Source organism: Nocardia acididurans (assembly GCF_016741815.1).
Classification (GTDB): Bacteria; Actinomycetota; Actinomycetes; order Mycobacteriales; family Mycobacteriaceae; genus Nocardia; species Nocardia acididurans.
Window position 1 is genome coordinate 1 of sequence record NZ_JAERRJ010000015.1, and the last position, 57,250, is coordinate 57,250.

The 57,250-nt window shown below is 67.0% G+C and carries 55 protein-coding genes and 1 pseudogene; 37 read left to right on the forward strand and 19 right to left on the reverse strand.

Annotated features, from left to right (window positions below):
* From JK358_RS32815 to JK358_RS32900, 18 genes and pseudogenes are all read left to right on the forward strand, one after another.
* Positions 1–355, forward strand: a pseudogene (locus JK358_RS32815) (cytochrome ubiquinol oxidase subunit I); the annotation flags it as partial.
* A gap of 149 nt (positions 356–504) precedes the next feature.
* A complete protein-coding gene (locus JK358_RS32820; RefSeq protein WP_201955083.1) occupies positions 505–894 on the forward strand; it encodes a hypothetical protein in 390 nt (129 codons plus the stop codon).
* Complete coding sequence (locus JK358_RS32825; protein WP_201955084.1) at positions 887–1,504, forward strand: hypothetical protein; 618 nt, start codon at positions 887–889, stop codon at positions 1,502–1,504. The genes JK358_RS32820 and JK358_RS32825 overlap by 8 nt, the downstream gene beginning before the upstream one ends.
* On the forward strand, positions 1,505–6,832 hold the full coding sequence (locus tag JK358_RS32830) for a putative T7SS-secreted protein (RefSeq protein ID WP_201955085.1): 5,328 nt from the start codon (positions 1,505–1,507) through the stop codon (positions 6,830–6,832).
* A gap of 46 nt (positions 6,833–6,878) precedes the next feature.
* Positions 6,879–7,277 (forward strand): DUF7919 family protein, encoded by a 399-nt coding sequence (locus JK358_RS32835; protein ID WP_201955090.1) that lies wholly within the window; start codon positions 6,879–6,881, stop codon positions 7,275–7,277.
* A gap of 189 nt (positions 7,278–7,466) precedes the next feature.
* A complete protein-coding gene (gene serB / locus JK358_RS32840; RefSeq protein WP_201955092.1) occupies positions 7,467–8,693 on the forward strand; it encodes a phosphoserine phosphatase SerB in 1,227 nt (408 codons plus the stop codon).
* Between the two features lie 36 nt (positions 8,694–8,729).
* Positions 8,730–9,467, forward strand: coding sequence for an SDR family NAD(P)-dependent oxidoreductase (locus JK358_RS32845; protein ID WP_201955094.1), 738 nt, complete (start codon positions 8,730–8,732; stop codon positions 9,465–9,467).
* Between the two features lie 66 nt (positions 9,468–9,533).
* A complete protein-coding gene (locus tag JK358_RS40510; protein ID WP_201955102.1) occupies positions 9,534–10,010 on the forward strand; it encodes a protease inhibitor I42 family protein in 477 nt (158 codons plus the stop codon).
* Positions 10,011–10,071: 61 nt separating this feature from the next.
* Positions 10,072–10,827 carry a peptidyl-tRNA hydrolase gene (locus JK358_RS32855; RefSeq protein WP_307817850.1) on the forward strand — a complete coding sequence of 252 codons (756 nt, stop codon included), beginning with the start codon at positions 10,072–10,074 and terminating at the stop codon, positions 10,825–10,827.
* A 425-nt stretch (positions 10,828–11,252) separates the two neighbouring features.
* Entirely contained in the window at positions 11,253–12,086 is an 834-nt protein-coding gene (locus JK358_RS32860; protein ID WP_201955104.1) for an ABC transporter ATP-binding protein, read from the forward strand.
* Between the two features lie 269 nt (positions 12,087–12,355).
* Positions 12,356–12,745, forward strand: a complete 390-nt coding sequence (locus tag JK358_RS32865) for a MoaF-related domain-containing protein (protein WP_201955115.1) — start codon at positions 12,356–12,358, stop codon at positions 12,743–12,745.
* Between the two features lie 113 nt (positions 12,746–12,858).
* A complete protein-coding gene (locus tag JK358_RS32870) occupies positions 12,859–13,419 on the forward strand; it encodes a hypothetical protein (protein ID WP_201955118.1) in 561 nt (186 codons plus the stop codon).
* A gap of 48 nt (positions 13,420–13,467) precedes the next feature.
* Positions 13,468–14,307 carry an NUDIX hydrolase gene (locus JK358_RS32875; RefSeq protein WP_201955120.1) on the forward strand — a complete coding sequence of 280 codons (840 nt, stop codon included), beginning with the start codon at positions 13,468–13,470 and terminating at the stop codon, positions 14,305–14,307.
* A gap of 154 nt (positions 14,308–14,461) precedes the next feature.
* Positions 14,462–15,223: an enoyl-CoA hydratase-related protein gene (locus JK358_RS32880; RefSeq protein ID WP_201955128.1), complete on the forward strand. Its 762-nt coding sequence runs from the start codon at positions 14,462–14,464 to the stop codon at positions 15,221–15,223.
* A gap of 47 nt (positions 15,224–15,270) precedes the next feature.
* Positions 15,271–16,248 (forward strand): class I SAM-dependent methyltransferase, encoded by a 978-nt coding sequence (locus JK358_RS32885; protein WP_201955130.1) that lies wholly within the window; start codon positions 15,271–15,273, stop codon positions 16,246–16,248.
* A gap of 3 nt (positions 16,249–16,251) precedes the next feature.
* A complete protein-coding gene (locus tag JK358_RS32890; protein WP_201955139.1) occupies positions 16,252–17,436 on the forward strand; it encodes a class I SAM-dependent methyltransferase in 1,185 nt (394 codons plus the stop codon).
* Positions 17,437–17,503: 67 nt separating this feature from the next.
* A complete protein-coding gene (locus JK358_RS32895; protein WP_201955141.1) occupies positions 17,504–18,058 on the forward strand; it encodes a TetR/AcrR family transcriptional regulator in 555 nt (184 codons plus the stop codon).
* 71 nt (positions 18,059–18,129) lie between these two features.
* Positions 18,130–19,131 (forward strand): SDR family oxidoreductase, encoded by a 1,002-nt coding sequence (locus JK358_RS32900; RefSeq protein WP_201955150.1) that lies wholly within the window; start codon positions 18,130–18,132, stop codon positions 19,129–19,131.
* 30 nt (positions 19,132–19,161) lie between these two features.
* Here the strand turns inward: JK358_RS32900 and JK358_RS32905 are convergent, their stop codons facing one another.
* Entirely contained in the window at positions 19,162–19,713 is a 552-nt protein-coding gene (locus tag JK358_RS32905; RefSeq protein WP_201955159.1) for an RBBP9/YdeN family alpha/beta hydrolase, read from the reverse strand.
* A gap of 65 nt (positions 19,714–19,778) precedes the next feature.
* On the opposite strand from JK358_RS32905, the gene JK358_RS32910 reads away from it, so the two are divergent.
* Complete coding sequence (locus tag JK358_RS32910) at positions 19,779–20,369, forward strand: TetR/AcrR family transcriptional regulator (protein WP_201955161.1); 591 nt, start codon at positions 19,779–19,781, stop codon at positions 20,367–20,369.
* Between the two features lie 34 nt (positions 20,370–20,403).
* On the opposite strand, the gene JK358_RS32915 is transcribed toward JK358_RS32910, so the two are convergent.
* From JK358_RS32915 to JK358_RS32925, 3 genes are all read right to left on the reverse strand, one after another.
* Positions 20,404–20,937, reverse strand: coding sequence for a hypothetical protein (locus tag JK358_RS32915; RefSeq protein ID WP_201955163.1), 534 nt, complete (start codon positions 20,935–20,937; stop codon positions 20,404–20,406).
* Between the two features lie 78 nt (positions 20,938–21,015).
* Positions 21,016–21,486, reverse strand: coding sequence for a MarR family winged helix-turn-helix transcriptional regulator (locus tag JK358_RS32920; protein WP_307817851.1), 471 nt, complete (start codon positions 21,484–21,486; stop codon positions 21,016–21,018).
* Between the two features lie 114 nt (positions 21,487–21,600).
* A complete protein-coding gene (locus JK358_RS32925) occupies positions 21,601–22,602 on the reverse strand; it encodes an SMP-30/gluconolactonase/LRE family protein (RefSeq protein WP_307817852.1) in 1,002 nt (333 codons plus the stop codon).
* A gap of 118 nt (positions 22,603–22,720) precedes the next feature.
* Here JK358_RS32925 and JK358_RS32930 point away from each other — a divergent pair, with 118 nt between their 5' ends.
* Positions 22,721–23,164 carry a MarR family winged helix-turn-helix transcriptional regulator gene (locus JK358_RS32930; RefSeq protein ID WP_232852329.1) on the forward strand — a complete coding sequence of 148 codons (444 nt, stop codon included), beginning with the start codon at positions 22,721–22,723 and terminating at the stop codon, positions 23,162–23,164.
* Here the strand turns inward: JK358_RS32930 and JK358_RS32935 are convergent, their stop codons facing one another.
* Positions 23,165–24,559 (reverse strand): outer membrane protein assembly factor BamB family protein, encoded by a 1,395-nt coding sequence (locus tag JK358_RS32935; protein WP_307817853.1) that lies wholly within the window; start codon positions 24,557–24,559, stop codon positions 23,165–23,167.
* A 141-nt stretch (positions 24,560–24,700) separates the two neighbouring features.
* Between JK358_RS32935 and JK358_RS32940 the strand changes: the two genes are divergently transcribed.
* The 4 genes from JK358_RS32940 (at position 24,701) to JK358_RS32955 (ending at position 30,125) form a co-directional block, all read left to right on the forward strand.
* Positions 24,701–25,447 (forward strand): acyltransferase, encoded by a 747-nt coding sequence (locus tag JK358_RS32940; protein WP_201955167.1) that lies wholly within the window; start codon positions 24,701–24,703, stop codon positions 25,445–25,447.
* A gap of 53 nt (positions 25,448–25,500) precedes the next feature.
* Complete coding sequence (locus tag JK358_RS32945) at positions 25,501–26,766, forward strand: vWA domain-containing protein (protein WP_201955169.1); 1,266 nt, start codon at positions 25,501–25,503, stop codon at positions 26,764–26,766.
* A gap of 28 nt (positions 26,767–26,794) precedes the next feature.
* Positions 26,795–27,340, forward strand: coding sequence for a DUF1697 domain-containing protein (locus JK358_RS32950; RefSeq protein ID WP_201955170.1), 546 nt, complete (start codon positions 26,795–26,797; stop codon positions 27,338–27,340).
* Between the two features lie 151 nt (positions 27,341–27,491).
* Positions 27,492–30,125, forward strand: coding sequence for a hypothetical protein (locus JK358_RS32955; RefSeq protein ID WP_201955179.1), 2,634 nt, complete (start codon positions 27,492–27,494; stop codon positions 30,123–30,125).
* Between the two features lie 74 nt (positions 30,126–30,199).
* On the opposite strand, the gene JK358_RS32960 is transcribed toward JK358_RS32955, so the two are convergent.
* From JK358_RS32960 to JK358_RS32975, 4 genes are all read right to left on the reverse strand, one after another.
* Complete coding sequence (locus JK358_RS32960) at positions 30,200–31,438, reverse strand: serine hydrolase domain-containing protein (protein ID WP_201955181.1); 1,239 nt, start codon at positions 31,436–31,438, stop codon at positions 30,200–30,202.
* A gap of 66 nt (positions 31,439–31,504) precedes the next feature.
* Positions 31,505–32,767 (reverse strand): glycosyltransferase family 4 protein, encoded by a 1,263-nt coding sequence (locus JK358_RS32965; RefSeq protein ID WP_201955183.1) that lies wholly within the window; start codon positions 32,765–32,767, stop codon positions 31,505–31,507.
* On the reverse strand, positions 32,764–34,299 hold the full coding sequence (locus tag JK358_RS32970) for a 1,4-alpha-glucan branching protein domain-containing protein (RefSeq protein WP_201955524.1): 1,536 nt from the start codon (positions 34,297–34,299) through the stop codon (positions 32,764–32,766). The genes JK358_RS32965 and JK358_RS32970 overlap by 4 nt, the downstream gene beginning before the upstream one ends.
* Before the next feature lie 20 nt (positions 34,300–34,319).
* On the reverse strand, positions 34,320–35,102 hold the full coding sequence (locus JK358_RS32975; RefSeq protein ID WP_201955185.1) for a class I SAM-dependent methyltransferase: 783 nt from the start codon (positions 35,100–35,102) through the stop codon (positions 34,320–34,322).
* A 191-nt stretch (positions 35,103–35,293) separates the two neighbouring features.
* Here JK358_RS32975 and JK358_RS32980 point away from each other — a divergent pair, with 191 nt between their 5' ends.
* The 3 genes from JK358_RS32980 (at position 35,294) to JK358_RS32990 (ending at position 37,547) form a co-directional block, all read left to right on the forward strand.
* Positions 35,294–36,079 (forward strand): electron transfer flavoprotein subunit beta/FixA family protein, encoded by a 786-nt coding sequence (locus tag JK358_RS32980; RefSeq protein WP_201955187.1) that lies wholly within the window; start codon positions 35,294–35,296, stop codon positions 36,077–36,079.
* A gap of 39 nt (positions 36,080–36,118) precedes the next feature.
* Positions 36,119–37,078: an electron transfer flavoprotein subunit alpha/FixB family protein gene (locus JK358_RS32985; RefSeq protein ID WP_201955189.1), complete on the forward strand. Its 960-nt coding sequence runs from the start codon at positions 36,119–36,121 to the stop codon at positions 37,076–37,078.
* 145 nt (positions 37,079–37,223) lie between these two features.
* The gene (locus JK358_RS32990; protein WP_232852330.1) at positions 37,224–37,547 is read left to right on the forward strand and encodes a hypothetical protein; all 324 of its coding nucleotides are present in this window, start codon (positions 37,224–37,226) and stop codon (positions 37,545–37,547) included.
* 89 nt (positions 37,548–37,636) lie between these two features.
* Here JK358_RS32990 and JK358_RS32995 read toward each other — a convergent pair whose 3' ends face one another.
* The 4 genes from JK358_RS32995 to JK358_RS33010 all read right to left on the reverse strand — a co-directional run bounded on the left by JK358_RS32995 (position 37,637) and on the right by JK358_RS33010 (position 40,029).
* Positions 37,637–37,807 (reverse strand): hypothetical protein, encoded by a 171-nt coding sequence (locus JK358_RS32995; protein WP_201955191.1) that lies wholly within the window; start codon positions 37,805–37,807, stop codon positions 37,637–37,639.
* A 93-nt stretch (positions 37,808–37,900) separates the two neighbouring features.
* Positions 37,901–38,101, reverse strand: coding sequence for a DUF397 domain-containing protein (locus JK358_RS33000; protein ID WP_201955193.1), 201 nt, complete (start codon positions 38,099–38,101; stop codon positions 37,901–37,903).
* A complete protein-coding gene (locus JK358_RS33005) occupies positions 38,098–39,000 on the reverse strand; it encodes a helix-turn-helix domain-containing protein (protein ID WP_201955195.1) in 903 nt (300 codons plus the stop codon). Before JK358_RS33005 ends, JK358_RS33000 begins: the two co-directional genes overlap by 4 nt.
* A gap of 657 nt (positions 39,001–39,657) precedes the next feature.
* A complete protein-coding gene (locus JK358_RS33010) occupies positions 39,658–40,029 on the reverse strand; it encodes a MerR family transcriptional regulator (RefSeq protein WP_201955197.1) in 372 nt (123 codons plus the stop codon).
* 145 nt (positions 40,030–40,174) lie between these two features.
* Between JK358_RS33010 and JK358_RS33015 the strand changes: the two genes are divergently transcribed.
* The 3 genes from JK358_RS33015 to JK358_RS33020 all read left to right on the forward strand — a co-directional run bounded on the left by JK358_RS33015 (position 40,175) and on the right by JK358_RS33020 (position 41,237).
* Positions 40,175–40,597 (forward strand): Hsp20/alpha crystallin family protein, encoded by a 423-nt coding sequence (locus JK358_RS33015; protein ID WP_201955207.1) that lies wholly within the window; start codon positions 40,175–40,177, stop codon positions 40,595–40,597.
* A 300-nt stretch (positions 40,598–40,897) separates the two neighbouring features.
* Complete coding sequence (locus JK358_RS40190; protein WP_269811959.1) at positions 40,898–41,029, forward strand: hypothetical protein; 132 nt, start codon at positions 40,898–40,900, stop codon at positions 41,027–41,029.
* Positions 41,004–41,237: a hypothetical protein gene (locus tag JK358_RS33020; protein WP_201955210.1), complete on the forward strand. Its 234-nt coding sequence runs from the start codon at positions 41,004–41,006 to the stop codon at positions 41,235–41,237. The genes JK358_RS40190 and JK358_RS33020 overlap by 26 nt, the downstream gene beginning before the upstream one ends.
* Before the next feature lie 6 nt (positions 41,238–41,243).
* Here the strand turns inward: JK358_RS33020 and JK358_RS33025 are convergent, their stop codons facing one another.
* Positions 41,244–43,181: a M13 family metallopeptidase gene (locus JK358_RS33025; protein ID WP_307817854.1), complete on the reverse strand. Its 1,938-nt coding sequence runs from the start codon at positions 43,179–43,181 to the stop codon at positions 41,244–41,246.
* A gap of 296 nt (positions 43,182–43,477) precedes the next feature.
* Here JK358_RS33025 and JK358_RS40800 point away from each other — a divergent pair, with 296 nt between their 5' ends.
* The 4 genes from JK358_RS40800 (at position 43,478) to JK358_RS33040 (ending at position 47,259) form a co-directional block, all read left to right on the forward strand.
* Positions 43,478–43,627, forward strand: a complete 150-nt coding sequence (locus tag JK358_RS40800) for a VapC50 family PIN domain-containing toxin (protein WP_504739728.1) — start codon at positions 43,478–43,480, stop codon at positions 43,625–43,627.
* 42 nt (positions 43,628–43,669) lie between these two features.
* Positions 43,670–44,137, forward strand: a complete 468-nt coding sequence (locus tag JK358_RS33030; RefSeq protein WP_201955214.1) for a hypothetical protein — start codon at positions 43,670–43,672, stop codon at positions 44,135–44,137.
* A gap of 676 nt (positions 44,138–44,813) precedes the next feature.
* Positions 44,814–45,806, forward strand: a complete 993-nt coding sequence (locus tag JK358_RS33035) for a hypothetical protein (RefSeq protein WP_201955216.1) — start codon at positions 44,814–44,816, stop codon at positions 45,804–45,806.
* Entirely contained in the window at positions 45,799–47,259 is a 1,461-nt protein-coding gene (locus JK358_RS33040) for a hypothetical protein (protein WP_201955217.1), read from the forward strand. Before JK358_RS33035 ends, JK358_RS33040 begins: the two co-directional genes overlap by 8 nt.
* A gap of 47 nt (positions 47,260–47,306) precedes the next feature.
* Here JK358_RS33040 and JK358_RS33045 read toward each other — a convergent pair whose 3' ends face one another.
* Positions 47,307–47,774 (reverse strand): hypothetical protein, encoded by a 468-nt coding sequence (locus JK358_RS33045; protein ID WP_201955219.1) that lies wholly within the window; start codon positions 47,772–47,774, stop codon positions 47,307–47,309.
* Between the two features lie 118 nt (positions 47,775–47,892).
* On the opposite strand from JK358_RS33045, the gene JK358_RS33050 reads away from it, so the two are divergent.
* On the forward strand, positions 47,893–48,099 hold the full coding sequence (locus JK358_RS33050; RefSeq protein ID WP_201955221.1) for a hypothetical protein: 207 nt from the start codon (positions 47,893–47,895) through the stop codon (positions 48,097–48,099).
* A 429-nt stretch (positions 48,100–48,528) separates the two neighbouring features.
* On the opposite strand, the gene JK358_RS33055 is transcribed toward JK358_RS33050, so the two are convergent.
* From JK358_RS33055 to JK358_RS33065, 3 genes are all read right to left on the reverse strand, one after another.
* Positions 48,529–48,915 (reverse strand): VOC family protein, encoded by a 387-nt coding sequence (locus tag JK358_RS33055; RefSeq protein WP_201955223.1) that lies wholly within the window; start codon positions 48,913–48,915, stop codon positions 48,529–48,531.
* Positions 48,912–49,199 (reverse strand): ArsR/SmtB family transcription factor, encoded by a 288-nt coding sequence (locus JK358_RS33060; RefSeq protein ID WP_201955225.1) that lies wholly within the window; start codon positions 49,197–49,199, stop codon positions 48,912–48,914. The genes JK358_RS33055 and JK358_RS33060 overlap by 4 nt, the downstream gene beginning before the upstream one ends.
* Before the next feature lie 71 nt (positions 49,200–49,270).
* A complete protein-coding gene (locus JK358_RS33065) occupies positions 49,271–49,543 on the reverse strand; it encodes a hypothetical protein (RefSeq protein WP_201955226.1) in 273 nt (90 codons plus the stop codon).
* A 227-nt stretch (positions 49,544–49,770) separates the two neighbouring features.
* Here JK358_RS33065 and JK358_RS33070 point away from each other — a divergent pair, with 227 nt between their 5' ends.
* Positions 49,771–55,260, forward strand: a complete 5,490-nt coding sequence (locus tag JK358_RS33070; protein ID WP_201955235.1) for an ATP-binding protein — start codon at positions 49,771–49,773, stop codon at positions 55,258–55,260.
* Positions 55,261–55,318: 58 nt separating this feature from the next.
* On the opposite strand, the gene JK358_RS33075 is transcribed toward JK358_RS33070, so the two are convergent.
* Entirely contained in the window at positions 55,319–56,527 is a 1,209-nt protein-coding gene (locus JK358_RS33075) for a cation:proton antiporter domain-containing protein (RefSeq protein ID WP_201955245.1), read from the reverse strand.
* Positions 56,528–56,768: 241 nt separating this feature from the next.
* Here JK358_RS33075 and JK358_RS33080 point away from each other — a divergent pair, with 241 nt between their 5' ends.
* On the forward strand, positions 56,769–57,239 hold the full coding sequence (locus tag JK358_RS33080) for a hypothetical protein (protein WP_201955247.1): 471 nt from the start codon (positions 56,769–56,771) through the stop codon (positions 57,237–57,239).
* The last annotated feature ends 11 nt before the right edge of the window (positions 57,240–57,250 follow it).

Sequence of the window (57,250 nt, forward strand, 5' to 3'; positions counted from 1 at the left end):
TTACGCCGACTACCTGCCCTCGGATGGGTTCACCAACCTGAACACCATTTCGACCATCGGTGCCTTCATCCTGGGCTCGTCGATGCTTCCGTTCATCTGGAACGTCTTCAAGTCCTACCGGTACGGCGAGGTCGTGACGGTGGATGACCCGTGGGGCTACGGCAACTCGCTGGAGTGGGCGACCTCCTGCCCGCCGCCGCGGCACAACTTCTACGAGCTGCCGCGTATCCGCTCCGAGCGTCCCGCGTTCGAGCTGCACTACCCGCACATGGTCGAGCGCATGCGCGCCGAGGCCCATGTGGGCTGGGGCACCAAGTCCCACAAGGTGACCGAGCTGGAGAAGTCCTCCCACTAGGTCTTCGATGTTCATGACAACGGCACCCGTCCTGCTCAGGACGGGTGCCGTTGTCGTTGTGCGCGAGGCTGCGGCCTGCGTCGATGCCGATCTTGTATTGCGATAGGCTGCGGCTTTGCGGAAGGTTGTCTGATGAGGGGGTGGGCTTCATGACCGGGGACGGGTTGGCCGAATTGCGGTCCGAGATCGCGGCGTTCTACGCCGGATTCGGGCAGCCGCAGGTGTTGCGGGCGGCCTTCGAGGGGGCGTCGCTGTATGTACCGGTGACCGACGACGATCGGGTGTGTACGTCGCGGGTCGGGGGAGTGGATTGGATCTGCGCGTTCACCTCGGTGGAGGAATACGCGCGGTACATGGTGGCGCGCGGGGTCTCGGCGTCGGAGACGTACCGGTATCACACGCTGCTCGGTGCGCGGTTGAGCGAATGGGCGCAGGCGCGGTTGGAACCGACCGGTGTGTCCGTCGATTGTGTGGGAGCCGCGCCCATGGCCTTCCCGCCCTCGCTACCCGAATCGGCCGAAGGGGCGGTCCATGGCTGATCAGCTGAATGTCGATCCGGCGGTGCTGGATCAGGCCGCCAAGGGCATCACCTCGATCATCAACCAGCTCTCCGACATCGGCGTCAAGGAAACCGGCGCGATGGGCCGCGGCTTCGCCATGCTGTCGCTGTCCCCGATGGAAGCCGGAAAGGCCTCCGTGCAGGCAGGTTTCGAAACCTTCTGCGAACGCTGGTCCTGGGGCGTGCGCGCCCTCGTGCAGGCCGCCAACAACATGGCCCAATCGGTGGGCCTCTCGGCAGGCCGCTACCAGATGATGGACGACCAGTTCTCCAACATGTTCAAGCAGATGTACACCCACCTCGCGGGCAACCCGCACCTGTCCACCGAGGAGATCAACGCCCGCGGCTGGGGCGACACCCTCGCCGACAACAGCTTCAACCACATCCGCAACGCCGACTACTCCACCGAATCCTTCGACACCATGCTGGCCAAGATGCAAACCAACGGCCAGGTCATCGACGCCGTAGGCGGCCAGGCGCTGAACAACGTCTTCAGCACCTACAACCCGAACGCAGGCTGGAACACCGGCGCCGCCCAACAGGCCGCCGAAATCATGAGCGCCGCCGAGAACGGCAAGGGGGGCAAGTAGGTGGGCATCGGCGACTGGCTCAGCGACAAGGCGAACGCCGCCGGCGAATGGCTCGAGGACACCGCCGAATCGGTCACCGCCAAAATCGGCGAAACCGCCGACAGCGGCCTGGACGGCCTCTCCAGTCTCGCTCGCAGGATCGGCGCCGACGGCGTAGCCGAGGCACTCGACGACTTCGGCGACGAAATAGCCTCCATCACCGGCGGCGAAGTCCAAGAACGCGACCTGGGCGAAACCAAGGACCCCAAAGAACTCATCCGCGGCGAGCCCTCGGCCATCCACGACGTAGCAGGCAAACTCAAAAACCTCGCCACCTCCATCGAATCAACAGGCACGGCGCTGCGCACCATCAACGTCGCCGACTGGACAGGCGAAGCCGCCACCGCCTTCCACACCGAATTCGAGAAACAACCCCAACTCTGGTTCACCGCCGCAGACGCCATGACCAACTGCGCCGCCACATTGGACGGCTGGTGGTACTGGGTAGTGGTCGCCGCCCAGGCGAAAGCCCAGAACGCCATCGACAAATGGGAAGAAGCCGAACGCGCCGAAGCGGCCTACAACGCCCTCTCCGACGACGCGAAAAAGACCGCCACCCGCACCGACGGCACCCTGCGCGACGAGGCCCGCACCATCCTCAACGACGCCCGCTCCCAACGCGATTCAGCCGCCGCAGGCGTAGTAGCCGCCATCCAGGGCTACACCGAATCCGCCCCCACCGAACCCCCCTTCACCTCCCGCTGGTCCGACAACTTCACCGACCTCGCAGGCATAGCCGACCACGCCCAACTCAGCTTCATCTCCGGCCTCACCACCAGCCTCACCGGCATAGTCCAATTCGTCCGCGCGGTAAACCCGACGGACACCTACAACATGACCCACCCCGCCGAATACCTCACCAACATGTCGAACCTCGGCACCGGCCTGGTGGTAGCGGCAGCGGACCCCGGCGCAATGGTCAACGGCTTCCTCTCCGGAGCCCGGAAAAACCCCTTCGAATTCGCGGGCGCACTGACCGGCGACGCCCTTCTCACCGTGGCTACCGGCGGCGCGGGAGGCGCAGCCAAGGTGACAGTCCAAACTGTGGACAAGGTTACCGACGCGGTGAAAACCACCGAACGTATCGCTGACGCGGTGGATAACGTTCCCGTCAGTCCCGCGGGCAAGGGGCTTCCACATGGAGAAGGTCCTGCGACTACCACCGGACCTTCGACAGCAGACAACCTCGTTCAGAACCCCGTCGCACACCCGGAGTCCCCCAACGTCTCCTCTGCTGCAGAGACGCACACCAGTAGCGCGGATAACTCAGGAGCTCAGCCTCCGGAGTCCGGCAAACCTGTCGCCGACAATCCTGCTCCCGCGCAACCGGATTCACCATCGAACGCCGCGAGTTCGGATCAGCCTGGTACACAACCGAATCCAGCAGCAGACGCGCCTGCGAATGGTTCACCTGCGGCATACGGCGAATCGACCGATGGCCGCCCCGGCCCCGATGTCCACGACCCAGGCACTGGACGGCCGAACGCCAACGCTGGGGACGATGTGTCCGCCGGAGGCGGCGATCCGGATGCCATTCGCCCGACCAGTAACGACGGGGCCGGTCAGCCCGTACACGATGGCGGACAGCAGCCTGGCCCAGGCCGTCAGGAGTTGGCGGACGCGGATAACGGTCTGGCAAACGACGGGGCCACGAGTCCTGATTCCAACCGCACCCCGCACGAGGTCACCGAATCTCCCGACCCGGTCGACATTGCTACCGGTGAGTTCCTGCTGCCACAAACTGACGTGGACCTGCCGGGCGTGCTGGCGTTGGTGCTGAAGCGCCGCCACCGATCCAACTATCGTTTCGGTCGATGGTTCGGGCCTTCCTGGTCGGCCACGCTCGATATGCGAGTGGTCGTCGAAGAGGAGAGCGTGACCCTGGTCGGCGAGGACGGGGTCGTACTGGTCTACCCGCATGCCGAGGTCGGAGTGGCAGTTCCCCCGGTCACCGGCGGGCAGCGATGGACTATGACACGTACCGACGTGGGCGGCTATCGCGTTTCAGATCCAGATCATGAGCTGACATGGCATTTCGCGCCTGAACCGGATCTCGGAGGACTGGACGCCCGACTCGGCAACTTTGCGATTTCCGCGATCACCGACCGCCATCACAATCGAGTCCGATTCCAATTCGACGAAGACGGCGCACCTGTCTCGGTGACCCACTCCGGCGGCTACCGCGTGGAGGTTTCGACATCGGGCGGCCGAGTCGTCGGCTTGGCCGTTGTCGACACCAGCCAGAACTCCGGGGCAACCCGGATCCTGGTACGGGAGTTCGCCTATCGCGTCGGCAACCTGGCAGCGGTCACCAATGCGGTCGGAGCCACCACTCACTACACCTACGATGACCATGCCCGGATGCTGTCGTGGACTGACTCCAATGGCACCACCATGGTCAACACCTACGACGATGCCGGTCGAGTGGTTCGCCAGCGCGGCACCGGCGGCATCCTCGACACCGATTTCAACTATGTGACCTTCCCTGACGGCACCGGCACCCTGACGACCCTGACCGATTCCCTCGGCGGGACCACGACACATGGTTTCGACCATGATCTGCGATTGCGTGACCGGGTTGATCCCCTCGGTGGTAGGACCCATCTCGACTACAACGTCGATCGGAAGCCGCTCAGCGTTGTCGCGCCGGATGGTGCGGTCACCCGGTACCTGTACACGGGTGACGGGGATATCGCACAGATCACCCGACCCGACGGCGCGACCATCGATGTGGAGTACGACTCGCGGCGTAGGCCGTTGGCGGTCACTGATGTAGACGGTTCGATAAGGCGGCAGGACTGGGATGCCAATGGCAACCTCGTTGCGGCCATCGATTCCGATGGCGTACGAACCGAATACGGCTATCACGCGAGTGGTGCGACCGCGACTGTGCTCGCGCCCACCGGAGCTCGAACTGTCATAGAGGTCGACGCCGCTGGTCTGCCGGTCGCTGTCACCGATTCCTACGGTGCGGTCACTCGAATCGAACGCGATTGCTTCGGCCGCCCGGTTCGGGTTGTAGACGCGCTGGAGGAGGTCACCCGGTACAGCTGGGCCGCAAGCGGAAAACTACTGCGGCGCACCGACCCTGACGGTTTCGCCGAGTCGTGGAGCTGGGACGGCGAAGGAAACCTGCTGGTTCATACCGACCGTGCAGGCGGAACAACGCGGTTCACCTACGGCCCTTTCGATCTTCTCGAATCCCGTGTAGATCCGGACGGATCCGCTACACGCTACGCCTGGGACACCGATCGCAGGCTCACTGAGGTGACCAACCCACTCGGGCAGATATGGAAATACGAGTACGACGCCGCAGGACGACTCGTCGCCGAGACCGACTACTCCGGAGCACGCGCCGTTTTCACCCACGACCGGGCCGGGCGCGTCACCTCGATCACCTCGGCCGGGGGCATCCGTCGCAGGCACACGCGCGATCTCCTCGGACGCGTCACTGAAGTCGCTGCGGATACCGGCGAATGGCTACGCTACCGGCACGACATCCGGGGGCGGGTACTGAGCGCCGTGTCCGGCTCCGGCGACGACGCCACGCACACGCTCGAATTCGCTTACGCGCCAAACGGTCAGCTTCTCTCACAGCAACTCGACAGCCAGCCCGCGCTACGACACGAGTACGACGAGTACGGTCGCCGCATACGTCGAACGCTTCCAAGCGGAGCGGTTACGACCTGGGAGTGGAACGACACCAACCGGGTTATCGGAATGGTGGCCGACGACCACCGCTTCGATTTCCGCTATGACAGGAAAGGGCGGCAGACCGGCTGGCGACTCGACGAGATCGTCCTCAGCCGAACACTTTCCGCGCTCGGTCGTCTCACAGGGCAGAACGTTACGGGCTTTCCGGCTACATCGCTCGCTCTCGAGCCCGAACTCCCGGACCGACCTGGTCCGCACACGATCCGGCAGGACGACTACGTCTATCGCCCCGATGGTTACCTCACCGGACATACTCTTTTGCGGGCTCACGACCCGCAGGAGCATCGGCAATTCACGATCGACACGCTTGGTCGCGTTGCGACGATTTCTCGAAACGGAACTCTGACCGAGTCGTACAGATACGACGCTCTCAGTAACGTCACCGAAGCGCGCCCGGAAGCATCCGGCGACGGTTCCCGTGAGTATCAAGGCAACCTCCTCGTCCGAAGAGGCCGTACGTCATATCGCTACGACGCGGACGGTCGCCTGACTCAGAAAGTTACGAAACGGCTATCGCGCAAGCCGGAGGTCTGGCAGTACCACTACAACGCGTTCAATCAACTGACGGCAGTACGGACCCCGGATGGCCAGTCCTGGCGCTACACCTACGACGCACTCGGGCGACGCGTCGCCAAACATCTGCTCGAAGCGGATGGTCAGATCTCTGACCGAGTGGATTACACCTGGGACGGAGTGCATCTCGCTGAAGAAACCCATGGCGGAACCAGGACTCGATGGCACAACGAACCGGGGACCCATACACCCCTGGCTCAGACCACTGACCAGTCCGCCATAGATCGAGAGTTCTTCGCGATCGTCACCGACCTCATCGGATCACCGGTCGAACTGGTCGATCCTGTGAACGCGGTTTCCGTAGGAACGGCGAGCACCGATCTCTGGGGGCGAACGTCGTGGGCGGGAACCGCAAGTACGCCGCTGCGCTTTCCCGGTCAGATCGAGGACCCCGAAACGGGCCTCCACTACAACCAGTACCGCTACTACGACCCGGAAACTGGACGCTACAACAGTTCCGATCCGCTAGGTCTCGAGGCGAGCGGCAATCCGTTCGGCTATGTCACCAACCCGCTTGTCTGGTCTGATCCTCTCGGTCTTTGTCCAGCCGACACGACACGTGGTGCACCCAAATTCGTCGTTGACTCCAGTGGCGAAGCGGTCATACGTGATCCTGGTCGTCCGGATGGAGATCTCGTGTTCAGCGGTCACGGGACGATCGGCCACGGCGACTTGGCAGAGGTCACCGTACCTCCTGGTACCAGCGTCAATATGTACAGCCCGCATTCTGACACAATCAGCGATGCACTCGGAAACAGAATTGAGACTGATAACCCCAAACCGGTAGCTACATTCAATCCGGGCGATAAGATCCCAGATTACTATCTGCTGCCGCCCACTGCCCCGATGACTCCATTGAACATCATGGGTAGTCCAGTGACGGTAACGGGGCCGACTCGTTTGTCTGAGCTACTTCGAAGCAATATGGGTTCAACTCATTGGGCTGCCTGCAGAGAGGTTGTCTCACCGGCCGATATGGCACTGATACTTTCGCTCTTCTAGAATCGGTCAGACTCCGCAACATCAGAGATTCGGGTAGGAAGAAGGAATGACTTACTTCGCTGATCTTTCTCCGTATGTATACCTGTCCGACACCGTGGCACCCGGCGAGAAGGTCCTCAACGTTGGGTGGCTCGAAAATGGCCAGCCATTTGATACCGGGACAACCTCGACTGGGTTTGTGGAAAAATTGGGTGAGCTATGCCGTACGAATCCGGTGGCGCGCACTCGCGGGGTGCATGCCTGTGATTTGTGCGCAGAGGATGAGAAGCAGTATCCGGTAACACCGCTGATCGACGGAGTGCCAGTGCCGTTGGGTGGTGCAGAAGTCCGGGTTCCGGCTATCAGCGGGGAGATCTTGGCGGCTCCGGACTTGGTTTATCACTACGTGGTGAAACACGGCTATCTGCCGCCGACGCCTTTTATCGAGGCCGTTCTTGCATGTTGATTCGATCTCCATTGCCAGTCGGTGCTCACATGCCAGAGTTCGTGTGTGCGGAGATCGGGTGTGAGGTTGGGGGGCGTGATGAGGGCCACGGGGTGGTGGGTGGCGGGGGCAGGGTGGGGGAGACCTGACAGAATGGGCGGCGGTCCCGGGTGCCGGGCGGGGATGAAGTCTTGAGAATGGAGTTGTCGATTGAGCACGTCTGAGACGACGGTTCTGGTTACTGTGACCGGGCCTGATAAGCCGGGCGTGACTTCGGTGCTTCTTGCTGCCCTGTCGAACAACGGGGTGAGCTTGCTGGATGTGGAGCAGGTGGTCATTCGGGGGCGGCTGACGCTGGGGGTGCTGGTGTCTTGTCCCAGTGATCCGGAGGAGCTGCAGGATCAGCTCGAGGACGCTATGGCGACTGTGGGCATGGATGTCGATGTGGAGATCGGGGCGAACAGCGTTACGGGGGCGAAGCTGTCGACCCATGCTGTTGTGGTGTTGGGGAGTCCGGTTACGGCTCGGGCGTTCAGTGCTATCTCGCGGAAGTTGGCTGAGCAGGGGGTCAATATCGACTCCATTCGGGGGATCGCGGACTATCCGGTGACCGGGCTCGAGTTGATGGTGACCGTGCCGTCGAATGAGTCGATCGCTGAGACTCGGTTGCGGACGGGGCTGGCCGAGGTTGCCGTCAAGGAGAGTGTGGATGTTGCCGTTGAGCGGGCGGGGCTGGCTCGGCGGTCGAAGCGGCTGATTGTGTTCGATGTGGACTCGACCCTCATTCAGGGGGAGGTCATCGAGATGCTGGCTGCGCATGCGGGTGTTGAGGAAGAAGTGCGGCAGGTTACCGAGGCCGCCATGCGGGGGGAGATGGATTTCGCGGAGTCGCTGCGGCAGCGCGTCGCTACGCTCGCGGGGTTGGATGCGTCCGTCATCGATGAGGTTGCCGATCAGATCGAGTTGACTCCGGGGGCGCGGACCACGATTCGGACGCTGCGCAGGCTCGGGTTCCGGTGCGGGGTTGTGTCGGGTGGGTTCCGGCAGGTGATCGAGCCGCTGGCGCATGAGCTGGAGTTGGATTTTGTGCAGGCCAATACGCTCGAGGTGATCGATGGGAAGCTGACCGGCAAGGTGGTTGGCGAGATTGTCGATCGGGCGGCGAAAGCTGTTGCGCTGCGGCGGTTTGCGGCGGAGACCGGGGTGGCCATGGAGCAGACGGTGGCCGTGGGTGACGGGGCCAATGACATCGACATGTTGAATGCCGCGGGGCTGGGTATCGCGTTCCAGGCCAAGCCGGCGTTGCGGGAGGTCGCGGATGCGGCGCTGTCGCACCCCTACCTGGATGCGGTGCTGTTCATTCTCGGGGTGACCCGGGAAGAGGTCGAGGCGGCGGATGCGCTCGACGGGATGCTGCGGCGCGTTCCGCTGGGCTGATTCCGCGAGGCATGCTGAACCCATGGTGATCACGGAATGAGCAGGGGCGTATTGGTCACGGGTGCGTCCCGGGGCATCGGCAGGGCTGTCGCGCAGAGCTTCGCGGACGCGGGAGATCGTGTGGCCGTGCACTATTCGTCGCGGCGGGACGATGCCGAGGAGACGTTGCGCAGCCTCGCCGGGGACGGGCATGTGCTGGTCGGCGGGGATATCGCTGATCCCGGTGCGGTGACCGCGATCGTCGATGCGGCGGTCGAGGCGCTCGGGACGGTGCACGTCCTGGTCAACAATGCCGCGGTGAATCTGCCGCATCCGCTGCCCACGACGGATTATGAAGAGTGGCAGCGGGTTTGGCGGTTGACCACCGACGTGAATCTGCTCGGCACCGCGAATATGTCGTACGCGGTGGCCCGGCACATGATCGAACGGAACATCCCGGGCCGGATCGTGAATGTCGGTTCACGCGGCGCTTCCCGGGGTGAACCGGATCATCCGGCCTACGGTGCGACCAAGGCGGCCGTGCAGGCGATGGGCCAGTCGCTGGCGGTGTCGTTGGCTCCGTTCGGTATCGCCGTCGCGTCGGTCGCCCCGGGGTTCGTCGCGACCGAGCGGGTCGCTGATCGGGTCACCGACGCCGTGCGGGCGCAGAGCCCGTTCGGCCGGGTGGCCGAGCCGGGTGAGATCGCGGCGGCCGTGCGGTATCTCGCGTCGCCGGAGGCCGGCTGGAGTTCGGGTGCGGTCCTCGATGTGAACGGCGCGTCCTACCTGCACTGACGAGTGTGCTGGAAATTCGCCACTACGCTGGACGGCATTACTCGATGACGGTTGAGGAGGCCTGGGGTGCGGAAAGTCCTGCCGGTGCTGGTGCTCGGACTGGTGCTCGTCACCGCCTGCGGCAAGTCCGATTCCGAGAAGTCGGAGGTGACCGCGAGTTCGACGGCCGCGACCTCCTCGGCCGTCACCACGAGTTCGGCCACCCCCGAACCCGCCGCCGCGGTCACCGTCGACGAATCCGCGAATGGCACTGAGCTGCAGATGGTTCCGGGACAGCGGCTGGTGGTGCGGTTGAAGTCGAATCCGTCGACGGGCACCTCGTGGGGGATCGAGCGCCTGGATCAGGCCATCCTGCTGCAGGACGGCGACCCGGGCTACGAGCAGGATCCCGGGCCGTCGATGCCGGGCAAGGGCGGCACCGCGGTGTGGGCGTTCCGCGCGGTCGAACCGGGGACCACCACTCTGGAAATGGTGTACGCCCGTCCCTGGGAGCCCGCCTCCGACGCGAACCAGAGGTTTGCGCTGACCGTCAAGGTGCAGTAGCGAGCAAGCCCCTCCATCGGCTATCAGTGGAGACTGGTTGGTAGTCGATGAAGGTGGGGTTGTGACCGAAGGGCTGTGTGGCATCGAAACATCGGAGCTGGCCGATTTCGCCGTCAGACATGCGGAATTGGCGCGGGGATACGGCGGCGCGGGCGATCCGGAGGACCCCGCGCAGGTGCAGGCGATGCAGATGGTCCTGCACATTCCGAAGGACGAGCCACCGAAACGAAGTGCTCTGCTGGCCGCCGCCGCGGCCTCGGCGGTCGCGCTCTGCCTGGACGAACGCGTCGGCCCGGGCGGTGAGTGGGAGGAGCGCTACCTCGCCTGGAAGCGTTCCCGCATCCGCAAGGTGGCCCGACGCGCCCGCGGCGCGCACTGGCTGGCCGCGCAGGAGGTCCCCGGCATCACCATCGATTTCGATGGCGCGCAGGCCAGAGCCCTCGTCCCGGGCCCGGTAGGTGAAACGGATCCGCGTATCAAACGCCTTCAGATCAACGGCACCGAACTACCTTTCGATGAACCCGAGGAGATCGACCCCGAGTATCCGGTGTTATGGGTGGACACCGATTTGGGTATGACTGTGGGTAAGGCCGCCGCACAGGTCGGGCATGCGAGCATGCTGCTCGCCGGAGCGATGCCGGTGGAGCAGGCGTACGCCTGGGCTGCGCGCGGCTTCCGATGCGGTGTTGCCGAAGCCGATCCCGAACGCTGGGCGCGGCTGAGACGAAGGGTGGCCGAGGGTTCCGCGGTGGCCGTGCGCGACGCCGGATTCACGGAAGTGGCTCCGGGGTCCATGACGGTGATCGCGGTCCCCTGATCGGCCCTGACAGTGCGGTGTGGGCACGGCGGGCGGCCAGGGTTGCCCGCCGGAAGCCCATGTCCCACCCGCAAACCGGATGGTCGCCTTGCTGGCATATATGCGCTGGTGTATCGACTTCGCCGAACCGGTGGGCAAGGATCGGTTCACGAGTTTCCGCGGAAGGAAACCAACGGAAATGACGACACTTGTGGTGATACTCATCGCGTGGGTGGCGCTCTCGGTTCCGGCGGCACTGATCCTGGCACGCCTGTTCCGATCCTCGAACGGCGACGACCACGACAAGGACGAGCTACGTCCGGTACCGAACCATCCCGAATCACTGCACACCGCAGAGGAATTGACTCCCGGGACCACTGCCGGGAGAGATGACACGAATCGAGTTTTTCCCCCACGTTGACGAGCGTCCAGGGCGGTGAGCCAAGATGGACCCCGTGCCGCAACCGGATCCCGATCTGCTCATCGACTTCAACGATGTCACCGTCCGACGTTCGGGCCACACCCTGGTGGGTCCCGTCACCTGGCAGGTGGAACTCGACGAACGCTGGGTTGTGCTCGGCCCCAACGGAGCCGGGAAGACCTCCCTGCTCCGCATGGCCGCCGCCGAGATGTTCCCCACCTCGGGCGAGGCCAACCTGCTCGGCGAAACGCTCGGCCGGGTCGACATGAACGAGCTACGTCCCCGCATCGGCCTGTCCTCCGCCGCGATTGCCAGTCGTGTGCCGGTGGACGAGAAGGTGGCCGATCTGGTGGTGTCGGCGGGCTACGGGGTGATGGGTCGCTGGCGGGAACGCTATGACGATCTGGATACCGACCGTGCGGTCGACGTACTGGAAAGCCTGGGCGCGGAACATCTTTCCGACCGCACCTACGGCACGCTCTCCGAAGGCGAGCGCAAACGCGTGCTCATCGCCCGCGCGCTCATGACCGATCCGGAACTGCTGCTGCTCGACGAGCCCGCCGCCGGACTGGACCTGGGCGGTCGCGAGGAGCTGGTGGAACGCCTCGGCGATCTCGCCGCCGATCCGGACGCGCCCGCGACGGTACTGGTCACCCACCACGTCGAGGAGATTCCGCCCGGCTTCACGCACGGCATGCTGCTCAATGAGGGCAGTGTGGTCGCGCAGGGTTTGCTCACCGATGTGCTGACCTCCGAGAACCTCAGTGAGGCTTTCCGGCAGTCGATCGCGCTGGACCGGATAGACGGTCGCTACTTCGCGCGTCGTGCGCAGCGTTTCGGCAGGCATCGCTCGCGCTGAGCCGCCGCTGAATCGGCGGGCGTCGAATCCGGTGTGTCTCGGGCGGCGCGCTGCTATTGCGCCGCCAGCCTCCGACGGGCAAACTGTCCGCAACATCGCCGATCGGGTGGTGACGGGCATTCCGCTGCAATCGCACTCAGCTCGCCGAAATCAGGGCGAACCGTGAGCGAAGCCATGCGGGTGCGGCGCCGCGGACGGAGGGAGCGCAAGTGCGTCGGACGGTCGGGTCACTCCTATGCCTCGTCACGGTGCCGGCCGCGGTCGGCTGCGTGGCGAATCCGCCCGAGCCGCAGAAGGTTTCGGTCTCCGAATCGGCGGCCAGCCTGGGCAGGGCCGCGATTCCGGAGGACCTGCACGGGCGCACCGTCCAGCTCACCTACGACAGTGGCGCGGGCGGCACCCTCACCTTCGCTCCCGACGGCGGGTCGCTCACCTACGTTTCCGCGGACACCGGACGCAAGACCACCGCACCGGCCGCCATCGAATCCATCGGCGCGGGTTCGTTTCTGGTCACCTGGGCCGACGACTCCGGCGTCGTGATCAGCCAGGTGCAGGACTACCGCACCGGGCAGGTCCAGGGCACCTGGTCGCGCCGCGACGGCACCGACGCCCCGTTCACCATCCAAACGCGAACGGGCACCGTGCATCTGACGGACTGAGGCGCGCACCGGAGTTCGACGCGGGCGCGGCCGATCCGGTTCCCGCGCCGGGTTGCCCAGGTTGGATTGTTGCCCGGCGTTTACAGCCGCGACGTGGTCTGCGATCTTGAGGCATGCACGCGTTCCAGGAGATGTGCGAGCTGTTCGAGGGACACGACCTCGGCCTGCCACCGATCCCGCCCCCGTTCCAGCCGCAGCTGCGGCAGGTGCAGCCGTGGGCGTACGCCACCGGTGCGGTCTCGCCGGCGCTGATGTACCAGTTCGGCTACTCGAAAGACGCCATGCGGCACTGGCTTCCCGATCAGGTGGCGGTCTCGCACTCCGGGCACGGCACCAACTCCTATGCCGTGAACTACCAGCTGGTGTGCGGTTCGCTGACCCTGTTCGCGCAGACCGGATTCGGCGGTGCGTATATGAACAACAGCATGGCCGCCGCCCGCGTCCGCCGCATGTTCGAGGCCTGCCGCACCCTCTCCGAAGCGCTGGAGAACGCTCGCCGCTGCCCGAGCCATCGGCTGCTGGTGGCCTACAGCGATATTCGCCAGACCTCGTGGTGTCGCTGGTACCGCTTCGGCGAAGGCGCGGCGCGGCAGAGCGGGCTCGGGGGAGTGGAATTGCCCGAGGATCCGGTGGCGGCCTTCGATATCGCGACCATGCTGCTGGTCGCCCACTGAGCCGTGGCCGCCCTGGTCGTTAGCCCGAGCAAACGTTAGGGTGCGACTGTGAGCGAGACAGTTGCACAGCCCGACTCTCAGCCTGCCATCGCGCCCGTCAAGGACGCGTCCACGGTGGTGCTGGTGCGCGACGGAGCGAACGGGCCCGAGGTGTTCCTGCAGCGTCGTGTGAACGGGATGGCGTTTGCCGCGGGCATGACGGTGTTCCCCGGCGGTGGCGTCGACCTTTCCGACGCGTCGGCCGAGCTGGAGTGGGCCGGACCCGAACCCGCCTGGTGGGCGGAGCGTTTCGCCACCGACGCGCCGCGCGCGCAGGCGCTGGTGTGCGCGGCCGTGCGGGAGACCTTCGAGGAGTGCGGTGTCCTGCTGGCCGGGCCGACCGCGGCTTCCGTCGTCTCCGACACCTCGGTGTACGCCGAGGCGCGCGGGCAGCTGGAACGCCGCGAGCTGTCCTTCGCGCAGTTCCTGACCCGCGAGAAACTGGTGCTGCGCGCGGATCTGCTGCGTCCCTGGGACCACTGGATCACCCCGGTGGTCGAGCCGCGTCGCTATGACACGCGGTTCTTCGTCGCGGTGCTGCCCTCGGGTCAGCTCGCCGACGGCGCGACCTCCGAGGCCGAGGTCGTCACCTGGTGCACTCCCGCGCAAGCCCTCGCCCGTTGGCGTGACGGCCTCGACGTGCTGCTGCCGCCGACCTGGACCCAGCTGGACGCTCTCGCCGATTTCGCGTCCACCGCGGAGATTCTCGCGGCCGAGCGCGTCATCGCCCCGATCATGCCGGTCTACGACCCGAACAGCGGCGGTCCCGCGCTGGCGTTCCCGGACGCCGCCCGCTACTTCGCCGATCTGCCAGCCGAAGCCCGCCTGCGCGGATCCCAGCGACCGTAGCGGTGGTCGCCGGGATCCACATGCTCTCGAATCAGGGTGTGCCGCTTCATCGATCGCGAGGCCGCGTCGGCGGGTCGCGGGCCGGGCGAGATCGCATGCCGGACCGCCGGGTGGCATCGAATCGCGCGATCGTGCGCCAGTAGGGTGGTTGGCTGTGGCCGAATTCGTGACTGTGGACCGGAATGACGGGATTGCCGTGCTCCGGATCGCACGCCCGCCGTTGAATCTGATCGATCTGCAGACGGCGTTGGAGATCGCCGCCGCTGCCGAACGGATCGGGGCGGATCCGGAGGTGCGGGCCGTCGTGGTCTACGGCGACGCGCGTGTCTTCTCGGCCGGTGACGAAATGGCCGAGCTGGCGGCGTGGACGCCGGCGCAGGCCGAGGCCGTGGCCAAGGATTTCCAGTCGGCGCTGGGCTGCCTGTCCCGGCTGCCGCAGCCGACCGTGGCAGCCATCAGCGGATACGCCCTGGGTGCGGGACTCGAGCTGGCGCTGGGCGCGGATCGCCGGATCATCGGCGACAACGTGAAGCTGGGTCTGCCGCAGATCAAGGCGGGCCTGATCCCGGTGTCCGGTATTCGCCGGTTGAGCCTGCTCATCGGCCCGGCCAAGGCGAAGGATCTGGTCTACAGCGGCCGGTTCGTGGATCCGAAGGAAGCCGAGGCGATCGGGCTCGTCGACGAGGTCGTGGCACCCGATGACGTGTTCGAGGCCGCGCTGCGCTGGGCGCGGCAGTTCACCGATGCCCCCTCGCGCGCCCTGGCCGCCGCGAAGAAGGTGTTCGAGGCGGGTACGCACGGTCACGACCGCGCGCGCACCGAGTGGGCGGCGCTGTTCGGCACCGAAGATCAGCAGGTTGGAACACGTTCCTATTTGGTCGACGGTCCGGGAACTGTGCGTTTCACCGGCCGATAACCAGCCCGATACGCGGGCTCACCGGGGCATTCATTAGGCTGCCCTGCATGACTGCTCGTCCGGAAGATCCCGCGCCGAACCCGCACGCCACCGAAGCGGAAGTCCAGGCTGCGCTCACCGACAACAAGCTCGCCCAGGTGCTGTATCACGACTGGGAGGCCGAGACCTACGACGACAAGTGGTCCATCTCGTATGACGAGCGCTGCATCGAATACGCGCGTGGCCGCTTCGACGCCGTCGTGCCCGACGCTCAGCTGCCCTACGACCGGGCGCTCGAACTGGGCTGCGGCACCGGCTTCTTCCTGCTGAACCTCATGCAGTCGGGCATCGCGAAGTCCGGCTCGGTCACCGACCTGTCGCCGGGCATGGTGAAGGTCGCGACCCGCAACGGCAAGAACCTGGGCCTGGACGTCGACGGCCGCGTCGCCGACGCCGAGACCATCCCCTACGAGGACGACACCTTCGACCTCGTCGTGGGACACGCTGTGCTGCACCACATTCCGGACGTGGAGCTGGCGCTCAAGGAATGCCTGCGCGTGCTCAAGCCGGGCGGCCGCTTCGTCTTCGCGGGTGAGCCGACCACCATCGGCAACTTCTACGCCCGCAAGCTCGGCCAGGTCACCTGGAAGATCACCACCAATGTGACCAAGCTGCCGTTCCTGTCGGATTGGCGTCGCCCGCAGGCGGAGCTGGACGAGTCCTCCCGCGCCGCCGCCCTCGAGGCCGTTGTCGACCTGCACACCTTCGACCCCTCCGACCTGGAGGCCATCGCCCGCCGCGCCGGCGCGACCGAGGTGCTGGCCAAGACCGAAGAGTTCGCCGCCGCGCTGTGGGGCTGGCCGGTCCGCACCTTCGAGGCCGCCGTGCCGGAGAGCAAGCTGACCGTCGGCTACCGCATGGCCCAGTACAAGGCCTGGCTCGGCTTCTCCAAGCTGGACGAGAAGGTGCTGCGCCACGTGGTCCCGCGCCAGTTCTTCTACAACGTGATGATCACCGGCGTGAAGCCCGGCGCCTCCGCCAAGTAGCCGGTGGGCTACACCTTCACCCGCGACGATGTCGCGTACCTCGGCAGCGCGGCCGGCACGGCCGCGCTGACCGAAACCGATCGCCTCGAGCTGACCCCCAAGTCCCTGCTCAAGGACCTGGACGTGCTCCGCCGCGCATTCGGCGACCGCGCGGCCGCACTGGTGGAAACCGTGCGCCTGCGCCGCCGCGCCACCGCCAAACTCGCCGACGCCGGGGAGTGGCTGTTCACCGATGACGCTCTGCAACAGGCGACTCCGACCGCCGTGGCCCGCCACCGCGCCGTCCGCCTCGCCGGTCGCACCGTCCACGATGTCACCTGCTCCATCGGCGCGGAACTGGTCGAGCTGGCCCGGGTCTGCCCCGCCGTGATCGGCAGCGACCTGGACCGGACCCGCCTGGAGATCGCGGCGCACAATGTGCGGACCGCCGCATCCCCGGTAGCGCTCGGGCGAAATGTAGTGCTGGTCAAGGCGGATGCGCTGGTGCCGTGTAGTTCCGCCGAGGTGATCATTGCCGATCCGGCCCGGCGCGCGGATGGGCGGCGGACGCATGATCCGGCGAAGTTGCAGCCGCCGCTGCCGGATCTGCTGGCCGCCTATGAAGGCCGCGATCTGGCTGTGAAGTGTGCTCCCGGACTGGATTTCGACAGTCTGGACTGGGTCGGTGAGGTCGAGGTGGTCTCGCTCGACGGTGCGGTGCGCGAGGCGTGCCTGTGGTCGGCGGGGCTGGCTGAGCCCGGCGTGACACGTCGGGCGACGGTGCTCTCGTCCGACGGGCCGGGGTGGAGTCTCACCGACGCGGAGCCGGATGACATTCCGGAGCGGGAGCCCGGCGAGTGGATCGTGGATCCCGACGGTGCGGTGGTGCGGGCGGGGCTGGTCCGGCACTATGCCGCGAAACATGGTCTGTGGCAGCTCGATCCGCGTATCGCGTACCTCACCGGTGACAAGGTGCCCGACGGTGTGCGTGGCTTCCGCATCCTCGACCGGATGGAATTCCGGGAGAAGCCGCTGCGCGCCGCACTGCACGCGCGTGACTGCGGTCCGCTCGAAATCCTCACGCGCGGAGTCGATATCGATCCGGACGCGCTGCGGAAGGCATTGAAACCCCGTGGCTCACAGCCGCATACGCTGGTCGTGACCCGGATCGGGCGTGCGGCGACCGTGTTCATCTGTGCCACGCCGTAGTCCTCGCGGTAGGGCGACGGCGGCGGCCCGGTTGCAATAATATGACGACCGGTCTACTGTTTCGCTCATGGGAAAGAAGGGTGCCGACACCCGGTACAGGCTGCTCGAGGGCGCACGGTCGCTGATCGAGTCGCGCGGGTACTTCGGTACCGGGCTCAACCAGATCCTGGAAGTCAGTGGCGCACCGCGTGGTTCGCTGTATTTCCACTTTCCCGGCGGCAAGGATCAGCTCATCGCCGAGGCCATCGAGCAGGCGGGCGCGGAGATCACCGCCGTCATCGAGACCACCGCCGCGCCCGATGCACGCGCCTACCTGGAAGCCATGGCCGATCTCCTCGGCGAACGTCTGGAGCAGTCGGACTGGTCCAAGGGCTGTCCGGTCGCCGGTGTCGCCCTGGACGCGGCGTCCGCCAATGACAGTGTGCAGCAGGCGTGTTCGGCCGCCTATCAGCGGTGGGAGAGCGCGCTGCGCGAGCGCCTGGCCGGCTACGGTCACCCCGAACCCGACCGGCTCGCCCTCGCCGCCCTGGCGCTGATCGAGGGCGGCCTGCTGCTGGCGCGCACCCATCGCGACCGGGCGCCGCTGCGTCGTCTCGCCGCCACCTTCGAAACCCTCGTCTGATATCGGCCGCCACCCGGCGGCTTTCCACCTGACCCAAGAATATGTAAATCGGTCTACTGAAAGTAGGGATCATGAACCACGCCGACTCCATCGTTCTCGGTGCCGCCGGATTCATCGGCCGCTCGGTCGTCGCCGAACTGCTGCGCGACGGACGCGCTGTCGTCGCCGGTGTACGCGCCGGTGGCCGTGACCGCCTGGAGTCCTGGCTCGCCGACCAGGGCGTCGACCGGACCCGGCTGCACATCGAAATCGTCGACATCGCACAGCCGAACCTCGGGCTGACAGCGGAATTCGACGGCATCCGCGATGTGTACAACGCCGCCGCTCTCATGCGCTTCGGCCTCGACGCGGCGCAAGCGCGCCGGGTCAATCTCACCGGTGCGCTCGAAGTCGTGCGGTGGGCGAGCCGCCAACCCGAACTGCGCAGGCTCGTGCACATCACCGGATACCGCTCCACCGTCGACGACGGCCTCGAGGGCGACTACCGCAATGGCGCGTACGGCGCTTCCAAGGTCGAGGCCGACGCGGCGGTCCGTGCGCTGGCCGCGGAACTCGGCGTCCCGCTGACCATCGCGAACCCGGCCTCGGTGATCGGGCCGGGGCAGTACTTCGGGCTGTCGGATCTCCTCCACAATCTGTGGCTGCGCAAGCTGCCGGTCCTGCCCGGCAATCGGGACACCTTCGTCCCCGTCGTCGGAATCGACTATGTGGCACGGTTTCTGGCGCGCGTCACGGCGCTGCCTGGGACCGCCGGGCAGGCGTACACCCTGCTCGACCCGGCGACCCCGAATCTGCCCGAGCTGATCCGGCTGGTCGCGGCGCATCTGGGTGTTCCCGCTCCGCGACTCACGGTGCCGGTGTCGATCATTCGCGTGCTGCCCCGTGCGGTGACCAAGGCGGATCCGGAATCGCTGGTCTTCCTGGCCGGTGACCGTTACGACACCTCGGCGGCCGATGCGGTGGCCGCCGAGGTGGGCGTCGCGCACGAACCGGTCGGAGATCTGTTGCGTGCCTACGCCGATGGCATCGTCGCCACCCGCAACGGCACTGTCGCCGAACGGTCAGTCGTCTAGGCAGCCGAATTGCCTCGGCTGCACGGGTTTTCAGGGCAGCAGTTCGGTGACCAGTTCGACGGCCTCCGCCAGCTCGCGGCGGTTCTGATGGCGGCTGAAGTGAATGCCGTCCGGGGTGACCACCGATTTCGCGCCCAGGTGGGTGGTGAAGAGCCGGACATGGTCCAGCGGATCGGGGGTCAGCACCGGATCGTCGATGGCCACCAGGACTCGGAACTGCTTGGCGGCGTTGCGGATTCGCTCCCAGTCGAAGCCGCCGTCGAAGAAGCCGGCGAGCTGGTCGTAGCCGACCTCGTGCGCCATGGAGGCGACCAGGACCACGCCCGCGAAGGGTTCGCCCTCGTGGCGCTGGAGGAGGCGGAGCAGGTTGACCCCGCCGAGGCTGTGGCCCACCAGGACGGTGTCGGCGGGGTCGGTGATCTGCTCGGCGACCGCGCGCAGCCACGGTTCCGGCTGCGGCGCTTCGGGATCGGGCATCTGGGGAGTGCGGACGTCGTGGTTGTTCAGGGTGGCGGCGAGGTGGTCGTACCAGGCCTGATCGGGGCTGCTGGCGAATTCGTGGGAGATGACGACGGTGCTCATGAACTGCACTCCAAACCGATTCGATACGTTGCGTTTCGATTGAAAAATAGGCTAGGGTCGTCGACATGTCAAGCGAGCGCCGGGGCGGCCGGATTCGTAGCGCGGACGCGCATGACGCGGTCCTCGCCGCGGCCGCCGAACTGCTGGAGGAGCACGGGTACCGCGATCTGACCATCGAGAAGATCGCCGCGCGCTCCGGGGTCGCCAAGTCCACCATCTACCGGTGGTGGCGGTCCCGGCCCGAACTCGTCATGGAGGCGTACGCGCGCGCCGTCGCCCAGCGCATGCCCGAACCCGATACCGGTTCCGTCGCAGGCGATCTCACCGAGTTCGTCACCCGGCTCTACAGTGTCGTCGACCACCCCGTGCGGGTGCGCTCACTGCGCGGCATGATGGCCGACGCCCAACTCGACCCGGAGTTCCGCACGGCCTTCCGCGGCTGGGTGGACACCCGCCGTGCGGTCGTGGCGGACCTGCTGCGCCGTGGCCTGGACAGGGGTGAACTCGCCGCCGATCTCGACCTGGATCATGCGATCGACCTGGTCTTCGGCCCGTTCTGGTACCGCCTGCTCACCGATCACGCACCGCTGCGCCCGGACGAGGCCGGCGGCCATGTCCGCCGCCTGCTGGCGGGGCTGCGCACTCCACTGGGCTGATGCCGGCGGGCTGCCCGGCGGTCGAATACCGTTGTCAGCGGCGGGCTTTGGGGTCGGCGGGGGAGTACTGGTATTTGCCGCGGTCGAGTTTCTGGATATTGCTGTCCTCGCGCAATGCCATTCGGCCGAGGGCGACCTTGACGTGGTGGCGGTCGCTGGCGCCGACCGGCATCCCGCGCTGCTGCAGGGCGGTGGCGACGCTGGTGGGAGTCCAGGTCTGGCCGGGGTTCTCGGCCATGATCTCGGCGACGGCCTGGGGGATGGAGGTGCCGCGGCGTGGCGGGGTGGCTGCCGGGGATGCGGCGGGCGTGGGTAGCGAGTCCTCTTGTAGCTGTTCGTAGCGGGCGGTGCTGAGCCAGTCGGCCACGGTGGTGAACTTGGCGCAGGCGTCGTACAGCTCGGGGTCGGGGGTTCGGATATCGCCGAGGTTGTACATGGTCTGGTAGTAGCGGCCGATGTGGGTGAGCAGATCCACTACCTGTTTACCCGCTTCGGCGACGATCGCCTCGCTGGTGCGACCGGTGTTCGACGGTTCCACGCCCACGCTGAATGTTCCCTTCCTCGTCATGGATCGGCACATTTACGGCACATGGGAACACATGGTGTGCCCTCCGCGGCGGGAGGCACGCCGACTCCGGTCGCGGTATCAGCTCTCGGGCGTGGAGATGGTCGCTTGGTAGTCGGCGACGAATCTGGTTAGCAACCGCGCGAATTCACGGCGATCCGCCTCGCTCCACGCCGCGGTGGTGCGCGCGAAGACCGCTTGCCGGATCGCATGCGCCTGCGCGAGTGCCGTTCGCGCGCTCGTGGTGAGGTGCAGCAGCACCCGCCGGGCATCGGTCTGATCGGCGCGCCGCTCCAGCAGCCCCTCGGCGACCGCGCGCGACACCAGCCGGCTCGCGCGCGGCTGATCCACATCCAGCGCGCCCGCGATATCGGTGACGGTGACCTCGCCGTCCCGGGCTTCCACGACATCGAGCACGGTGAACAGCGTCGGGTCCAGAGCGGGCCCGCTGCCGCGCGCGCCCAGCCGACTGAGCGTGCGGCGGGTCTGACTGCGCCGGATCGCCACCATGGCCTGCTCGATGGCGATTACCGCGGGGTCGCTGGCTTCCACCCTTGCCATGGTACGTGAGCTTGCTAAAGTACATATCCATGTCATTTGGCAAGTAATGGAATCGGATCATGACCACATCGCATGCCGAGAAGCTGCTCGGCGTGGCAGGGACTGTCAGAGCCCGCGCACCGCGAAGACGGTGAAGGGGTCCACCGGGGTGCCCTCGCCCATCGGCCCGCCACGGTCGAACTGCGAGCTGACGACGAGCATCTGATCGCCGTCGTGTGCGACGGTCGTCGGGATGCGTAGGATCTCGTCGGTGAGGCGGTTGCGGAGTTCGGCGGTCGTGCCGTTCGCGCCGATGCTCCAGCGGCTGAGGCTGTTCGAGCGGTTGTGCACGACCCACAGCGTGTCGCCGAGCAACTCCATGCCGTCGCCGTCGATCATGTCCCCGCCGCGCAGGTCTACTCGCGCGATTCCCGGGGCATCGGCGATCTCGACCCGGTAGAGACCGCCGCCCGCCATATCGACCGTCAGGAGATAGCGGCCCGCCGGATCCGCCACGATCCCGTTGAGCAGCATCGGTGTGCTGTTACCCGGTGTGGTCGCGGTCGTCAGATCGGCGTAGACGGGCAGCGTCTCGCGCCCGCCCCGCGCGGCCGCGCCGTCGAACAGTTCCGGTGTCACCCGATAGATGACGGGTCGCACGCTGTCGGTGAGGTACGCGCTGCCGTCCGGGGTGAACGCGAGATCGTTCAGGAAGGGCTGATCCTGTCGCGGTGCGTCGAATCGTGCCACCGGCGCGCGAGTTCCGGTGTCGTACACCGTGACTCCGGTCGTATGGTCGATGACCCACAGCCGCCCGCGGGAATCCACGCGCAGCCCGTTGGCGGTGTGCCGCCCGTCCGTGCCCGCGGGCAGGAAGATCTCGGCGCGGGCGCGGCCGGCCGGTCGCCGATAGATCGCGCCGGTGGTGAACGAACCCACGTACACGTCCCCGTTGCGCGCGTCGACCGCGATCCCTTCGGGATAGGCGCGCTGCTCCGGGAGATCGAACGCCGGGCTGATCTGCGCGCGCGACGTCGAATCATCCTGTGCCGCAGGTGTATCGGAGCATCCGCTCAACGCCAGTGTCGCGGCCAGTGCGCTCACCGCCACTCGATTCCGGGTGCGCACAATGGTCTCCTGTCCTCGCCTCGTGTGAGGCCATCTCATCGAACGATGGCTAACGTAGATTAGAGTTCTAATAGCTGTCAATGTACGAACCACTGAAAGGGTCATTTACGATGCCCGCATGACGTCGATGCCCGCCGAGGAACGTCTCGGTGCCTACATCAAGCGCGCCGAACAGGCCCTGCAGGCCACCAAGACGGCCGTGCTCAAGCCGGCGGGCGTCACGGTGCCGCAGTACGCCGCGCTGCTGGTGCTCAGCGAGAACGCCGGCATCAACGCGGCGGCGCTGGCCCGGCAGTGCGGGGTCACGCCGCCTACCATGAACACCATCCTGGCTAATCTGAACGATCGCGGCCTGATCGAGCGCACCCCGCACGCCTGGCATCGCAATGTGCTGGAGACCCGGCTCACCGAGGCCGGGCGCAAGGTGCTGCGGCAGGCCGACGTCGCCGCGGTCCGCGTCGAGCGCGCGGTGGCGGCGGAATTCACCGATCAGGAGCGACAGGCGCTGATGGCCATGCTGGAACGGGCCGCCGCGGTGTTCGAGGCGCAGCGGCCCGGCTGATCACTTCTCCGGCTTGAACACGAACAGTTCGCCGATGCGCGTGGCCACCACGACCTCGCCCTCCGCGCCGATGGAGGTGCCGACGGTGGTGCCCTCGGCGTCGGGCAGCTCATCGGAGTCGACGGTCGCGCCGGTGGCGGTGTCGAAGGTGACCAGGGTCAGGCCGGTGCCGATCGGGGCGACCGTGTAGCCGGTGCCGCCCGAGGTCTGCACGGGCCGCCCGCGCAGTCCGAGATCCTTACGCTCCCAGACGATTTCGGCGCTGTCACCCTGGTCGCGCAGGGCCAGCAGATGCCCCTCGTCGCCGGAGGGGATGAGCAGGCCGTCCGAGATCGAGATGCCGCCGCGCACCGGGAAACCCAGATCCTGAACCCATTTGGTGCGCCCGTCGGCGGTATCGAGGGCGAGGAGCCGATTCTCGTTGTCGCCCACGTACACCGTGGACCCGTCGGCCGACAGCGCCGGGCTCGCGCCGCTGCCGCCGTTGAGCAGCTCGGCACTCCACTCGCGGTGGATCTCCTTGCCGTCGTAGCGCAGCGCCTCCACCGAGGCCGCCCGCTGACCCGGCTGCCACACGGTGACGAAGAACCGCCCCGAGTCCCCGTCCACCGCGGACACATTCGCGACCGAGCACAGCGGCCCGCCCGTCGCGCAATCCTCCAGACCGGTGCCGTCCGCCGGACGCGCCAGGTTCGGGAACTTCAGGAAGTCGGGTTCGCCGAGCAACTGCACCGTGGAGACCTCACGGTGGCCGGTCTGGCGGCTGAGCACGTCCACCTGACCGAACTGGGTCACCGACAGCACGTTTCCGTCACCGGTGAACTGCACCGACACCGGCACGCCCGCGACCGGCGTGCGCCAGCGCGGCTGCCCGAGCGCGTTGAACGAGTACAGGCCGCCGTCATCGCCCACGTACACATTGGTCGTGCCGTCCACGGCCGCGCCCGCCGCGATGGCGCTGGCCGCGCTCGAATTGCCGCCCGGACCCATGGGATTGCAGAACCGCTTACGCCCGTTCTCCATCTGGAAGGAGAAGATGGCGCACGTCGGCGTGCGGCTGGTGACGAACATCTGCCCGTCCTCGCCCACCGTCACCGGCGCGCCGATCGGGCCGCCGATGGGCCGCGCCCAGCTCAGCGACAGATTGCGCGATCCGGTCACCGGGCTCGCACCGCTGTTGCGGGCATCGTGGAAGGCGGCGGGCCAACCCTTGCCGGGACCGACCCGGATATCGTCGACCGTGGTGCTGCCACAGGCGGTGAGGGTGAGCAGACCCGCGGCGGCCAGGGTCAGTGCACCGGCCTTCCCCCATGCGGGCGCGCGGTGTTCCGGTGCGGATCCACCGGTGCGCGGTCGCTGCTCGTCACGTCCGGTCTGCCGCCTGCCGCTTCGCACCTTGCGGGTGTCCCTTCTGCCAGTACGGAGTCTGTTGTTCCCACTGCGGGCTGATGAGCCGGAGCACAGCCTACTTTCGTGCCTCCGGAAGGGGACCGATACCCTCGTCTAAACGGCCGATGGACATGTAGGAGCAAGTTCGTGACGAGCATGTGGGGCGCACCGCTGCGCTCGCGTTGGGCGGGTTCGCGTCGCCGGGATCCCGAGCAGGCGCGCTTTCTGACCGTGGCCTCCCTGAAATGGGTGCTCGCCAATCGCGCCTACACGCCCTGGTATCTGGTGCGCTATTACCGGCTGTGGAAGTTCAAGATGGCCAACCCGCACATCGTGTTGCGCGGCATGGTCTTCCTGGGCCGCAATGTGGAAATCCACGCCACCCCGGAATTGGCCCGCATGGAGATCGGCCGCTGGGTGCATATCGGCGACGGCAACGCCCTGCGCTGCCACGAGGGTTCGCTGCGCATCGGCGACAAAGTGGTGTTCGGCAAGGACAACGTGGTCAACACCTACATCGATATCGAGATCGGTGAATCCACGCTGGTGGCCGACTGGTGCTACATCTGCGACTTCGACCACGTCACCGATGACATCAACATGCCCATCAAGGATCAGGGCATCGTGAAGTCGCCGGTGCGGATCGGGCCGGACACCTGGATCGCCGCCAAGGTGACGGTGCTGCGCTCGACGCTGGTCGGCCGGGGCTGCGTACTCGGTGCGCACGCCGTGGTGAAGGGCGAGATCCCGGACTACAGCATTGCCGTCGGCGCGCCCGCCAAGGTCGTGAAGAACCGCAAGGACGCCTGGGACGCGGCCGCCGAGAAGCGGGCCGAATACCTTGCCGCGCTGGCGGATATCGAGCGCAAGAAGAACGGCGCCGTCGCGTCCTGAGCGCTGGTAGTGTCCGGCGCGATTGATACGCCGCGTCGAGAGGTCCGCCGGGCATGACGACATCGCTTGCCAAAGGGCAGAATTCGCCACTGCCGGGGTCCGAGGTGCGGGTGAGCGTCCGCACCGGGAATTCGGTGGATCTGTCGGCGCTGCTGGTGACCGCGGCCGGGAAGGTGCGCTCGGACGCCGACTTCATCTTCTTCAATCAGCCGCAGGGCGAGGGCGTGCGGCTGGATTCCGCCGCGGGGGCGCTGGTCTTCTCGCTCGCCACGGTGCCCGAGGGGATCGACGCGGTGCGCACGGTGCTCACGCTCGACGCGGGGGACACCTTCGGGCAGCATGCGCCGCCGGTGGCCACGGTGCTCGATGAGCGGGGAAATCCGTTGTACGAGTACGTGGTCGAGGGGTTGAGCAGCGAGTCGGTGGTGATCGCGCTGGAGTTGTACCGGCGCGGGGCGGACTGGAAGGTGCGCGCGGTCGGCCAGGGGTACGCGGGCGGGTTCGCGGATCTGGTCACCGATCACGGTGTGACAGTGGATGATTCGCCCGCCGAGGTCGCCGCTCCCGCTCCCGCTCCCGTCGAGGGTGGAGCCGTTCGCTCGGTGCCGGGGGAGCGGCAGTTGCCGCCCGAGCAGCGGCAGCGCCTGGACATGCGCAAGCGTGAGGTGGCGAAGGTCCTGCTCACCAAGGGCGCGGAAACGGTTCGCGCCCGGGTGATTCTGGTGATCGACAAGACCGGCAGCATGCAGAAGCTGTACGCGAACCGGGTCGTGCATCGCGTGGTGCAGCGGATGATCCCGGTGGCCATCCAGCTCGACGACGACGGTGTGCTCGAGCCCTACCTGTACGCGAAATCGTTTCTGCGCCTTCCCGATATCCGCGTCGAGCAGGCGGAGCAGTGGACCGGGACCTACCTGCATCTGACCGGTACCCACGATGGCTTCGACTACAACGCGATCGGCAACTCCAATATCGAGATGCCGATCATGCAGGAGATCATCTCCACGCTGCGCCCGGCGTCCGGGCCGACGCTGGTGCTGTTCTTCACCGACGGCGGCTTCTCGGAGAAGCAGAAGATCGCCCGCCTCATGAGCCAGGCTGCCGAACTGCCCGCCTTCTGGCAGTTCATCGGATTGGGTAGGGCCAAGTTCGGGGTGCTGCGCAATCTCGACGAGCTCGAGGGGCGATTGGTCGACAATGCCGGGTTCTTCGCGGTCGACGATATCGACGAGCTCTCCGATGCGGAGCTGTACGAGCGGTTGCTCGGGGAATTCCCGTCCTGGTTGCGGGCCGCCCGTGCGGCCGGGGTGCTGCGCTGACCGAAATCCGCAAGGTACGGTCGGCAGCATGAATCGCTATGCCGCCTTCCTGCGTGGGATCGGGCCCAGTAACCCCAATATGCGGAACGAGAAGCTGCGCGGGGTGTTCGAGGGGCTCGGTTTCGAGAAGGTCGGTTCCGTGGTCAGCAGCGGCAATGTGGTCTTCCACAGCGACGAAACCGATACCGCCGCACTGGAATCGCGGATTCAGCAGGCGCTGCGGGCGGAACTCGGGATCCCCGGCGGCACCCTCATCCGGAGCCGGGAACGGTTGCAGTCCTTGGTCGATGCCGATCCGTTTCCCGGACTGACGCATTGCCGGGAGACCTACCTGGTGGTCACGTTCCTGCGGGAGGAACCGGCGTCGGTGCCCGAATGGCCTTCGGAGGGAAGGCCGTCCGCTGTGACGGTGGTCGGCTACGACAAGGCCGCGCGCGCGCTGCTGTCGATCCTGGACAACAGGGATCCGGGGACGACGAACTTCATGGTGTGGCTGGAGAAATCCTTCGGGAAGGACATCACCACGCGAACTTTTCTCACTATCGAGAGAACTCTGAAGAAATTGAATTCCTGACCAGTTGGCCGCAATTCGAATGCGGCCGCTGGCAGTTCGCTGAGAGTTCTGTTATTGATTCGTGATTCGCTGGTCATAGAACCGTTGCCTATGGGATGCTTTCCGCGATCGGTGCAAGTTGGGAGGTTTGTTCCGGAGCAAGGGGGTTCCCATGGATCCACAGGTGTTCGGCCGGGTGCTGGCCCCGTTCGTCCACTCGGGCGTCAGCAGGCTGTGGCAGGCGGTACGGCCCGATGTCTCGGTGCCCGCGCTTGAGGCGCATCAGCGTGAACTGGCCGCCGCCGTGCAGCGCCGCGAACGCGACAACCTCAAACGCCTCGCGGGCACCGCCCGCGAATGCCCCGGAATCCGGTACGGCACATGGCCGCCCGGCCCGCGCGCCGAATCGGGCAGCCTCACCGGTATCCGCGACTTCTACACCCGGCGCTGCCCCACGGGGCGCATGGTGGTGCTGGGCGGGCCGGGTTCGGGCAAATCGCTCACCGCGATCCGCCTGCTGCTCGACCTGCTCGAGCAACGCGCCGAACACGACCCGGTCCCGGTGCGCGTCAACGCCGCCACCTGGAATCCCGCCATTCGCGGATTCACCGGCTGGCTCGCCGAACGCCTCGCCCGCGACTACGACCTGCCGGTGCGGGTGGCCGCCGAACTCGTCGACTCCGGCCGCGTCGTCCCCATCCTCGACCGCCTCGACAGCATGCACATCCCCGGCGGCGAACTCGTCGGCGCCTGGCTGGCCCTCGAACACCTCAACGAACTCCAGGACATGCGCGTCGTGATCCTCTGCGACACCGCCGTCTACGAACGCCTCTGCGCACCGCACAGTCCCTACCGCGGCCTGTGCGCCGCCACCCGAATAGAACTGCGCCCCTTGACCGCCCGCGCCATCACCGACCACCTGCTCGCCGCCGCGGCCCAGCAGGGCGGTCCGCCCGGCACCTGGGGAGGCTGGACCACCGCGCCCCATCCCGCACCCGCGTCCACCGGCCCCGGCCCTCTCCCGAACGAGGCGGCGGCCGCTCATGCTCCCGTGAACGGGTCGGCGGGTGCCCATGCTCCCGTGAACGGGTCGGCGGGTGCCCATGCTCCCGTGAACGGGTCGGCGGCCGCTCATGCTCCCGTGAACGGGTCGGCGGGTGCCCATGCTCCCGTGAACGGATCGGCGGGTGCCCATGCGCTCGCAAACGGGTCGGCGGCGGGCCGCCCGCGTGCGGGTGCGTCGGCGGGTGACGGTGCCTCCGAGAGCCGTTCGATACCCGCACATGCCACAGGGAACGGGCCCGTCCGCGCCCGCTGGTCTCCGGTGACAACGCGCCTAGCCTATGAACCCGATGGTGTGCTCGCCCGCACGCTCAACACGCCGGCGCGTCTGCATCTGGCCGAAATGTATTTGGGCAGAGGCTGTTCACACGCCGCCGCCAAACTCGCCGCCGCCGAGAGCGCGGACGAGATCCTGCGCCTGCTCCACTCCGCGGCCATTCCCGCCGCGGTGGCGAGCACCCCGCGCGACCACTTCGGTGATCGTCCCTATACCCAGGAGCAGGCCCACCTCTGGCTGCGCACCCTCGCCCTGCACACCGACCGCAGGCGGCGGCGCGGCCGGGTGGACGCGGGGACGAGTCTCGACGATCTCTGGGAGCTGGCGGGCCGCCGCTGCCGAATCCTGCACGGGCTGCTCGTGCTGGTGGCAGGTCTGGTGCTGCTCGGCTACGTGAACGGTCTGCTCGCCCCCGAATTCCATTGCGCGTCTGACGATTCACCGGTGAGTGTGGCGGGGCCGGGCACGGTCGCCGCCCCGGCCGAGTATCCCCTGATCAGGCTCCCCGGTGAATGGCATTGCACCGCACCGCTGTTCCGCCTCGATCTGATCATGATCCTGCTGGCGCTGATCGGCGGCGCGGTGGCGGCGTTCCGATCGGTGAGCCGGGAATCCTCGCCCGCGCTCACCATGGCCTCCCGCTTCGGCGCGACCGCTCTGTTCTCCGGGCTCGCCGCGGCCTTCGAGGTAGACCTCGCCACCTGGAACGCGCGCGGCTCCGAACGCGCCCTGGAACTGGCTGTGCTCCTTGGCGTTTCCTCGATCGTGGCGGGCGTGGTCGCCTACCGGTCCTGGCGTGCCACCATGTCCCGTGCCATGGAGCAGGCCACCCGCCTGGCCGCCGCCGGTTTCGTCGCCGGTTCGGTGGTCGCCGTGGCCGGAGCCGCGAAAATCATGGCCCTGCACCCGCGCCCGACCCTCGAGGACCACCTGCACGCCCTGGTCCGCGAGGGCGTGGTCGGCACCGTCGCCATCTGGCCGGTGGCCGCCCTCCTCGCCGGCCTGGTGGCGCTGTCCGGCCCGCTGCTCATGTCCAAACGCCTGGATCCGGTCGCCGACGAACGCCGCCCCGCCCCCATCGGCCCGCGCGGCTGGCTCCTACTCCTCACCGCCGCACTGTGTTTCGGCGGCTACCACATCTGGGAGGAACTCTTCAGCGCCCGCGCGAGCGTCCGCTTCGCCCTCTTCACCGGCCTCGCCGCCCTGGTGGTCCTGGCGGGCGGCGCGACCTGCGCCCGCCGCCTCCGCTACCTCTGCGCCCGCCTCCTGTTCCGCTGCGGCGTCCCCTTCGCCCCCGCCCCCGCCGACTTCCTCGACTGGGCGCACCGGCACGGCCTGCTGCGCGTCACCGGCGCCGCCTACCAGTTCCGGGACCACACTTTCCGCCACTGGCTCCGAGCCCACGATTCCCCCGAAATCCACCCCACCCCAGCCGAACCCGCCCCCGACCTCCCCGCCACCGGCTGACCCCGGAGTCCCCGGTCCCGGCACGCCGCAGGCACACAGCTGGAGGCTGCGGGTCGGTGAGTCTCCTGGGCGGCTCAAAGGGCCGCGTAGACGGCTGCCACCAGGTTGTAGGCGCGGCGGTCGCCGGACAGCCAGTCGCGGCGGAGGTTCGGGATGTAGCCGAAGGCGACCTGGTTGTCGGTGTCGCCGAGGCCGAGAGAGCCGCCCGCGCCCGGGTGGCCGAAGACATGTGGCCGGGCCGAATCCGGGACGACGAGGTTCTGCGAGGCGAGCATGTAGCCGAGGCCGAAGGCGCTTTCCAGGAGGAGGACCGCATCGGTGCCGCGGACCTGTTCGGATGTGGCCTCCCGCAACAGTTTCGGGCTGATGAGAGTACCGGCCACCAGGTCGCGATAGCAGGCGGCCAGGGCGCGCGGGGTGGTGACCAGGCCGGTCGCGGGCCAGCCTCCGGCGAGGACTTCGGGATCGTTGTAGGAGCCGAAGGGGGTGGTGGAGGCGCGCATCACCAGCGACTCCGGATCGCGATAGGCCACGGCCATGCGCGCCACGGTCGCCGCGTCCAGGGGCGGGGCCTGTTCGGCCCAAACCCGCTCTGCGGCAGGTGGCGACGTGACACGAGCGGGCGCGGGGCCGTCCGGGGCGGGGTGGCCGGGATCCGTCCCGCCGGCGGCGGTCGCTGTCGCCGGGTGAGCTGTCGTCGTATGTCCGGTCGTCGCGGCCCGCCGCGCTACACCGAGGCGCAGGTCGGCGTTCAGTTCGCGGCGGATGTACTCGCCCACCGTGAGTCCGCAATGGCGGCGGATGAATTCGGCGAGCAGCCAGCCGAAGGTGAGGGCGTGGTAGCCGTGGGCGGTGCCGGGTTCCCAGACCGGCGTCTGGGCGGCGAGCAGTTCGGCCATGTGGATCGGGTCGGCGGCTTCGGCGGCGGTGACGGGACGGTCGAAGGCCGGGACGCCGGCGCGGTGGGTGAGCAGGTCGGCGACCGTGGTGGATTGTTTTCCGGCGGCACCGTATTCGGGCCACCAGTCGGTCACCGGGTCGTGCAGGTCGATGCCGTGCTGCTCGGCGACGCGGAGCGCGGCGGTGGCCGTGATCGCCTTCGTGCACGAAAAGGTCACGCAGGGAGTGTCTTTCGACCAGGGCCGACCGGTCCGGCGGTCGGCGACCCCGCCCCACAGATCCACCACGGCCTGCCCGCCGACGAAGACGGTGACCCCGCCGCCGAGGTCGTCACCGGCGGCGAGGCTCGTTTCGAAGACGTCGCGGACGGCCCGGAACGCCGGATCCGCATGCCCTTCCACCACGAAACTCATACCTCAAATTAGAACACGTTCCAATTTTGCGCCCAAGGGTTTCGTGGTGAAATTCCGTGGAACAGGTCAGTACGGCTGGTTCGGATCCCGTTCCGGCAGTGGGCGTTCCACGATGACCGGACGGCCCAGCGGGTTGCGGACGCGCCGCTTGGCCTGCTGGTAGACCAGCGCGGTTTCCTGCGCCACCACATCCCAGGCGAAGTCGGCGGTCAGTCGCTCACGCGCGGCCCACGCGCGATCCTGCGCGGCGGCCGGATCGTCGAGCACCGAGCACACCGCCTCGACCACGCCGTTCACATCGGCGGGTTCGAAGGACGCGCCCGTGACGCCGTCGGTGACCAGATCGCCCAGGCCACCGGCATTCGAGGTCACCAGCGGGGTGCCCGCGGCGGCGGCTTCCAGGGCCACGATGCCGAAGGGCTCGTAGCGGCTGGGCAGGACGACGGCGTCGGCGCTGTGCAGCCAGCCGAGCAGGTCCGTATGGTCCAGGCGGCCCACGAAATTCACCGCGCGCGCCACGCGATGGGCCCGCGCCCGCTCACGCAGCCAATCGAATTGGGTGCCGACACCGGCCACGGTGAGAGTGGTTCCCGGATGCGCCTTGCGAATTCGCGGCAGGGCGGCGATGGCGTCCTGGATGCCCTTCTCGTATTCGAGGCGGCCGACATACAGCAGACGCGGCGGACCGGAGCGCGGCGCGCGTTCGCGGAAGGTCCACGCGCCCACGTCGATTCCATTGCGGATCACCGTGATCGGCACGCGCTCGGGCTTGTAGAGCCGCTCGACCTCGTCCTTCATCGACTCCGAACACGTGATGAGCGCGTCGGATTCGTGCGCCAGCCACCATTCGACCGAATGCACCTGCTTGTTCACCCGGCCGGAAACCCAGCCGCTGTGCCGCCCGGCCTCGGTGGCGTGAATGGTGGAAACCAGTGGCACGTCGTAGAACTCGGCCAGGGCGATACCGGGGTGTGCGACGAGCCAGTCGTGCGCGTGCACCACATCCGGCGTCCAGCCCTCGCCGATTCCCGGCTTGGCCAACGCGATTCCGGCGCGCACCATGGCATGCCCCATGGCCAGCGTCCACGCCAGCATGTCTTCGCCGAAGTCGAAGCAGGGCGCGTCCTCGGCGACGGCGACCACGAGCACGCCGTCCTCCACGAACGAGTGCGTCGGATGGGTGCTCGCGTCCGTGCCCATGGGCCGGCGCGCCAGCACCACGACCTCGTGTCCCGCGGCGGCCAGCTCGGTGGCCAGGTGATGGACATGGCGGCCCAGCCCGCCGACCACGACGGGTGGGTACTCCCACGACACCATCAAAATCTTCATGAGGGTCCTTCTGAAGCGGGGCCGAGCCTGCGCGCATCGAGCGCGGGGAAGAGTCCGTCGGCCGCGTACCATCCTGCCGCCAACTGCCGTGCTTTGGCGAGTTGCCCGGCGGATACCGCCGCCGCGATCTCGCGCACGGCGTGGGCGTGTTCATGGGCTCGGTCACGCGCGTACCCGGCGGCCGAATCCTTGGACACCATGAACGCCCAGTCGCTGGAGATGGTGAGGATGGCCTCGCGCAGCAGCTGGTCGGCGACCGGGTCGCGCAGGCCGTCGGCGGCGGCCGCCATCTTGTCGAGGGTGTCCAGGGCGAGCCGCACGATCTCGGCATTCAGCTCGACTAGATCGGTGACCTGATCCCCGGCCCACACCCGCCAGTCCTTGCCCGAACCCCACGAGGAGTCGGCCAGTTCGACGGGTTCGCCCACGTAGCCACGGGCGCGGGCGTCGGCGAGCGTGCCGACGGTGACCCCGGCTTCGGGCAGTGCGCGCAGCACCTGTTCGAGCCACTGCGGGCCCTCGTGCCACCAGTGGCCGAACAGTTCGGTGTCGAAGGCGGCCACCACGAGGGCGGGCCGGCCGATGCGTTCGGACTCCGAGATCAACCGTTCCCGCACGGTCGCCACGAAGTCGGCGACATCCTTCTCGACGGCCGCCGCGGCGAGTGCGGGGTCGTAAGGGGCCTTGTCGGGACCGGCAACGGTTTTGCCTGTGACGCGCGCCGGTTTGAGCCCGGTGGCGTGATCATAGTGATGGAAATCACGGTAGTAGGGCTGTCCGGGGTACCCGGATTTCGGCGACCAGACGCGGTAGCTCACGTGCAGATCGCGTCCGAACACGACCACATCCGAATCCCATACGGGTCGTCCGAGGGTGGTGTCGCCGCGCAGGGCCGGGCCGTCGCACAGGAAATGCGTGATGCCGACCCTGTCGTAGGTCTTCTCCATGCCGGGCGTGAACCCGCATTCGGGCGCCCAGATACCTTCCGGCGTGTTGCCCCAGCGATGCCGGGCGTCGGCGAGTCCTTCGCTCAGTTCGTACTCGCGCAGCCGTGCGTCGGTGAGCGGCTGGAAGGGGTGAGCGAGCGGTCCGCCCAGCAATTCGATGGCCGCGGCGTCGATCAACTCGCGCCACACCGGCGACGCGCCGTGCATCCACCGTTGTTCGAAATCCGCCAAAGCTTCTGTTGCAAGCCGGTGTTCGTGGCTGCCGAGCGCCACATTGCCCGCCATGGCGGCTTCGTCGGCACGCAGCTTCCAGTTGCCGAGCCAGTGGTGCATGCCCTTCAGGCAGTGCGGGTCGTCCAGCTGAGCCGCCAGCACCGGGGTGATGCCCAGGCTGAGCAGGTTCGTACGTCCTTCGGCCGCAAGGGTTCTCAGCACCTTGGCCACGGGCAGGTAGGACGCCGCCCAGGACTGGTAGAGCCATTCCTCGCCGACCGGCCAGCGTCCGTGATGCGCCAGCCACGGCAGATGCGAGTGCAGGACCAACGTGAACTGGCCTGGTACCGCGGACTTCTCGGCTGTGCTCATGGCGCGCTCGTTGCGCTCACTCACGGCTTCACCGCGATGGCGACCAGGTCGAGGCTGTCGTCGATGTTCTTTTCCGACGTGGTCAGCAGGTCGAAGTCGTCGATGCTCACCGCGGCCACGTCGGCGGCCAGATCGGCGGGCCACGGTTCACCGGCGATGGCGCGCGCGATCTGCGCGTCGATGATGGACCCGCCCCACTTCTCGTCCAGCGCAACGAGATTCGCGCCGTGGAAGACGCCGCTCATGACCTCGACCCGGAATCCGGCCTCGACGAGCAGCTCGTCCATCTCGGCGGCGTTCAGCTCGCGGGTGTGGAACGGGTTGAGCGGGGTGTCGCGGCCGGGGGAGAAGGTGATCCGGTTCGGGGTGCTGATCAGCAGCTGTCCGCCCGGCTTCAGCACGCGCAGGCATTCGCGCAGGAACTGGGCCTGGTCCCAAAGGTGTTCGATGACCTGGAAATTCACGACGATGTCGACGGACTCGTCGTCCAGCGGCAGGTCGGCGAGGTTGCCCTGCACCATCTCCACGCGCGGGTACTTGGCGCGCACGTGTGCCACGGCGGAGTCGTCGTAGTCCAGGCCGATGACCTTCGCCGCCACGCCCGCGATCATGTTGGCGCCGTAGCCCTCACCGGAACCGGCTTCCAGGACGATCTTGTCCGCGCACCGATCCAGCAATCGGGCGTAAGCGATTTCGTGGCGGCGGAACCAGTAGTTCTCCTCGGCGATACCGGGCACCGTGCGTTCACCGGTCAGCGGCAGTGGATCGGTGTGGTTTTCAGGGGTAAAGACGGCATCGCTCACCGCATCGACGTTAGCGGTAGCCAATATCACAGCGGCAGCCGGATCGGGTGATGGAGAACATCACATGCTAAGTTACCCATGAGTAACTTAACGTAGGGTAATCTCCAGCGCGAGCTAGTTTGTGGACGTACGGCCAACGGATCGTGCGACCGCCCACCCGTGCCACCAGAACAGGAGGTCGACGAAGACCCATGCCGAACATCGTCGTACTGATCAAGCAGGTTCCGGACACCTGGTCCGAGCGCAAGCTGTCCGATGGGGACTACACCCTCGACCGCGAGGCCGCCGACGCCATCCTCGATGAGATCAACGAGCGCGCTGTCGAAGAGGCGCTGCTGATCAAGGAGGCGCAGGGTGGCGAGGTCACCGTCCTGGCCGCGGGCCCGGCTCGCACCACCGAGGCCATCCGCAAGGCGCTGTCCATGGGCGCCGACAAGGCCATCCACATCCAGGATGACGCCATCCACGGCTCCGACGCCGTGCAGACCGCCTACATCCTGGCTGCCGCTCTCGGTCAGATCGAGGGTGTCGAGCTGGTCATCGCGGGCAACGAGGCCACCGATGGTCGCGCCGGTGCCGTTCCGGCCATCGTCGCCGAGTACCTGGGCCTGCCGCAGCTGACCCACCTGCGCAAGCTGACCGTCGACGGCGACCGCATCTCCGGCGAGCGCGAGACCGACGAAGGCGTGTTCAAGCTCGAGGCTTCCCTGCCTGCCATCGTCTCGGTCACCGAGAAGATCAACGAGCCGCGCTTCCCCTCCTTCAAGGGCATCATGGCCGCCAAGAAGAAGGAAGTTCAGACCTTCACCCTCGCGGATCTGGGCGTCGACCCGGACACCGTGGGTGTTGCGAACGCCGGCACCCAGGTGACCGGTGTGACCCCGAAGCCGGCGCGCACCGCGGGCGCGAAGATCGTCGACGAGGGTGAGGGCGGCAACCAGATCGCCACCTACCTGGTCGGTCAGAAGATCATCTAATTCGCCCCGGGCACAACGACTTTCAGGAGAGAAAGAAAAATGGCTGAAGTATTGGTGCTCGTCGAGCACGCTGAAGGTGCGCCCAAGAAGGTCACCTCCGAACTCCTCACCGCCGCCCGCTCGCTGGGCACCCCGGCCGCCGTCGTGGTCGCCGCCCCCGGCACCGCCGACAAGCTGGCCGACGCGCTGGCCGCCGCCGGCGCCGAGAAGATCTACGTCGCCGAGTCCGACGACGCCGAGGGCTTCCTGGTGACCCCCAAGGTCGACGTTCTCGCCGGCCTGTCCGAGTCCGCCTCCCCGGCCGCGATCCTGGTCGCCGCCACCGCCGAGGGCAAGGAGGTGTCGGGCCGGCTCGCCGCCCGCATCGGCTCCGGTCTGCTGGTCGACGTCATCTCCATCAACGCCGACGGCTCCGCGCAGCACTCCATCTTCGGTGGCGCGTTCACCGTGGACGCCAAGGCCACCGGCGACGTGCCGGTGATCTCGGTGCGCCCGGGTGCCATCGAGGCCGCCCCGACCGCCGGTGCCGGCGAGAAGGTGGCCGTCGAGGTTCCGGCTCAGGAAGAGGGCGTCGTCAAGGTCGTCTCCCGTGAGCCCAACGTGGGTGGCGACCGCCCCGAGCTGACCGAGGCCGCGATCGTGGTCTCCGGCGGCCGTGGCGTCGGCTCCGCCGAGAACTTCGGCAAGGTCGTCGAGCCGCTGGCCGACGCCCTCGGTGCCGCCGTCGGCGCTTCCCGCGCCGCCGTGGACTCGGGCTACTACCCGGGCCAGTTCCAGGTCGGTCAGACCGGTAAGACGGTCTCCCCGCAGCTCTACGTCGCCCTCGGCATCTCCGGCGCCATCCAGCACCGCGCCGGCATGCAGACCTCGAAGACCATCGTCGCTGTGAACAAGGACGAGGAAGCCCCCATCTTCGAGATCAGCGACTACGGCATCGTCGGCGACCTGTTCAACGTCGCCCCGCAGCTGACCGAGGCGGTCAAGGCCCACAAGGGCTGATAACCCCTCGCGCTGAGCGAAACCCACTGGCCCCCGGCTGTTTTCAGCCGGGGGCCAGTGTTGTCTCTCGGAGATCTCCTGGCGTCGGCTGACCGCCGAGAACACCGCCACCATCCGCACCGCCGCCTACGGCGCTGTCTCGCTGATGTCGGTGGCGAGCACCAGCCCGCACCAGGCCGCCACCGTCGGCGCGCAGGCTTTGACGTCGGCGATCGGCTTCACCGGCCATGTGCTGCAGGCCAAGACCCGCGACGTGAAGCTGAAGGGCAAGACCGCCGCCGCGCTGGCCGATCAGGTGCTGCCCGCCCTGACCGAGGCGGTAGCGCTGCTGAACGCGCAGGATCCGGCCGAGGCCGACAATTTCCGCGCCGTCATCGCCGTCGCGATCGACGCGGCCGCGACCACGCAGGGCCACGCCGGTCCGGTCGCCGCCGACATGGCTCGCAAGATCACCGCCGCGATCGCCTGATGGCAGCGGCCCCGAATGCCGGCAGCCCGAGATGGGCTGCCGGCTATCGGCATACACCGACAATGCGTCCCGCGGTCCGGCGTCGCGCCTTACCCGCAACCCGCACCGTCCGCCTCCGGCGGCAACCTGCCCTCCTCGACCAACTGTCGCATGAGCTCACAGGATCGATCCGTCGTCTGCATCTCCCACCACCAGATGCCCCCCGTCACCACACTGGCGACGAACACCACGACCCCGATTATCAACAGCCAGAAGACCATTGGACGCACCCTCCGCAGCCGTCCGATCCCGTGTATGTCCATGTTCCGCCCCTGTCCCGGCCCGGCCGAGCTGCCCAGAACCGCTCGCGCGGCTCAGACCCGCCAGATTCCGCTGCGCAGGAACCGATCCCACTGTTCGCCGGTGAATACCAGCGTTCCACCGGACGGATCTTTCGAGTCGCGAACTCCCACACAACCGGCTTCCCGGAGGCCGAAGGCAATCTCGACACAGTCCGCATTGGGCTGGCTACGAGTGCTCTTGAACCATCTCGCACCGGGTAGATCATCGGTCACGCCGCATACTCCTTCGCCATCGTTCGCACCAGCGCCCTGGTTTCTTCCTCACTCAACGCTAACCGCTGAATGTCGGTGAGTGCCTGTCGATACCGGGCGATCGCCTCGTCCTGTTCCAGATAGAGGGCACCCTCGTAGCCTTCGACATAGACCACCGGTGGTTCGATCACTCGGGTCGCCAGTGGCGGAAACTCCAGCAGTGTGAAGGACTGAACCATAAGCCAGAGTGGGCTTTCCACGTCCAGTGGTACGACGCGAATGGTGATGTTGGGTTGCTCCGACACCGCTGCCAGGTGGGACAGTTGCCGTGACATGACATCGGATCCGCCGGGGCGGCTGTGCAGCACCGCCTCGGACAACAGTATGTCCATTCGAAAGGTTCTGTCTTGCAGTCGTTCCTGTCGGCGCGCGGACAGTTCCACCCGCCGTTCGATATCCACCAGCGACAGTTCGGGAGATGCGGTACGAATCATCACGCGCCGGTAGTCCGGTATCTGCAGGAGGCCGGGCAGCAGCGTCAGCTGGTGCGTGGTCAAGTGATTCGCCGCCGCTTCGAGACTCAGGTAGTGGTCGAAATGCGCCACATACTGGTCGCTGTACGACCGCCACCAGCCTTTGACAGTTCCGGCGGTTCTCGCTGCCTGGTCTTGGTCCTTGACTTCCCGCCACAGACCCAGAACCTCTTCGCGCTCAGCGGAATCCGCCACCTGGTAGAGCTCCAGCAAATCCTTGATCTGAGACGTGGCGATTCTGATCTTCTGCCCGTCTTCCAGGCGGCTGATGCTCTGCGGTGATATCTCCGCCGCGATGCCGGCGGCCAGCTGGCTCTTCTCGGCACGCTCACGATAGCGGCGCAGGGTGCGGCCGAGTGCTCGACGGGGAAGCGATGATCCGGCCATTTCTTAGCCTCGCTATCTGGGTGTCGCCGTACTGGAATGCCCCGTGCTGGGCACCTCCTAGCTGAGCACCCACCATTCTGTCAGAGAACTGCTCACTGAAAGCCCCAGTTGGGTCATTCTGAAGCCATTCGAGATTCACCCCGATCTTTTCGAAGGGATACGAAATGTCCTGGGAAACGTGGGCTTTGGTTGCCCTCATCGCAATGTGCGCGTTGATCGCAGCGTGGGGTTTCACCGGCGACTATCTGAACCGTCGACCAGGCGGTGCCGCCCGTTCTCTACACCTCACGCTCGCTGGAGGCGGGCTCCTCGAAGTTCGCGCCACGCCCGGCCGCGCCGGTCGGTGGCATCGCGCCCGACACCGTTCAGTCTGAGGAGAATTCGGTGACTTTCGTCGTCTCCCGTGTGAAACACGAACGCTTTCCTGAATTCGCGGAAGCGCTCACATCCTCGCGGGCTGTGCAAGCTTTGATGTACCCGCACCGCAATTGCATTGAAGGGCAGGGTAATTCACCCGAATCATGCAGCGCCCGCAGCCAGCTGATGTCCATTGCCCGAGATTCGGGCTGGCATTGGATCAGCGAAATACCTACCAGGGAACCCTGATTCGCGCATGTCTACTCGCGGGCGGTCAATGCGCGGGCCGCTCCGCGGGGGTTATGGCCTGTCGCGGAGCCGGTCGCGTTCGGCGGTGAGCGTGGCGTTGGAGTCGCGCAGCGCGGCGTTGGCGTCCTCGAGGGCGGTGTTGGTGTCTTCGAGGTCGAGGATTCGCGCGATGGCGGCGAGGTTGATGCCCTGGCCTGCCAGGGTGGCGATGCGCGCGAGCCGGGCGAGATCGTCGTCGCTGTAGCGGCGGGTGCCTCCGGTGCTGCGGGCCGGGGTGACGAGTCCGTGCTGCTCGTACAGGCGCAGTGAGTGCGCTCCCATGCCGGCCAGTTCGGCGGCCACCGAGATTCCGTACACCGCCTGGGCCGGGCCGGGACGGTGATCGTTACCGGGGCCGGGTAGGGGGTCGTGTCGATCCGGCATCCTGCTCCTCTTCTCTGGTGCCGTCAGATTACCTCACCAAGGGGCTTGCACTCTCCTCAGTAGAGTGCTAAAACAAATCTCAGGCAGATGACAGAGGTTATCTGAGCCCCGTCGAAAGAGAATGGAGTGAGTGGAGGTGGCGACCATGCTGATGCGTACCGATCCGTTCCGGGATCTGGATCGCCTGACCCAGCAGATGTTCGGCACATCGGCCCGCCCGGCAGCAATGCCGATGGACGCCTGGCGTGAAGGCGAGGACTTCTACGTAGAACTCGACCTGCCCGGCATCGACCCGGAATCCCTCGACCTGGACATCGAACGCAACGTGATAACCGTCAAGGCGTCGCGTCCGCAGCTGGACCCCGACCGGTCCATGATCGCCGCCGAACGCACCCGCGGCGTGTTCTCCCGCCAGCTGTTCCTCGGCGAGAACCTCGACACCGACGCCATCCGCGCCGACTACCGCGATGGCGTGCTGCGCCTGGTGATTCCGGTCGCGGAGAAGGCCAAACCCCGCAAGATCGAGGTCACTCACCACAACGGCGAGCATCAGGCCATCAACGCCTGATCGCGGGCCGAGGCGCGGCCCATCCACCGGCACGCCCGAGCCCGGCTCGATGCGAAGCCCGCCCTCCGGTGAGAGCGAGGTGATGCCCGTCAGATACCACGAGCCATACGAAACGTTTTCCTGCCCAACTATTCTCGTGTCCACGAGAGAACATCACAGGAAGTCCTGTTCAGATTCCTTCCATCGACGGGTGGGCCCGGTCGGCTGCGATCGGGCCGGGCTCACCCGGCCCCTCCGCCCCGGATCGGCGGACCGAGTCCGATCCGGGGCGAGATCCCTTGCGCGAGAGAGGAGATCGTGATGACCCCCTGCATTGCGGACGGCAGCGACCTCGACCACGCCGACCGCCTCGACCAGAACTGGATCACTGCCGTCCCCTGCGATGACGACGATGACTACTACTGCGATGACTACTACTGCCTCGCCTACTGACACCGCCCGCCCCGCGCGCTACGAACCCGACGCCCCGATGGTGGCCTGGCCGGATCCGAGCCCACTGGACCCCTGGTGGGAGTCGGTCATGGCCTGCGCCCGATCCGCCGCACCCGCGGCCCCGCGCTCGCCCGATCCCCGGCACTCTCGTGCCCGCAGTCCCTTCCTGCGCCCCTGCGCGCCGATCCGCATCGCGTCCTCCCGCTGACCCGTCTCACATGGCGACTCGTTTGCCGGGCTCCAGATACATCCGGTCGGAGGGCTGGACCCGGTACGCGGTGTAGAACTCCGGCATATTGCGGACCACCTGATTGACACGGAATTCGGCGGGGGAGTGCGAGTCGAGCCCGACCATCATCGCCAGATACTCCGGGCTGGCACACTGCCGCCACATGCGCGCGTACGCCTGGAACAGCGGGCGGTAGTCCGGATCCGTCACGCCGCGGCGCTGCTCGCCCAGCCGGAAAGCGGCCAGGGCTGTTGTCAATCCGCGCAGATCGGCGAGATTCTCGGTGACGGTGAGCGCGCCGTCCACATGCTGCTCGGGTTTCAGACCTTCCGGGACCAGCGGGTCGTATTGGTCGACGACCAGACTCGTCTTCGCCGCGAAAGCCGCGGTGTCTTCCGGCGTCCACCAGTCCCGCAGAACGCCGTCGGCATCGTATTTGGAGCCCCCGGTATCGAATCCGTGCCCCATCTCGTGGGCGATGACGGCCCCGATGCCGCCGTAGTTGACCGCTGCGTCGGCCTCCGGGTCGAAGAACGGTGGTTGCAGAATGGCCGCGGGCAAGCAGATGTGGTTGATTTCCCAGCTGTAGCTGGCGTTCACATCGGCGGGCGTCATGAAATCCCATTCGCCGCGATCCACCGGCCGCTCCAATTTCCCCAACTGCCAAGAGAATTCGAACGCGTCGGCGGCACGCAACACGGTGGTGAAATCCCCCTGCGGGATGGTCAGCCCGGTGTAGTCGCGCCCCCGCGACGGCGCACCGACGATGGCGATCACCTTGTCCACCTTGGCCACCGCGGTCTGCCGGCTGGCCGGTGACATCCACTGCGCCTCACCCAGCGCTGTCCGGTAGGCGTGCAGCAGATCCGCGACCAGATCTTCGGCGAGCTTCTTCGACTCCGCCGGGAAATATCGTGCGGCATACGCGCGCCCGAGCGCGTCCCCTAGTCGCTCCCGAACCATGCGGACGGCCGTGCGCCACTGCTCCGGCGGCTGCTGGGTGCCCTGCAGCGTCCGGTCGTTCCACTCGAAGTGGGCTTCGGTGAACGCGGTCGACAACGCCGGCGCGTACCGCGAGATCACCTTGAGCCGTAGGTATTCCCGCCACACCGCGACATCCGTCTCGGCCCACAACCGCCCGGCCACGGGCAGATAGCCCGGCTGATCCACCACCACCGTCTCGAATCGCTGCGGTCGTTCGGTCACCCCCGCGAGCCACTCCGTCCAGTCGAATCCCGGTGCCAAAGAACGCAATTCATCCCACCGGCAGGCGTTGTACGACGCCATGTTCTCGATGAACTCGGCGAGCTCCACATGCCCACCGGCGATTCGGCTCTCCAACTCGTACACCCGCGCGGCGACAGCACTCGGGTCCGCCGAATTCGCCGCCCGTCCAATACGTTCGAGATAGGTGCGATACGCGGCCTGCTGTTCGGCATACCGCCCGTCCCGATAATAAGAACCATCCGGCATCCCAACCCCCGACTGCGACAGGTAAACCCGGTGCCGCGTCGGATCCTTTCGATCGGCCGCCACCCGCACACCGATCAGCCCCGGCACCCCGAGCGCGGTCAACCGACCCATCACCCGCGCGAGATCGGCCTTCCCCCCGGCATTGTCGATGTCCGCGAGCAGATCCGACAACGGCGCGATCCCCGCCCGCTCCCGGGCAGCAGTATCGAGACACCCCGCATAAACGGCATACAGCTGCCCCTCATCACTCCCCGCCGCCGCCCCCGACATCCCTTCCAGCATCCCCCGCAACCGCTCCTCGGTCCGATCGATGAGCTCATCGAACGTCCCGTAAGCAGGTTTGTCGGCCGGCAACCGAAAATCCCGCAACCAACCCCCATTGATATGCCGATACAGATCATCCTGCGCCCGCACCCCCATATCCATCCCCGACAGATCGGGCCCGGTCACCCGCCTCCCCCCACTCCCCGTACAGGCCGCGACCGACACCAGCACCGGCACCGCCGCAGCGGTCCACAGAAACCGCCGCCGCCCCATCCGCCGAGCCCGAAACGCATCCGAATAGCCTTCACACCCAGTCATATTCGCGAGCCTAGAAACCAGATCCCCGCCCGTAATCGAGCTACCGGATGATCGCCGCTACCGCTGACGAGGGATACCAACCCTGACCCCACCCCGAGCCCACGAGAACCCGAGCAACAGTGGTTGAACTGTGTCGACGGTCCTATCGACAGCGCGTGTGACACGTGAGATCTCCGGATACCGCCCTGCGGGCTCTGCGGGTGATGAGCGCCCGTCATCGAAATCCACGCCGGTCGGTGGCCGATCTGCTGAGTGTCCTCGAAGCGCGGTACGGCATGACCGAAGCGGTCGAGTTGATGCGGTGTGCCCGGTGAGGGGGCGTTTTCGCAGCGGCAAGAAGGCCCTAGTGTGTTGGCATGTCCGGCAGCGACTCCAGCGCGAGCCAGGTCGAACTCATCGGCCCGGCCGCCGGGGTGTTCACCTATACGATCGCGGCCGTACTGGTTCTTACGGGGCCTATCTTCTTTATCGCAGGTGATTCGTTCTGGGATGCGCTGTGCCCGGCGCTCGTCACCTTCCCGATCGGTGTCGCGCTCGCGGTGCACACATACGAGTGGCGGCGGAATGCGAAGCGGTTCAAGGCGGTTGCGGTCGAGGCGACAGCGGAGATCCTCACGGTAGTTATCCGGCAAGGCGGCGAGAATCCCGATGTGGCCGAGTTGAAGCTCCGCATCAGCGGCCCCGGCTTCGACACCTTCGTAGCGGACTGCGAGACCTCGTCCGGCGTGCCGCACCCGCGGATCGGCGATCGGCGGCACGTGATGGTCGACCCGTCCGACAACACTTTCGCGATCGGCTACGACCACCTGTTCGAGCCGGAGTGACGCGGGGCCTCGATGGACAGCACGGTCGGGGACGTCGATGAGGCACTCGTCGTTGAACATCCGGCCGGGTCCTCATCCTGGCCGCAGAGATCTCGCGGTGGAAAAACGTAGGCAGATCTGCCGTCAGTAACTGTTCGATCCGCGTGATGTGCGGCAGTACAGAGTGTTCTGGCTCGTGCCGGCTCCAGCAGGAGAGCCGCAGCATTCCGTATCCGGACGAGCGGATCCGCCGTTTACTAGGTGGTCGCGCCGCCGTGCTCGCGCGGCCCGAATGACGGGCCGGATGCCTTGTACAACAAGGGCACACTCGTCCTGACGTTCGACTAGCGGGGGTCCTCGCTGAACCTTGTCGGTGGAGGGAGCCAGCATGTCGAGTGGTCGGCCCCAGTCCGTGGTGGTGTCGATGGAGTCGCCGGATGCTACCCGGATGACGACACCGACGGGCGGTGTGCATAGCTGAACCCTTGTTCGGTTTCGCCGTTCTGCGCGTTCGTCTGAAGAACGGTCCAGCTCTGTTGCGATGACGCGGCGCGAGTGAACAGCTCGCGCAGTTCGTCTATCGAGGACGCCGGTGGGGGCAGGGCCGAGCTGTCGGATTCGCATCCGGTCCAATCTGCCACCTGTGGTCGACATTCTCCGTTACATTGTTGAGCCGCAATGGTATTGGAGGGGTGCGATGGTGGAACAGCTCGACGTAGGCAACGCCAAGGATGGCATAGGCAGGACCGTCGACAGTATCGGCAAGGCAGCGCGAACCGCTTCATCGCAGCTTGCCGGACAGGTCGGCAACGTGAAGGACGTTGCCAGAGGCAGGGTCGAGAAGCTGACCGCGAAAGGGCCGGACCCCTACGAAGTGGCCGTAGCGGAATACAACGGCGCATTCACGGCCATGGCCGACCGGGGCTTGTCTCTGTTGCGTCAGCGCGAACGTTCGACGGACCTGATCGAGCTGGTTGAGCAGTTGGTGAACAGCATCGCCAACACCCCGAAATCATTCGACACCGACTTCGACGAGATTGCGGTACATCGGAAGCTGTTCCTGCACGCGGAGGATTTCGCTCAGAAAGAGCTGGAAGCGGCGCGATTGTCGGCAGCCGGTGCCGGCGCCGGGTTCGCGGCGGGCACCGCGGTAGCGAGTCTGGCGCCGTCGGCGGCGATGTGGGTCGCAACGACCTTCGGGACGGCGTCGACCGGCACCGCGATCTCGACCCTTTCGGGAGCGGCAGCCAGCCAGGCAGCACTGGCGTGGCTCGGTGGCGGCGCGCTGGCCGCCGGTGGTGGCGGCACTGCGGCAGGCACCACGCTGCTCGCGCTGGCCGGCCCGATCGGCTGGACCATCGCGGGCGCAACCTTGTTGGCGTCGATCGCCCTGTTCGCGAAGAAGAAATTCGAGAATCGCGAGGCGAAGCACGAAGCGCTGACTGCGATCAAGCGAAACACCACCCTTGTCAAAGGCATGGACGCGCGGATAGAAGACCTTCTTCAGCGGACTACTTCGCTCCGCGAAGGGCTGGTAAGGGGTTACGGTGAAGCGCTGGTGCACTTCCGCGCCGATTTTCACGCGCTCGCCCCTGCCGAGCGGTCGACTCTCGCTGCGTTGGTGAACAATACGAAGTCGTGCGCGACCATGCTGAGCGTGCGCATCGACCAGGGTGCCGATAGTGAGTGACGCTGCCGAGTTCGTCACGAGCCTCCAGGAGCAGGCCGTTGCTTCCTGGGTGAGCTACCTCAACCAGCTCCGCGTAGACAACCTGCTGAGTGCGCTCAGCCAGCAGGACGAGCACCTTCGGGACGCGCTCGCCACTGTCGACGAAGCCGTCAGGAAGATCGATCTCGAGGTGGTCGCCGCCAACCGGGGCGGACAGCATGGCATGCACGGCTTCATTGCCGAGATCGCCGAAGTCGGGATCGGCAACGCCCGACAGCGGATTCTCGGCAACGAGGCCGTCTACCAGTGGGTCAACAACAACGGACCCGTCGACCTGCTGCGCGGAAGTGTCGAGATCCAGCAGAAGTTCGTTGCAGCGGGTGGCCGCTTCTCGCTGGGCGCGATCGCCGAGCACCTCGAGAAGTATCCCGAATACGTGCGCAACGGTGGGAAGTATCAGATCCCCCGTGATCACTTCGAGGTGATCCAGCGGCTACACGCGCTCCCGCCCGAGGAAGCGAGCAAGCTGTTGTCACGCAGCGGTGACGGACCTTCCCTCAGAGACTGGCAGCGGGTCCAGGCGTTCTTCCAACGCGGATCGGTCGACTTCGAATCGCTCGAGCCCTCGACGCTCGAGTACAACGAAGTGCAGCGCGGTGTGTACGCCTCGACGATGGCGGCGGAAAAGGACTCGCTCCGCGCTACGGACCGGTCCTTGCGGGACGATGCCCACCGGACCAGCCGACCGACGCTGCGAGAAGGAGGCACGGCCGCTCTCACGGCCGCCGCCACGGCGGGCGGGTCCGCGTTCGTACTGGCCGTGATCGCCAAGCGTCGGGAAGGCAAGCGGCTCAATGAGTTCAGCGGCCGTGACTGGATCGACATCGCCGGCGAGACCGGCTCGGGTTTCGGCAAGGGCGGCGTCCGAGGTCTGAGCATCTACGCGCTGTCGAATTTCACCGCGACCTCCGCAGCGGTCGCCGGCTCGATCGTCACCGCCTCCTTCAGCATCGCCGAGCAAGCGAACAGGCTGCGCCGCAACGAGATCGATGAACTCGAGTTCATCGAAACCTCCGAGCTCATCGCCTTGGAGGCCGCGGTACGCGCGCTGTCGTCTCTCGTCGGCCAGGTGACCATCCCCATTCCCATTCTCGGCGCCGTCATCGGCACCACGGTCGGCACTGTGATGTACAAGGCCGTCGCATCGTCGTTGACGAAACGAGAGGCGGCGCTGATCAAGCGTTACCTCGACGAGCAGCGCACGCTCGACGAGCAACTCGCCATCGAATACCAGGCGATACTGGAAAAGCTGGACCACAGCATGTCGAGCTATCTCGGACTGCTCGAACGAGCCTTCTCATCCGACGTTCAGATCGCGCTCGTCGGATCGGTCGAGCTGGCGGTTGAACTCGGCGTAGCTTCGAACGAGATCCTGGATTCAGATGAGAAGGTCGACGCCTACTTCCTCGATTAGCGAGAGCGGCCACAGCCGGCGTGGCAACCTATGGGCCGAGCCGGAACCTACGGCCGGTGTGGAGCGGGTTTTGTGAATCGGATGCCGTTGAACGTGGATGTGCAGCAGGCACAGAGAGGTTCCAGGCTCGATTCGTTGATGTCCGGATTCACGACTCGCAGTTTTCCCTCGGAGTCGATGTACAAGCCGCTGTAGTAGGTTGACTCTCCGATCCGTACATAGTCTTGACGGTCGGATTCCTGCAGCGCTACGAGCCAGAAGATCGGTTCACTCCGGTCGAGCCGGGATCTGGCCTCTGCGAAGGTCGTCTCCCAGTCCGAGCCGACCCGCGAGAGCAGAAATCGGAAGAGAGGCGTGTAGTCACGCCCTCGGCCCGTCGCGCGCCCCATGCCTTCCCGCGTCACATCGGACTTCGCAGTCCGCTTGGTGTTGCGCCGATGCCGATACTCGCCACCCCGCGGACGCGCCCCCCTCGCGGTGGTGTTGTCCTTCCGATACAGCGGCGGCTTGTCCACACGCCGATCCTATGTCCGCCCGATGGTCAAGTCCGATTGTCGCCGCTGCAGGATTTCGTGCACCGGTCTGGACGAAAGGCGGTACCGGGCGGGTGGAGTGCCGGGATACGTTGCGAGTATGACCGAAGATCAAGTGCAGCAACGGAAGAAGTTCGTTCTCGGCGGGTTCGCCGCGTTGGGTGGGTTCGCTGTGTTGCTGTTCGCGTTCGCGGTGCTGGGGGTGGAGCCGAGCGGGATCACGAGTGCGCTGTCGGGGGCATTCTTGATCGGCGCGGCCTCCTGCTTCGGTAGTGCGGCGCGGATCACGCGGGATGCTCGGCGCTAGTGCGGTTCTCGGCCCCTTGGGTAGAAGATCTTTCCAGCTGCGACAGGCGGACGATCAGGTCGCCCGGGAGGCGAGGCGGGCGGGCGCGGTGGTCGGGGTCGGTCATGGTGACCGGACCTTATCGAGTGGCTACGACATCTCGCACAGGGGGCGACGAGCCTGGGACGGTGGGGATTCCAGGCTCGCCAGGTAGTCGGCGCGGATGGTGCTCGGTGGTGTGGAGCTAGGTGAGAGTGGTTGGGGCGGGCCAGGATTCGCATGCCCAGTCCTGCAACAAGGTTCGTGCCGATACGGAGGTGACAGGCCGGAACATGTCCGCGGTGATGCACTCCACACGGTATGGCCCGTGCAGAGTGTGGATGCCCTGGCCGTCGAAGTCGGACGCGAAGGAGTCGCGATAGCGTGGATGCTCGATGAGTGTTCTCGGACTCAGGCGGGGGTGACGATCTGGATGAGGTTGCCGCAGGTGTCGTCGAAGACGGCGGTGGTGACCGGGCCGGATTCCAGTGGCTTCTGGGTGAAGACGACGCCCAGTGCGGACAGGCGTTCGTACTCCTTCTGCACGTCGTCGACCTGGAACGAGGCGGCTGGGATGCCGTCGGCGACCAGGGCGTCCTTGTAGGGCTTGACCGCGGGATGTCCGTCCGGTTCGAGGAGGAGTTCGGCGCCGTCGGGCTGTTCGGGGGAGACGACGGTGAGCCAGCGCGGGCCGCCCATGGGCACATCGTGTTTGGTGGTGAAACCGAGCACGCTGGTGTAGAAGTCCTGCGCCTTCTGCTGGTCGTCCACGAACACGCTGGTGATGTAAACCCTCACGGCACTTGCCCTTTCGGTGGGACCGGCCACCGTTCGAGGATGGCGGCCAGTGGAGTCGTATCGAGGTGGTGGAACTTGTACCGCCCCTGTTTCTCGGCCCGCACCAGGCCCGCGTCCTCCAGCACCGCGAGATGCTGGGATACGGCCTGCCGGGTCAGATTCAGTTGATGCCGGTCGGACAGCCGAACGCAGATCTCGAACAGCGTCTGACCATCCCTTTCGGTCAGTTCGTCGAGAATGCTCCGCCGGGTCGGATCGGCAAGGGCCTTGAAGATGTCGCCCATACCTCGACCATAGGCAAGTGTTCACTTGCCTGTCAAGGTGTCACCCCCTAGCCGTCGTCGCGTGGCGGAATTCAGTGCAGGGTGTGCGCCGCGTGGCGGGCGATGGTGGCGGCTTGGCGGGCCTGCGCGTCGGGGTGGGCCGTGCGCTGGTGGAGCACGGTGTGGATACGCTCGAAGGCGAGGGCGGCATCGCGCAGTCGGCGATTCAGATCGGTCAGATGGTCGAGGAGACTTTCGACCTCGGGCGCCGACAAAGTGAGACTCGGATGTTTCTCTCCGGTGAGGATGGCATCCGCGGCGATCTCGGCACAGCGGGCGTGCAGGATGTCGAGAATGTCGGACACGCAGGTGTTCTCCCCTCGCTGACGCGGAGTTCTTCTGGAATTCGGCGCGGATTCGCTCGAGAAAATCGGGGTGTGCGGTCCTCACCCCTAGGAGTTCTTGCACAGGATACGGGCGAGTAACACGATCTCGTTGTATACCTGTTCGCGATTGCAGTGCAGACTACGCGGGACCGGTAGTCGAATACGCCCCGCCCGACAAGGGCCAGTGCTGTGGAAGGAGCCGGCGAGTGTTCAGCCGCATCGCCATCGTGAATCGTGGAGAAGCCGCCATGCGGCTGATTCATGCTGTCCGAGATCTGGTCGCGGAGACGGGGTTACCGATCGAGACGGTTGCTCTGCACACCGACGTTGACCGGAATGCGACGTTCGTCCGGGAAGCGGATGCGGCGTACGACCTCGGTCCAGCCGCCGCGCGTCCGTACCTGAATCTGGAGCTGCTCGAGCGCGCGCTCCTGGCCACCGGCGCGGATGCCGCCTGGGTCGGCTGGGGTTTCGTCGCCGAGGATCCGGCGTTCGCGGAACTGTGCGCCAAGATCGGCGTCACCTTCATCGGCCCGAGCCCGGACGCCATGCGCAAGCTCGGCGACAAGATCGGCGCGAAGCTGATCGCCGAGGAGGTCGGGGTCCCGGTCGCGCCGTGGAGCCGCGGCCCGGTCGAAACCCTGGAGAAGGCCAAGGAAGCCGCCGACCACATCGGCTACCCCCTGATGTTGAAGGCGACCGCCGGTGGCGGCGGCCGCGGCATCCGCGTGGTCACCAACGCCGATGACCTCACCGACGCCTACGAGCGCACCCGCCAGGAGGCCGAGCGCGCCTTCGGCAGCGGCGTCGTGTTCCTGGAGCGCCTGGTCACCGGCGCCCGCCACGTCGAGGTGCAGGTCATCGCCGACGGCCAGGGCACCGCGTGGGCACTGGGCGTACGCGACTGCTCGGTGCAGCGCCGCAACCAGAAGATCATCGAGGAGTCGGCCTCCCCGGTGCTGGCCCCCGAGCAGGTGCTCGAGCTCAAGGAGTCCGCCGAGCGGCTGGCCGTCGCGGTCGGCTACTGCGGCGCGGCGACCGTCGAATTCCTGTACCACCCGGGCGAGAAGCTGTTCGCCTTCCTCGAGGTGAACACCCGCCTGCAGGTGGAGCACCCGATCACCGAGATCACCACCGGCTTCGACCTGGTGCGCGCGCAGCTGCACGTCGCCTCCGGCAACAAGCTCGAGGGTGAGCGTCCGCTCGAGCGCGGCCACGCGGTCGAGGCCCGCCTCAACGCCGAGGACCCGGACCGCGATTTCGCGCCCGCCCCCGGCCGCATCGCGCGCCTGGATCTGCCCGCGGGCCCCGGCATCCGCGTCGACACCGGCGTCAGCGAGGGCGACACCATCCCCGCCGATTTCGACTCCATGATCGCGAAAATCATTGCGTACGGCCGTAATCGCGAGGAGGCCCTGGGCCGCCTGCGCCGCGCCATGACGCAGACCCGCGTGGTCATCGAGGGCGGCGCCACCAACAAGAGCTTCGTGCTGGACCTGCTCAACCAGCCCGAGGTGATCGACGGCAGCGCCGACACCGGCTGGATCGACCGCGTCCGCAACGAGGGCCGCCTGGTCTCGCACCGCCACACCGCCGTCGCGCTGGCCGCCGCCGCCATCGACGCCTACGAGGAGGACGAGCGGGCCGAGCGAATTCGCCTGCTGTCCACCGCATCCGGCGGTCGCCCGCAGGTGCAGCACGAGTCCGGCCGCCCGCGTGATCTGAAGCTGCGCGGCGTCGGCTACCGCGTGCGCGTGGCCCGCACCGGCGCGCACCGCTTCCGCGTCGGCATCGAGTCCGCCGCCGAAATCCGCACGGCCGACGTCGATCTGGAGCGTTTCGACGATCACACCGGCCAGATCGTGGTGAACGGCACCCGCTATCGCGTGGTCACCGGCACCCACGGCCCCGTGCACGTGGTCGACGTGGACGGCACCACCCACCGCATCAGCCGCGACGAGGGCGGCGTAGTCCGTTCTCCCGCACCGGCTCTCGTGGTCGCCACCCCGCTGGAGATCGGCGCGGAGGTCGAGGCGGGCGCACCCGTGCTCGTGCTCGAGGCCATGAAGATGGAAACCGTGCTGCGCGCGCCGTTCCGGGCCGTCCTCAAGGAGTGCAACGTCTCGGTCGGCACCCAGGTGGAGACCGGCGCCCCGCTCATGCGGCTGGAGCCGATCGCCGACGAGGGCGACGAAACCGAAACCGCCGCAGTCGAAACCGTCGAACTGGATCTGCCCGCCGAAACGGTCGCGACCCACCCGGCCGAGCGCATCGCGCGCTCCCAGCAGGACCTGCGCGGCCTGCTGCTCGGCTTCGACGTGGACCCGACCGACGACCGCCGCGTGGTGGCCGACTACCTGACCGTGCGCCGCGAGGCCATCGCCGACAACCGCCGCCCGCTGGCCGAGGAACTCGAACTCCTCTCGGTCTTCGCGGATCTGGCCGAGCTGAGCCACAACCGCTCGTGGGAGGAGGACGGCGGCCACAGCCACGTGCACAGTGCCCGCGAGTACTTCCACACCTACCTGCAGAGCCTGGATGCGGAGCGGGCCGGCCTGCCGGAGTCCTACCGCGCCAAACTGTCCAAGGCGCTGGGCCACTACGGCGTCACCGAACTGGATCGCACCCCGGATCTGGAGGCCGCGGTCTTCCGCATCTTCCTGGCCCAGCAGCGCCCGTCCGAGACCGTCACCGTCATCACCACGCTGCTGCGCGAGTGGCTGCAGGAGCCGGTGCCGTCGAGTGAACTGCGGGAGCCGGTCGGCCTGACGCTGGAGCGTCTGGTCGCCGCCACCCAGGTGCGTTTCCCGGTGATCGCCGATCTGTCGCGTGGCCTGGTCTACGCCTGGTACGGCCAGCCGCTGCTGCGCCGCAACCGCGCCCGCGTCTACACCGACGTCCGCAAGCACCTGACCTACCTGGACGCCAACCCGCAGACGGCCGATCGCGGCGAGCGCATCGCCGATATGGTGCGCGCCACCGAGCCGCTGGTGCGTCTGGTCGGTCAGCGCCTGGTGCGCGGATTCGCCGACAACACCGCCATGCTCGAGGTGCTGACCCGCCGCTACTACGGCAACAAGGGCCTCACCGATGTGCGCACCCATCAGGCCGGCGGCTGCACCTTCGTGGTCGCCGAACGCAAGGGCCTGAGCCTGGTTTCGGCCGCCGTCAGCTTCGACACCCTGGGCACCGCGCTGCGCGGCCTGGCCGAGCTGGCGACCAGCGCGGCCTCGATCGAGGTGGACATCTACCTCAGCTGGGAGAAGCAGCCCGAGCACTTCGACTCGATGGCCGCCGAACTCCAGGAGGCGCTGGACGCGCATCCGCTGCCGAATTCGGTGCACCGCATCACCGCCACCGTGGCGGGCTCCGGCGGCGCGATCATGCACCACCACTTCACCTTCCGGCCGTCCGCGACCGGCATGGTGGAGGAGCGGCTGATCCGCGGTCTGCACCCGTTCATCGCGCAGCGCATGCAGATGAAGCGGCTGCGCAAGTTCGACCTCACCCGCCTGCCGTCCTCGGACGACGAAGAGGTGTACCTGTTCCGCGCGGTCGCCAAGGAGAACACCTCCGATGAGCGGCTGATCGCCTTCGCCCAGGTGCGCGACCTGGCCTCGCTGCGTGATCACGAGGGCCGCCTGCTGGCGCTGCCCTCGGCCGAGATCGCGGTGGCCACCTGCCTCGACTCGATCCGCCGGGCACAGGCCACACGGCCGAACTCCAAGCGGTTCAACACCAATCGCATCGTCATGTACATCTGGCCGGAGGTCGATGTCACGCGCGCCGAGCTGGAGACGGTCATCGGCGGCCACGTGCTGCCCATGACCACCGGCGCGGGCCTGGAGGAGATCCTGCTCATCGCCCGCCAGCGCGACGAGGTCACCGGCGAACTCACCAAGATCGCCGTGCGGATCTCCTTCGACGCCACCGGCGGCACCCAGGTGACCATCGGCGACCGCACCGACGACGCGGTCGAGCCGCTCGACGAGTACCGCCAGAAGGTGCTGCGCGCCAGCAGCCGCAACACCGTCTACCCGTACGAATTGACCAGTCTCCTGGGCGATTTCACCGAATACGACCTCGACGCCGAGCACAAGCTGGTGCCGGTGGACCGTCCCCGGGGCCGCAACAAGGCCGCGCTGGTGGCCGGTGTGGTCACCACTCGCACCGAACTGCACCCGGACGGCGTCACCCGCGTGGTGCTGCTCGGCGATCCGACGAAATCCCTCGGCGCACTGTCGGAACCGGAGTGCCGCCGGGTGATCGCGGGCCTGGATCTGGCCGAACAGCTGAAGGTGCCGCTGGAGTGGTACGCGCTGTCCTCGGGCGCGCGCATCTCCATGGAGTCGGGCACCGAGAACATGGACTGGGTGGCGGCCGCGCTCAAGCGCATCGTCGAATTCACCCAGGACGGCGGCGAGATCAATATCGTCGTCGCGGGCATCAACGTCGGCGCGCAGCCGTACTGGAATGCCGAGGCCACCATGCTCATGCACACCAAGGGCATCCTGGTGATGACCCCGGATTCCACCATGGTGCTCACCGGCAAGCAGGCCCTCGATTTCTCCGGCGGCGTCTCGGCCGAGGACAACTTCGGCATCGGCGGCTACGACCGCGTCATGGGCCCCAACGGCCAGGCGCAGTACTGGGCCCCGAACCTGCACGCCGCCCGCGATGTGCTCATGTCGCACTACGAGCACACCTACGTGGCCCCCGGCGAGCAGACCCCGCGGCGTACCAACACCAGCGACCCGGCCGACCGCGACGTGTCGAGCTTCCCGCATGTGATCGCGGACAGCGATTTCAAGACCGTCGGCGAGATCTTCTCCGCCTCGGCAAACCCGGATCGCAAGAAGCCCTTCGACATTCGCACCGTCATGCGCGCCCTGGCCGACCAGGATCACCCGATCCTGGAGCGCTGGGCGGGTATGGCCGACGCCGAGACCGCGGTCGTGCAGGACGCGCGCCTGGGCGGAATCCCGGTGTGCCTGTTGGGAATCGAGTCGCGGGGCGTCCCGCGTCGCGGCTACCCGGCCACCGACGGACCCGACACCTACACGGCGGGCACGCTGTTCCCGCAGTCGTCGAAGAAGGCGGCGCGCGCCATCAACACCGCGAGCGGCAACCGCCCGCTGGTGGTGCTGGCCAACCTGTCCGGCTTCGACGGTTCACCGGAGTCGATGCGCAAGCTCCAGCTGGAGTACGGCGCGGAGATCGGCCGGGCCATCGTGAACTTCCAGGGCCCCATCGTGTTCTGCGTGATCTCGCGCTACCACGGCGGTGCGTTCGTGGTGTTCTCGAAGGCGCTGAACCCGAATATGACGGTGCTGGCCATCGACGGCTCGTTCGCCTCGGTGCTCGGCGGCGCGCCTGCCGCGGCCGTGGTGTTCGCCGGCGAGGTCAGCTCGCGCACCGCCGCCGACCCGCGGGTGCGGGAGCTGGAGACCCGCGCGGCCAATGCCACCGGCACCGACCGCGCCGTGCTCACCGCCGAACTCGACGAGGTCCGCTCCTCGGTGCGCACCGAGAAGCTCAGCGATGTGGCCGCCGAATTCGATCGCGTGCACAGCATTCGCCGTGCCGTCGAGGTCGGTTCGGTGGATGCCATCATCGACGCGTCGCAGCTGCGCCCGCGCATCATCGACGCGATCGAGGCGGGCCTGCGCGTGGCCCACCTGGAGCACTCGCTGTAATCGCTGACCGAACACCGCGAATCCCGTTGCCGCTGTGCGGCAACGGGATTCGCTGTCTTCAGGCCGCTCTGCCGGACCTGCGCTGGTACCCGCGCGCGGTCAGCAGTGAGCCCACGCCGTGCAGCACCACACTGGCGGACACCGTCACCACCATGACCGTCAGCGCGAGTTCGGCTGCGCTGTCGGGCAATTGGTTGAACGCCAGCAGCGCGAACACGATCGAGGTGGTGCCGCGCGGCCCCAGCAGTCCGATGAGCACGTTCTCGATCGGGGTGAGCCCGGAGCCGGTCAGCGACAGCAGCACCGGCCCTATCCGGATCACGGTCAGCACCGCCGCGCTCAGCAGCCATACTCGCCAGTCCGCGACCTCGGCCAGGATGTACACCGCGACCACGCCGAAGGCGAACCACATGACGATGGTCAGCAGGAAGCCGACGTCCTCGAGCAGTTCGAGTTCCCGGCGATGCTCCTCCGGCTCGCGGAAGCGATGGATGACCAGCCCGCAGACGAAGGCCGCCACGAATCCGTTCCCGTCGATACCGGTCGACAGCGCGTAGGTCAGCAGCGGCGCGGCCACCAGAACCATCCGTTTCGCCTGCGGGTTCATGAGTTTCGCGCGATCGGCCCGGTTGATCAGGAAGGCCAGTACGGCTCCCGTGCCCACGCCGACGCCGATCGCCTTCGCCGCGGCGGGCAGCGCGGTGGCCAGGGCCTGCGCCGGGGTCTGCGATTGGGTGAGGTCCCCGGCCAGGATCAACGCGAAAATGAAGAGCGGGGAGATGATGCCGTCGTTGTAGCCGCTCTCCACATTGAGAATGTTGCGCACCCGCACCGGTATGCGCCGGTCGCGCAGGATCGCCGAGGCCGGGGCGAAGTCGATGGGCACGATCACGCAGGCGATGACGAGCATCACCGCCCAGCCGTATCCGGGCAGCACCCACATCCCCAGTACGACGGCCGCCGCCAGGCTCAGCGGCATCGCGATCAACAGCAATCGCAGGGCGGCGGCCGGATTCCGGCCCAGCAGCCCGCCCTTCACGTCGGTGGCGTCCAGGAACAGCAGGATGGCGAGCACGATCTCGGCGGTGTGCAGGGCCACCTTCGTGTTCAGCGCGTCACCGATGATGCTGCCCTGGGTGGTCGCTCCAACCAGCGCACCCGCCGCCACGACCACGACCGGCGGGCTGATTCGCCAGCGTTCGAGCTTGGTGGCCAGCAGCGCCCAGATGATGAGGGTCGTCGTCACGGCCAAGATCGAAGCAACCATGCGGCTATCGTCTCAGGCGCGGGGAAACGGCCGGTGGCGTACTCTCGGCCTGCTGGTCGGCGCGGGTGTCGGCCGCCACGCCCGCCCGCCGCGCCACGGCCGCGCGGTGGGCCGGATCCGGCCGGGGCCAAGCGGTTGCGGGGGCGGCGGCGGCTCGGGCAGGCTGTGCTCGTGCCGAATTCGTTGCCGCCCCGTGTCGCCGACATGCGAGCGCGCACGGTCGGGGAAGAGGAGTGCCGCGGTGCGTGGTCGGTTCGATCGCTTCGATCCCCGGCGTAAACCGGCCGAACCGGCGGAACCCGAGATCGTCGAGGAGCCTTTCGAGATCGACCTGCCGAAGGTGGTGGCGGCGCTGCACTGGGACCTGGCCGAGTGGCTGGGGACCGACGCGCTGCCGAAGGTCTTCGACCGGATCTCGGGGGCGCTGGACGAGAAGTTCACCTCCGTGGTGACGACCGGGCAGTCGGTGGACCGCGAGACACTGCTGGGTGGGCTGTGGTCGGCGCGAAATCTGCAGCCGGGGTTGGAGATCGAGGTGTCGGACGTGCAGGAGATCGCGCGCAGCGGCTCGGTGATCGTGGTGCGGTTCGTGGCGGAGAACCAGATCGGCGGGGCCGAGGTCAAGCGCATGGCGACCGGGGTGATCATCACCGACGGGCGTAGCTACGCGTGGCGGTCCGTGCACGAGACGCCCATGCCGGATGGGGCCTGAGGCGGCGCGAA

What these genes read in the sequence shown, in the direction of transcription:
- JK358_RS32820 (WP_201955083.1), top strand. Translation starts at nt 505, where the DNA reads ATGACCGGGGACGGGTTGGCCGAATTGCGGTCCGAGATCGCGGCGTTC.
- JK358_RS32825 (WP_201955084.1), top strand. Translation starts at nt 887, where the DNA reads ATGGCTGATCAGCTGAATGTCGATCCGGCGGTGCTGGATCAGGCCGCC.
- JK358_RS32835 (WP_201955090.1), top strand. Translation starts at nt 6,879, where the DNA reads ATGACTTACTTCGCTGATCTTTCTCCGTATGTATACCTGTCCGACACC.
- JK358_RS32845 (WP_201955094.1), top strand. Translation starts at nt 8,730, where the DNA reads ATGAGCAGGGGCGTATTGGTCACGGGTGCGTCCCGGGGCATCGGCAGG.
- JK358_RS32860 (WP_201955104.1), top strand. Translation starts at nt 11,253, where the DNA reads ATGGACCCCGTGCCGCAACCGGATCCCGATCTGCTCATCGACTTCAAC.
- JK358_RS32870 (WP_201955118.1), top strand. Translation starts at nt 12,859, where the DNA reads ATGCACGCGTTCCAGGAGATGTGCGAGCTGTTCGAGGGACACGACCTC.
- JK358_RS32885 (WP_201955130.1), top strand. Translation starts at nt 15,271, where the DNA reads ATGACTGCTCGTCCGGAAGATCCCGCGCCGAACCCGCACGCCACCGAA.
- JK358_RS32895 (WP_201955141.1), top strand. Translation starts at nt 17,504, where the DNA reads ATGGGAAAGAAGGGTGCCGACACCCGGTACAGGCTGCTCGAGGGCGCA.
- JK358_RS32900 (WP_201955150.1), top strand. Translation starts at nt 18,130, where the DNA reads ATGAACCACGCCGACTCCATCGTTCTCGGTGCCGCCGGATTCATCGGC.
- JK358_RS32905 (WP_201955159.1), bottom strand. Translation starts at nt 19,713, where the DNA reads ATGAGCACCGTCGTCATCTCCCACGAATTCGCCAGCAGCCCCGATCAG.
- JK358_RS32910 (WP_201955161.1), top strand. Translation starts at nt 19,779, where the DNA reads ATGTCAAGCGAGCGCCGGGGCGGCCGGATTCGTAGCGCGGACGCGCAT.
- JK358_RS32915 (WP_201955163.1), bottom strand. Translation starts at nt 20,937, where the DNA reads ATGACGAGGAAGGGAACATTCAGCGTGGGCGTGGAACCGTCGAACACC.
- JK358_RS32930 (WP_232852329.1), top strand. Translation starts at nt 22,721, where the DNA reads ATGACGTCGATGCCCGCCGAGGAACGTCTCGGTGCCTACATCAAGCGC.
- JK358_RS32945 (WP_201955169.1), top strand. Translation starts at nt 25,501, where the DNA reads ATGACGACATCGCTTGCCAAAGGGCAGAATTCGCCACTGCCGGGGTCC.
- JK358_RS32950 (WP_201955170.1), top strand. Translation starts at nt 26,795, where the DNA reads ATGAATCGCTATGCCGCCTTCCTGCGTGGGATCGGGCCCAGTAACCCC.
- JK358_RS32955 (WP_201955179.1), top strand. Translation starts at nt 27,492, where the DNA reads ATGGATCCACAGGTGTTCGGCCGGGTGCTGGCCCCGTTCGTCCACTCG.
- JK358_RS32960 (WP_201955181.1), bottom strand. Translation starts at nt 31,438, where the DNA reads ATGAGTTTCGTGGTGGAAGGGCATGCGGATCCGGCGTTCCGGGCCGTC.
- JK358_RS32965 (WP_201955183.1), bottom strand. Translation starts at nt 32,767, where the DNA reads ATGAAGATTTTGATGGTGTCGTGGGAGTACCCACCCGTCGTGGTCGGC.
- JK358_RS32970 (WP_201955524.1), bottom strand. Translation starts at nt 34,299, where the DNA reads ATGAGCACAGCCGAGAAGTCCGCGGTACCAGGCCAGTTCACGTTGGTC.
- JK358_RS32980 (WP_201955187.1), top strand. Translation starts at nt 35,294, where the DNA reads ATGCCGAACATCGTCGTACTGATCAAGCAGGTTCCGGACACCTGGTCC.
- JK358_RS32985 (WP_201955189.1), top strand. Translation starts at nt 36,119, where the DNA reads ATGGCTGAAGTATTGGTGCTCGTCGAGCACGCTGAAGGTGCGCCCAAG.
- JK358_RS32990 (WP_232852330.1), top strand. Translation starts at nt 37,224, where the DNA reads ATGTCGGTGGCGAGCACCAGCCCGCACCAGGCCGCCACCGTCGGCGCG.
- JK358_RS32995 (WP_201955191.1), bottom strand. Translation starts at nt 37,807, where the DNA reads ATGGTCTTCTGGCTGTTGATAATCGGGGTCGTGGTGTTCGTCGCCAGT.
- JK358_RS33005 (WP_201955195.1), bottom strand. Translation starts at nt 39,000, where the DNA reads ATGGCCGGATCATCGCTTCCCCGTCGAGCACTCGGCCGCACCCTGCGC.
- JK358_RS33010 (WP_201955197.1), bottom strand. Translation starts at nt 40,029, where the DNA reads ATGCCGGATCGACACGACCCCCTACCCGGCCCCGGTAACGATCACCGT.
- JK358_RS33015 (WP_201955207.1), top strand. Translation starts at nt 40,175, where the DNA reads ATGCTGATGCGTACCGATCCGTTCCGGGATCTGGATCGCCTGACCCAG.
- JK358_RS40190 (WP_269811959.1), top strand. Translation starts at nt 40,898, where the DNA reads ATGACCCCCTGCATTGCGGACGGCAGCGACCTCGACCACGCCGACCGC.
- JK358_RS33020 (WP_201955210.1), top strand. Translation starts at nt 41,004, where the DNA reads ATGACTACTACTGCCTCGCCTACTGACACCGCCCGCCCCGCGCGCTAC.
- JK358_RS33030 (WP_201955214.1), top strand. Translation starts at nt 43,670, where the DNA reads ATGTCCGGCAGCGACTCCAGCGCGAGCCAGGTCGAACTCATCGGCCCG.
- JK358_RS33035 (WP_201955216.1), top strand. Translation starts at nt 44,814, where the DNA reads ATGGTGGAACAGCTCGACGTAGGCAACGCCAAGGATGGCATAGGCAGG.
- JK358_RS33050 (WP_201955221.1), top strand. Translation starts at nt 47,893, where the DNA reads ATGACCGAAGATCAAGTGCAGCAACGGAAGAAGTTCGTTCTCGGCGGG.
- JK358_RS33060 (WP_201955225.1), bottom strand. Translation starts at nt 49,199, where the DNA reads ATGGGCGACATCTTCAAGGCCCTTGCCGATCCGACCCGGCGGAGCATT.
- JK358_RS33075 (WP_201955245.1), bottom strand. Translation starts at nt 56,527, where the DNA reads ATGGTTGCTTCGATCTTGGCCGTGACGACGACCCTCATCATCTGGGCG.